The following is a 57,671-nucleotide window of genomic DNA, read 5'->3' on the forward strand; positions in this document are numbered from 1 at the left end:
GCGGTCCCGCGGGTGAGTACCGTGCCGAAGCAGTCGCCGACCGAGACGAACGCCGCCCACGGGGGCCGGACGACCGCCGCGGCCAGGGTGGCGGCGAGGGCACCGGCGTCGACGGGCCGCGTGTCCGGCAGTACGGCCGTCACCGCCCGCAGGTACTCCGCGACCACCCGGGCGCCGGCCGCGGCGGCCCACCGTGTCCACGTCTCCGGTGCGTCCTCCGTGTCCGGCGCGTCCTCGGTCAGCACCCGGCAGGCCGTGTCGACGGCGATGTGCGCGCCGAGCGCGCTGCGCTCCCGGCCACCGGCACCGTCCGCGACGGCGAGCACCGCCGCGGCGCCCAGGTCGACCGCCTTGAAGGCGTCCTGGCATCCCTGCCCCGCCGCCAGGTGCCCGGTGCCCTGTACGGCGGCCCCCGCCACGATCACTGGTACTTCTCGTCGAGCAGTTGCAGGCGCCGCTGCCGTTCCGCCAGGGCGGCGACCTGTCCGTGGATCTCGTCGGCGGCCTGGCCCTCGCCGATCCGGTCCGAGCTCCAGAACAGCAGATCGAGGATCCGCTCGAAGTCCAGGCCCTCCAGCATCAGCGCCGCCTTGGGCGCGAGGACGCGGAGCAGCTCCAGGTCGGCACCGCGCACCCCGATGGCCTGGAACACGCATTCGCCCCGTTCCTCGCCGAGGCGCACCTTCTCGGCCGTGCCGGCCAGGGCGGCGGGGTCCATCGGCCGTCCGTCCGCGTGGCTCGGCGCGCCGTCCGTCAGCACCCACAGGAAAGGCCTCCGCACCTGGACGCGCCGCGCCTGCAGCGTCCGGTAGCGCTCCCGGGCGAGAGCGAGCGCGGTCTCGACCGCCTCCGTCATGCGGGTGAGCCCGGCCGCCTCCAGCCGGGGCGGGCGCATCCGGTCCACCGGTACGAAGAGCCGGTCCGCCGTGGTCTCCCCGGCCGGCACCAGCAGTTCCCGGACGGGGTCGAAGACCCGCACCTGCGAATCGAAGCCGATCAGACAGACCTCCACCCGCGCGCGCAGCCTCGGCTCCGCCCTGACCCCGTCGAACCAGCGGTCCAACGCGTCGTTGAGCTCGTCGATGCGGGGGCTGTGGGCGGGACGCCCCATGGAGGCGGAGGTGTCGAGGAGCAGGACGACGGGCTGCCGTTCGTCGTAGCCCTCCGCGAACCCCATGCCGTACTCACTCATTCCCGGTCCGTCCGTCCTCGTTCCCCGGTGGGGTCCTGTGCGCGACGAGGGTCCGCCGCTCCGTGTCGCAGCCCACGACGACCTCCGTTCCCGGTGCCGTCCCCGGGGTGTCCGGGCGCATGCGCAGCAGCACTCCCTCGACCAGTACGTACGCGTCGGGTGCCGGCCAGGTGACGATCCGGCCCGGCGCCCCGAGAGCCCACTCCCGTATCCCGCCGCTCATGCGCCCACGTTAGGTGACGGAGAGTCAACTGTCCCTGACTCGGCGGGAATCAACCGCCCACGCATCGTCCGGCACCTCCTTGTGACATCCTTGCGCCCCCTCGCACTCCCTCGCGCCCCCTCGCACCTCCCCGCGTGGACCGGAGCGCTCTTCCATTCCACCGGGTCGCCCGGTCGGCCGCTGGTCACGGGCCGGTCGGATCCTGGGCCGGACGCGTTCCGCCGCGGCCGCCGCCCCGGGGCCACGCGCCACGCAGCGGACGCCCCGGCGCGCCCCGCGCGCCGGGGCACGCCGGGGCACGCCGCGCCGTCCCGTTCGTCACGGGCGCGTCGGCCGGGAGATCTCCGAGCGGAGCGGTTCGAGGAGTTCGTTCGCCCGCTCGATCCCGGCGTCGGAGCCGAGGTCCGCGATCCCGCCGTCCGGCAGCACCTCCAGCGGTTTGCCGTCACAGCCGTCGCAGCCGTCGACCCGGTCGTGGAAGAGCACCAGGGCGTGCTCGGGCCGGTTGCGCCGGGACTGCCAGACCAGGCCCACGATGTCGGGCGTCCGCGTGCGGATCTCGCTCGCCCAGCGCCTGGCCTGCGGGTAGTTGCGTTCGTCCTCCAGGAGCGTGGAGTCCTGGCAGACGGCGGCCAGGTCCCGCTCCCCGAGCAGTGAGACGAGGCTCAGGTCGCACCTGGTCCGCAGGGCGCTCAACGACCGTCCCCGCACCGTGATCCAGGGGATGTACCGCATGCTGGACCGCCGGTCGAAGGGCCGTGAGCGCAGCACGCTCTCGGCGAGGGCCGTGGTCGGGTCGGCCGCCACGTACAGGGAGTGGTACGGGTCCAGCGCCGTGCCGTCGAAGCGGCCGCCCTCGCGGTGGTCGTGGACGTCCGCGAGGACCGGGTTGAACTGGTCCGGCGCGTACTTGGACTTGTGCACCCGCCACAGTTCCGTGCCCGCCGGGACCACCTGCCGGTTGGGGCGCAGCTCCAGCGGTGTCGTGGGGAAGAAGCCGTTCATCAGTCCCCCTCCGCCAGTGCCGTGGCCGCGCCGACCAGCTCCCGGTCGGGCAGCCGGCCGAGGAGCGACGCGGGCGTTCCGCCCAGCCAGGTGTTCCCGCTGAGCCACCAGGCGGCGGCGCCCCAGGGGTCGATGTCGGCGAGGAGCACGCGGTTGACCTCCAGGACCACCTCGTAGGGGCTGCCGTCGCCCGTGCCGAACTGGAACTCCGGGTAGCGGTCGCCGCCTCGGGCGTCCGTCAGTCTGATCAGTTCGGGAGGCGGTGCCGTGCCGCCGCACCGGGCGCGCGCCTCGTCGGCGGAGAGGGCCGGGGCGCTCAGGAGCTGGTCCTGAGCGGCGTCACCGGTGCCGTCGGTGACGCCGGTGTCACCGGTGACGTCGGTGCCGGAGGTCGGCTCCGGGAGCACCAGGCGGGCCATCAGCTCCCGCGCCCCGGCCACGGTGGACGGCCCGGGCGGCGCCGCGACCAGCCGTACGGAGTCCAGCGCGAGGCGCACCGGATGGTCCAGCGGCAGCGGCAGCAGCGCGAGGCGTACGCCCTGCAGCGCCCTGCGGACCGCCCTCGTGTCGTCGGGCGCCGCGTCGCCGAGAGCGGCCAGCCGGGTGAGCAGCAGCGCGTACTGCTCGTCGTCGAGCGCGTCCCGGACGGTGTCCCGGTGCTCACCGATCAGGGCGAGCAGCCGTTCCGTTCCGTCGCGGCCGCCACCCGTGCCGTCGTGGTTCACGCGTTCCCCCCCTCTGCCGTGCCGTGCGTCGTACCGTCCGTCATGGTCCGTGTCCTCACTTCCTTACTTCCTTCCGGCCCGGATGTCCCTGGTGGACGAAGGCGGCCCACAGCGGGATGCGGTCGAGTCCGGAGCGTTCCGTCTCCCTCAGCAGTTCGCCGTCGAGCGAACCGGGGTTCTCCCGGTGCGGGTCGAGCATCCACAGTTGCGCCGCCCTGAGCGCGTCGGCGGGGGCGAGCCCGTCGACGGTCAGGTGGTGGTGGAAGACCGCCATCATCAGCGCCGACGCGCTGTCCGCCGTCCGCCACCGCGATCCGACGGCGTCCCGTGCCCCGCGGGAGACGAAGGCCGTGGTGAGGGTCAGCGCCTCGTCGTGGTCGCGGTTGCTCAGGTCGGTCTCGCAGGCACTCAGCACGACCAGCGGGCCGTCCGGGGCGCCGTCCGCCGTGCCGCGTCGCGGATCGGTGCGGTCGAGCAGCCGGGTCACCGTCAGCTGGTCGGCGTCCGGCGCGGCCCCGGGGACGGGGTCACCCGCGGGGTCCTCCGGGGCGGCGAGGTACAGGGCCGAGACCGTGGGGCGCGTGCCCGCCGATCCGTGCGCGGCCACGTGGAGCAGCGAGGCCCCGTCGGCGAGCAGCGCGAGGATCTCGTCGGGTGTCGCGGCGCCCAGTCCCCCGACGGGCTCGTCGGAGACCTCCCCGCACAGCCGCGCTCGCGGGTAGAAGGCGTCCCGCAGGGCCCTGACCTCGACATCGGCGTGGACCAGGTCCATGGTCGGGTCGGCCACCAGGACGGGGGCGGCCGCCGGGTCGCGCGGTGCGCGCCCGACCGTGCGCAGGAACTGACCGCCGGACGCGGCGTAGCTGACGACCGCCGTCTCGCACAGGTGGCGGTAGGGAGCGTCGCCCGGGAAACGTGCGGCGTGCCAGGGGACGATGCCGAGACGTCCGCAGGGCACCAGGACGGTCCGCAGCGGCCGGCCGTCGAGCCGTCCGGCGTCCGTGAGCCGTTTCTCGATGCCGGCGAGGACCGGGCCGAGCACCTGGAACGCCCAGTCGCACAGCTCCCCGAGGGCGTCCTCCCAGGCCCGCTCGGCGGACGGGTCCTCCTCCCGGCCGTCGCCGCGCGCGTCCGCCGCGTCGATGTAGCGCTCCAGCGGACCGCTCCCGGCGTCGGACAGCAGGGGCAGCGCGCCCGTTCCGGCCCCGAGGTCCGGCCCCACCGCGATCACCATCCCGGGGATCTCGTCCTCACCGGGGACCAGGTAGAGGAGTACGTCCGCGCCGGCCTCGGCGACGCCGTCCGCGAGCTCGGCGAGCGTGGGCGTGGCGAGCGGGCCGCCGTCCTCCTGCCGGTAGCCGAGGGCTTCGAGGGCCCGGCGGCGCAGCGTACTGGGCAGTTCGCCGGGGACGCCTGGTTCCCCGGCCGCCCCGGTGCCACGGGAGGGGTCGGCCGTCCGCCAGGCCTCGGCGAGGTCGTGGTGTCCGGCCGCGTCGAGCAGTTCGGGCACGGCCGACGAGGTGGCGGCCGCCTGCAGCACCAGGGCCCGGCCCAGTTCCAGGACGGCCACGGCCTCGTGCACCCTCCCGCACGTGAGCGCCCAGCGGGCGGCCCGCAGTCCACGGCTCGCCCCGGAGCGTGCCGCCAGCAGTCCGTGCTCCGCCCCGGTCTGCAGGAGGACGTCGGCGGCCAGCGCGGTCAGCGCCTCCTTGGCGGCGTCCACGCAGGCGGTGTCCTTCGGGTCCCGCCTCAGCACCATGCGCAGGTGGTACGCCTCGGCCAGCCGCCACAGCGCGTCGGCGGCGATCCGCGGCCCCCGTCCCTGCCGGACCTCGTCGCGGATCCGCTCCAGCGCCCGGACCAGGGCGTCGAGGTCGGCCGGATCGTGGGTGTGGGAGAAGCGCAGTCCCAGGGAGGCCGCGTAGACGTCGGCCTCCTCCGCCGAGGCGCCCTCAGGAGGCTCGGGCGGGAGGTCCTCGGGCACCGCCACCCGCTCGCCGGTGAGGCCCGCGCGGAGCAGGGCCAGGTCCGGCATCGGGACGTCCGGTACGGGCGGCCCGCCGGTGAACGGCAGTCCGCTCCCCTTGGCGCCGGTGATGCCCTGTTCGGTGTAGGGCAGAGCCCGCAGCAGCATCTCCTTGTCCTGGGTGACGGCGCCGAGCCGGCCGTAGGCCGCGCCGAGGCAGGAGAGCACCGCGAAACGGCACGGATGGTCCTCGGGCACCTCCTTCTCCAGCGCCTCGGCCTCCTCGACCAGCTCACGGAGCCGTTCGACGTCCTCCGTCTCGCCCGCTTCGAGAATCCGGGTGAAGGTCGCGAACACACGGCCCAGGACAGAGGGGTCGCCCACTCCCGGTATCGACGACCCGGCGATCCCCCGCATGTGGGCCAGGACCGTGTCGATGTGGGCCCGGCCCGCCGACCGGTCCTGGAAGGTGCCGCCGACGACGGGGCTGACGGCGAGCAGCAGCGCCCTCAGGCTCTCCAGCGCGGGCGTCGCGTCCAGCCCGGGCGGCGGAGTGTCCTGGACGGAACGCAGCCGGGCGAGCAGCCGGTTGAGCGCCTCGGGATCGCCTCGCCTCAGCACGTCGTCGAGCCCGGCCGTGGTCTCGCCCACGGCGTCCAGCGCGGCGGTGAGCCGGCGTACGTCGTCGAGGGTGAGTGGAGGCCGCGGGGGCGGGGGTGAGGACGGAGGCGGGGGTGAGGTGGGCCCGGCGTTCCGGCGGGATCCGGACGCCTCGTCCGCCCCGGGCTCCGGCGCGGGCCGTGGCCCCGGGTCGTCCGCGTGCCGGTCCCCGGGACCGACCGGGTGACCGGGATCGGGAACCGGGTGCCCCGGCCCCGCATCCACACGACCGGACTCGGAAGCCGGACGGCCCGGCCCGGAACCCGCACGACCGGACTCCGAATCCACGCGACCGGACTCCGAAGCAGGACCCCCCGGCCCGGAAGCCGGCCCACCGGAACCAGGAGCCGGACGCCCCGGTCCGAAATCCGCACGACCGGACTCCGGATCCACGCGACCGGACTCGGAAACCGGGCGGTCGGGGCCCGGTCCGGTGGCCGTCACCGTCTCGTGCGTCCCGGAACGCCCAGGCGCGGAAACCGGGCCGGAGGTGCCGGAGGTGCCGGAGGTGCCGGAGGTGCCGGAGGTACCAGCGGTGCCGGCACGCCCCGTCGTGGGGGCGTCGTCCATGCCGAACAGTCGCTCCGTCATCCGGCGCAGCTGGTCGGACGCCGGTGTCCCGGCGGGTATCATGCCCGTCAGCAGGTCGGTGAGCCCGGCCCCGGCGGGCATCGCGAGCACGCCCCGCATCCGGCGCAGCTCGTCCAGGAACGGTGACGGCAGCGGCAGTTCCATCACTTCCGCCGTCAGCGTCTCGACCTCCGCCGCCATGGCCATCATCCCGGCGGGGCCCACCCGTATGACCCGTTCCAGGAGGGCGGAGAGGTCGGGCGCCGCCCCGGTCGCACCCGGCCCCGGCCGCAACGGCACCACGTGCGACAGCAGGAACAGCGCCGCCCACCGCCTGTCCTCGTCGCTCACCGCCGCGCCCAGCGGCGTCCGCCGGTCCCGCACCTCCCGCAGCAGCCGCTCCGCGCGCTCCCGGTCCGCAGGCGCGCCGCCCCCGGCGGCGTGCCGCAGGGTCAGCGCACCCGCCAGCCATACGCTCACCGCACCGCGCAGACCCGCGTCGTGGTCCAGGAGGCGGACCAGGAAGTCGAGTTCGGCGACCGTCGCGTCGTGGTCCGGCGGCGGTGTGCCCGCCCCCGCGCCGGGCAGCGACCGTCTCGCCCGCTCCATCGCGTCCGCCGCCCAGACACGCAGGCCCAGAACACCGCCGGTCTCCTCGTCACCCACCGGCACCCGCCTCCATCCACGCCTTGCCGACAAAAGGGGTTCGGCCCCCGTTCCGACCCGTACTATGCCGATCCGCCGGGCCCTCGGTGGCCGTTCCACCCGTTTTCCACGTTCAACACCCGGAATCCGCCCGGGACACGCCCAGATCGGCGCGCATCTCGCGCCGCATCCCCCGCAGTCGCTCCCACAGCGCGTCGATGCCCTCCTGCACGGCGGCGGGCGAGTCCCCGCGCCGGGGGACGCCGTCGTCCAGCCGCCGCACCATGCCGTACACCGCGCCGAGGCCGTGGCTGACGCCACCCGCGTGCTCGAGCACGCGCTGCGGCAGCCGCATCTGGGCCTCCGCGTACACGTCCCGGTACCGGTCGCGCGCCTCGGTCAGCCGCTGCCGTACGGAATCCGCTTCCCCGGGACGGTCCAGCGCGTGCACCTGATCGGTGAGCGCGGCCAGGTACTGCCGGCCCGCGGTGTTCAGCGCCACGTAGCACGACCGCAGTTCCTGGATCTCGCTGCGCCGTTCCCACAACTCCTCGGTGCGCTCCTGCTCGCGCTGCCGGCTGCGGTCCGCCGCGCGCTGGGTGAGCAGCGCGGACAGCAGCGTTCCGACGACTCCGACGACCGTGGTCACCGGAACGGTCGCACCACCGAGGTCCACGGGACCTCCCTCCCTCGCGCTCGCTCCACGCGTTCCGCCGTTCCCCCACAAAACCAGCGAAGCAGCACGTCTCCGCCGGGTGAACGACCGGCCCGGACGACGACCGGTGTTCGCCCCGTCACCGACCACCGGACACCGGCGGCCGGCCGCACACGGCGAACGGCGGTGCCGCGCGCTTCGGGGAACCTCGGGAGCCTCGGGGAGCTTTACCACCTCTCAGGGCATCTCCTGGCCGACTTCCGGTTCTCTTCCGGGAGTTGACGCGATCGCCGTACCGCGGAAGCGGCCGCGGAGCCATCATGGGCCCACGGGGCCGGTGAGCCGGCGGGTGCGGAAACGCCGACGGCGGACAGGGGGACGCGCGAGCATGGTGAGCGACGAGCCGGACGGGGGCGTCCGGGGACTGCGGCTCTGGGCCGCCGACGCGACCGAGCGTGCGGCCCGGGTGATCTCCCGGGCGGACGAGGGGACCCTGTCCCCCGGGGACTTCGACGGCCCGGTGGCCGAACTCTCGGGCCTACGGGGCCTCCTGGAGCACGATCACGCGCTGCTGGGCGTGGTCACCGTGCGTCTGGGCGCCCTGCTCGCCGTCCGGTACGCCACCGGGAACGGCACCCAGGAGGACCGCGAGCGCGCGCAGCGCCTGCTGAACGAGGCGCGGGACCCCGCGACACCGTCCGGCGAGGCGGTGACGGAGCAGGACAGGCAGTGGGCGGCGATGTTCCTGCTGATGGTGACGGACGTGTCGGTACCGGTCGGCACGCCGGGGACGGCCCCGGACTTCTGGTCCGTCTTCGACCAGACGCTGAAGGCGGGCTCGGGCGCGGTGGAAGAAGAGGTGGCGGAGTTGGCCGCGCTGACCGAGGAGGCCGCTCGGCTGCCGGTGCCGCCGGAGGTCCGGGAGAAGCTCGGGCAGGCCCAGGAACTGCTGTCGTACATGGCGCGCTCCGGCCTCTCCGAGCCGGAAAAGCTGCTGGGCATGCTGCCCGCGGACCTTCCCTTCGCCGAGCAGTTGCGGGTGCTCCTGGGCCTGGTGAAGGACCTGCCCGAAACCCCCGAAACCCCCGGGACCTCGTCGGCGACCGCCGACGGCGGCACCCCGGCCCCGGACCCCGCCGCCCCGGACCCGGAGGCCGACACCACCGTCACCGGTTCCTGGCTGGCCGCGCTGCTCGGCCCCATGGACGCCCTGCGCACGGGCGACCCGGAGCAGATCAGCCGACTGCTCCAGCGGCTGGGCGCGGACCTGGACCGGCTGCCGGACGGTCACGGCCGGGCCCCCGAGATCGAGACCCTGATGCGCCTGGTGCTGCAGGCGGGCCGGCCGCTGGGCGGCAGTCACCAGGACACGGACGCCGCCCGCGACCACGCGAGGCAGGTCACCGAGTACTTCGAACAGCAGGCGGCCGCCGACCCGGCCGCCGCCAGGCTCCTCATCGGCGACCAGGCGTTGAACCTGCTCCTCCGGGTGCGCGAGGCGGAGGAGGCGGAATCCGTGGGGGACCTCGCGGCGCTGGTGGACGAACTGGAGTCGCTCGAGCGGTCCGTGCCGGCCGGCCACCCGTTCCACCCGGTGGTGCGGCTCGCGCTCGGCAGCGCGCTGACCGGCCTCGGCACGCACACCCGGGACACCGGGGCGCTCCTGCGCGGCATCGCCCACCAGGAGGAGACCCTGGCCTCCATGTCCCCCGCCTCCCACGGCCTGCCCGACCCGCTGGTCAAGGCCTTCAGGGACACGCTGCTCACCGCCCGGGCCGTCGCGGGCGACGCACCGGACCTCATGCCCGAGCTCGCCCCTCTCCCCGCGGACGCCTCCGTGGACACCCGCTACCTCTCCGCCCTGGCGGCGACGTTGCGGCACTCCGTGACCGGGGATCCGGCCGACCTGGACGCCGCCATCGGCGAACTGGAGCGGGTCCGCGACCGCGTCCGGCAGGGCAGGCACCCGCACATCGCCGCCCCCGCGCTCTGGCAGCTCGCGGAGAACCACCGCCTCCGCCTGGCCCGCACCCAGGACCCGGCGGACCGGGACGCCGCCACGGACGCGGCGCTGGAGGCACTCCAGGCGCTCGCCGGTGACGTCGTCCTGCAGTCCGGCCCCGACCACGGTCTGCTGGCCGCCCGGTCCGGGGCCGACCGCGGCATACGGGCCGCCGTCTGGGCCGCCTCCCAGGGCCGGGTCGAGGAGGCCGTGGCCGCGCTGGAACTGGGCCGGGCGCTGGTACTGCAGGCGGCGTCCACCTCGCGTGCCGTCCCCGACCTGCTGGAGTCCCGGGGCCACCACGAACTCGCCCGGGAGTGGCGGGCGGCGGGCACCGCCGACGGCGGGGAGCCCGGCGTGCTCCCCCGTGAACTGCCCAGTTCCCTGCGGCGCCGCGCGCTGGTGGCGCTCGGCCACCGGGAGCCGGACGGCGTGCTGTTCCGGACGCCCACGGTCGAGGAGCTGAAGGCCGGGGTCGCGGAGGGCGAGGCGGACGCGCTGGTCTACCTGCTGGCCGGTGGGGGCACCACGCCGGGCATGGCGATCGTGGTGGGCCCGGACACCGGCACCGGCGTGCGGGCGCTGCCGATGCTCTCCGGTGAGCACAGCGGCCCCCTGGAGGGCTACCTCGACGCGGCGGCCCGGCACCAGTCGCGGCCCCACGACGCGTCCGCCGAACAGGAGTGGGAGGAGGCGCTCTCCGAGCTGTGCGACTGGGCGACCGGAGCGGTGATCGTGCCCGTCATGAGCGGCATCGCGGAGCGGCTCGCCGCCGACGAGAACCGGCGCAGGAACCGGCCGGGTCCGCCGAGGATCGTGCTGGTGCCGTGCGGGCGCCTCGGCATCGTCCCGTGGCACGCGGCGCGGCTGCCCGCCGGGGCACCGCACACGTACGCGTGCCAGGCCATGGTGTTCAGCTACGCGGCGTCCGGCCGGCAGTTCCTCGACACGGTCCACCGCGCCCGGCGCGCCCCGGCCGCCGATCCCGTCCTGGTGGCGGATCCCAGCATGAGCCTGCCGCACGCCGAGCTGGAGGTCGCGGCGCTCCACCGGTCCCTGTACCCGGGGGCGCGGCTGTACGGAGACCTCTACGACCTCCCCGTCGAACCGGAGGCCGCCGGTACCCCGGACGACCTCCTCGACGTGCTCGCCGGGACCCCGTCCGTGCTCCACGTGGCCTGCCACGGCTCGGCCGGGCCGAGCCCGACGGCGTCCGCGCTGCACCTGGCGCATCCCGAGGACCGCCCCGAACCGCCGCCGGACGAGGGCGGGCCGGACGCACGGCCGGACCCCGGCATGCTGACCGTGTCCCGGCTCCTCGGCCGCCGGACGGGTGAACAGGGCTCGTACGACGGCCCGTTGGTGGTGCTCAGTGCCTGCGAGACGGACCTGAGCACCCGCGACCACGACGAGGCGCTCACCCTGACGACCGCCTTCGTGGCGGGTGGCGCGCGCGACGTGGTGGGCTCCCGATGGGCCACCCGTGACTCCGCCTCGGCCCTGATGATGGCCGTGTTCCACCACTACGTGTCCGTCGAGGGTCTCAGTCCGGTGGACGCGCTCAGGGCGGCGCAGATGTGGATGCTCGATCCGCACCGCGAGGATCCGGGATCGCTCGGCGACGACCTGCTCGGCGAGCTGCGCGGGGGTCCACGGCTGGACCGCCCGGCCGCCTGGGCCCCCTTCATCCACCAGGGTCACCCCGGCCCCGCCGCGACGGGCGCCGCCTCGGACAGCGGCTGAGGGCCGACGGGGCGGACCGTCGGCCCTCCACCGCGGCCACCGCGGCCACCACGCACACTGCGGCCACCACGCACGCCGCGCCCACCGCGCCCATGCCTGCTCGCCGGGCGTCGGGACCGCACGCGGCGCGGTCCCGAGTGCGGGCGACGGTCCGCGGGTGCCGCCGCCCGTGCGGATCGTCGCGGGAAACCCAATACACCGCGCATCCGCTCTCGACGAGAATTCTCACGCCCGCCGGAAATGATGGATTCCCGAAAAAGGGAGACCTTTCAATTTCCGGACGGGGGATTCTAGTGGCACCCTGTCGAGAACCGCTCAAGACTTGTTTCACGATCCCCTGAAGGTCGGATCAGGAAGCCACGAGCGAAGGAGTTGCCTCGATAAAACAGGCCCTCACCTGGAGTTTCTCTGCGAGGCCGGCGCGCCGTAGCCGCATTTTTGGCCATGAATCGTGGAGCGTCTTGCCTGAGCCGAAACGCCGGGCCTAATGTCGAACACGTCGGCGGAACGAATAGCGGCCCAGGCTGGGAATGGGCTCTCTTTTCTCTCCGTCGACACGTCGGAAAACCGCTGACCAAGTAACAGGAGGTGACAGAAATGGAGCTCGACATCGAGATCGTCGAGGACGGCCAGGTGCTGCTGCACCACCCGTCCACCTGATCGTCCCGCGCGGACGAACGGTAAGTCCGGCTGTGATGCCCAGGCGTCACAGCCGGACCACATCTGGAGCGCGGTCGCCGGCGCGGTCGCCGAGAGGGAGACGTGAATGAAGGTCCGCCGTCCCGAACACCTGGTTCTGCGATGGCTTCCCGAGGGACTGGAGGTCGGCGTCCCGGGGCGGGCGCAGTGGATCAGGCTCTCGGACGATCTGCGCAAGGTGCTGGACCGGGCCGGGGACGGAATCGACCTGGACGAGCTGGCGGGCGCGTTCGGCTCACAGCACGAGGCCCAGGTGCGCCAGGCGGTGACCGGTCTGCTCCGGCTCGGGGTGCTCACCGCCGTGGACGACAACCGCCGGGTTCCGGCCCTGTGGCAGCACTGGGGCGGCCTGACGCAGCGCTTCCACGTCGAGGCGCGGGACGTCGACTATCTCGTGGACTCGCCCCGGCGGGCCGACGAGGCGGAGGCGATCCTCGCCGGGGGCGACGCCCCCGCGGCGTTCAAGGAGTACGCGGACAGCCCCGTCGTGCTGTTGCCGCGCAGGCCCCTGCCCCTGACCGCGCCGGTGGACGACGTCTTCGCCGGGCGGCGCACCCACCGCCGGTTCGCGGACGCCCCCGTCTCCCTCGACCAGCTCGCGACACTGCTCTTCCACAGCTTCGCGCCGCACCGGTTCATCGACGGCGGGGACTTCGGGGTGCAGCAGTGCCGGGTGAGCGCTTCGGCCGGCGGCCGCCACGAAGTCGAGGCGTACGTCGTCGTCCACAACGTCACCGGCGTCCCGCCCGGCCTGTACCACTACTCGGTGGTGCGCCACGCGCTGGAACTCCTGGACGCCCGGGCCGACCGGGCGCGGCTGGCCGACCTGACATATCACCAGGAAGCCTCCTACCAGGGTGCGTTCACCATTCTCACCACGGCCGTCGCCAACCGTCTGGCCTGGAAGTACCGTCACCCGCGCGCCTATCGCCTGTGGATGTACGACGCCGGGCACTACGCCCAGACCTTCGCGCTGGCCGCCACGGCTCTGGGCCTCGGCCCCTTCCAGACCGTCGCCTTCGCCGACAGCCAGGTGGAGCGGTTCCTGGGTGTCGACCCCGACGACGAGTTCGCCGTCTATCTGTTGGCCGCGGGGGTTCCGGAGGCGCCCGCCTCGCTGCTCCCGGCCGACTTCGCCTTCCCGAGCCCGGGAGCGGTGCGATGACACGGCGGTTCACCGTGGTCCGCCCCCTGCACCGGGCCATCTGCCGCAGGAGTGGGTCATGAGTCTGAAGCGCTGTGTCGCACTGCCGCCGGACGAGTTCCGCGCGTCGGTGTTCGGTCACCGACATGTGCACACCCGAGCCGCCGATCTGCCGGACGACTTCACCGACCTGTTCTCCCCCCACGTCCTGGAGGAGCTGCTCTCGGGCGGGCTGCGCACCTCTTCGCTCCGACTGGTGCGTGACGGCGTGGAAGGCGACGTGACCCGGGGCTGCGTCGCCGAATCGGGTGACGCTCCCGGCACCCCGCCGTTCCCCGACACCGACGGCATTCGTCACGCGCTCGCCTCGGGACAGACCCTGATCGTGCGCTCCCTGCACCGCTTCCACCCCCCGATACGGCGCTTCGCACATGAACTGGCGGCCGAGATCGGTCACCCCGTCAAGGTCAACGCGTTCGTCACACCGCCCGGCTCCCAAGGGGTGGATCTGCACTTCGACGTCCAGGACGTGCTGGTGCTGCAGATAGCGGGCGACAAGCGGTGGCTGTTGCGTACGCCGCCGCTGCCCGACCCCCTGCCGGCCCACGCCTGGTTCGACGTTCCGGCGCGGCGGCGTGAGGAGATGCGCGCGGCCAGCCGGCCGCTCGCGGATCTGGTGCTGCGGGCCGGCGACAGCCTGTACCTGCCGCGGGGGACGATGCACTCGCCGATGGCGCGGGACACGCTGTCCATCCATCTCACCGTCGCCGTCTCGACGATCACCCGGCACGATCTGCTCGGCGAGCTCGTGCGCAAGGCGGTCGACGACGACTGGATGCGCGTCGGCGTCGACACCGACGGACTCGTCGCCGACCCCGGACTCGCGCGGAACCTGCTCAGGGAAGCCGGCGAACGGCTCGCGGCGCTGGCCGCCGACGCGGCTCCGGAAGACGTGCTGTGGGCGCTGCGGAAAGCGGCGTTCCGGGAACAGACGCCGGAACCCGTGCCGTTTCTGCCCCTGCCGGAGGGCGTACGGCCTCAGGGTGTCCACCGGCTGCGGGCGGGCGTGTACTTTCACACGGCTTCCGTGAAGGATGGAGTTCAGCTGTCGGTGGGGAACCGCCGGGTGCGGCTGCCCGCGTCGGTGTCGCCCTTCCTGGCGGCGTTGCACCGTGATCAGGTCGCGGACATGGCGGGGCTCACCGCGGCCCTGGGCGAGGACGACGCGCGAAAGGTGGCCGCGGCGCTGGTCGACATCGGTCTGCTGCTGCCTCCCTCCGCCGCGCCCTGGCACGCCACCACAGCGCAGGAGGCGGTGCGGCCGGAGGGCGCACCGGGAAGAGAAAGCGATCCGGACGACTCATGACGGAAGACACCACCGCGGCCGGCCGCGTCGACGAGGACACGGCGGGCGGCGGGAAGTTACGGGACCACCCGCAGTTCCTGCGGCTGTGGGCGGGACAGGCCAGCGGGGCCGTCGGCGACCAGGTGTTCCCGGTGGCCCTCAGCCTGTACGTCCTGCACGAGGGGGGCGGTGCGGCGCAGGTCGGCCTGGTGCTGGCCGGCCGGGGCGTGGCCCTGGTGGTGTGCCTGCTGGCCGGCGGTGTGATCGCGGACCGGCTGCGCCGCACCCGCATCCTGATCGCGGCCGACGGCTTCCGCTCGGTCGTCCTGCTCGTCACCGCGGTCCTCCTCACCTGGCTGCCCCTGGGCGTCCTGCCCCTGATCACCGCCGTGGTCGGCGCCGGCGAGGCCCTCTCCCGGCCGGCGTCGCGCTCGCTGCTGCCGAACCTGCTGCCCGACAGCCTCCTGGAACGTGGCAACGCCCTGGTCTCCGCGGCGCAGCGGGGCGCCGCCGTCGGCGGTGCGCTGGTCGGGGTGACCGCGGTGACCCTGATCGGGGTGCGGCCCGCGTTGCTGGTGACCAGCGCCGTGTTCGCGCTGGCCGCGTTCTGTGTCCTGCGGGTGTCGGACTCCAGGCCCTCGGCGGCCGCCCGTGCGTCCGTACTCGGTGAGGTGGCCGCCGGGCTCCGGGCCATCCGCCGGCGTCCCTGGGTGATGGCCGTCATGGGCACGGTGTGCCTGCACCTGTTCGCCGGCTCGGCGACCGCGCTCACGCTCCTGCCGATCGTGGCACGGCGCGACTTCGGCGGCGATGTGGCGTACGGCGTCGTGCTGGCCGCCATGGGGGCCGGCGCGCTCCCGGCGATCGCGCTGGCGGGGCGCTGGCAGCCCAGGGCCCGGGGAGCCGTGTCGATGCTCGCGCTGACCGGGTACGCGCTGGTGCCGCTGAGTCTGGCCGCGCCGTTCCCGCTGCCCGCGGTGCTGCTCTGCTTCGCGCTGGGCGGCTTCGTGGTCGAGCTCTACTTCGTGTACTGGATCTCCGCGTTGCAACGCGCCTTCCCCGACGCGCTGCTGGGCAAGGTCTTCGCCCTGGACCAGCTCGGCGCGTACGCGCTCCTGCCGGTCGGGTTCGCGCTCGTCGGCCCCATGGTCTCCTGGCTGGGCATGACCGGCACCCTCGTCGCCGGAGGCGCCGTGGTCGCCGCGTCGAGCCTCCTGTGCCTGGCCGTGCCCGGCGTGGCGCGCTTCGAGGACCGCGCCGGCTCCTAGTACTCCAGCCGGACTTCTGTATTTGTCCTGGTCAACGGTCTGGCGGTGGGAAGTGTAGCGGGGGTTCGGCAGGTGCGGGACGGTCTTGGGCCGGCTGTCCCGCCAACGGGTGCCCGCGCCGCATGTAATCACAACGCGATGAGCAGTTCGTTGTCGTGATCCACGACGTACCGACGAATGCCTGGGACCTGGAACTCGAAGAACTCTTCTTACGGACCGGAGCCCGCTTCACGCGGGTGGAGCCACGTCGGCGGATGCGGGACTACGTCCGTGGGCTGCTCGGCCCGGTCGGCCGAAAGAACAGTCCCCCAGAGGGGGTACCCCCAGGCAGCTCGCCGAGTATGCCGGCCACGACACCCCGCACGGTCTGCAGCACCTGCTCTCCCACAGCCGCTGGGACACCGACGGCCTGCGCGACGACCTGCAGGCCTACGTGGCCGAACAACTCGGCCATCCAAAGGGTGTGTTGATCCTCGACGACACCGGCTTCGTGAAGAAGGGCACCACTTCCGCCGGAGTGCAGCGTCAATACTCCGGCACGGCCGGCCGCACCGAGAATTGCCAGATCGGCGTCTTCGCCGCCTACGCCACCATCCGCGGCCACGCTCTGGTCGACCGCGAGCTCTACCTGCCCCGGTCCTGGACGGAGGACCGGGAACGCTGCCGAGCAGCCCGCATCCCCGACGAGCGCACCTTCGCCACCAAGGGCGACCTCGCCCGCGACATGATTCGTCGCGCCCTGGACTCCCCACTGCCCATCGCCTGGGTCACCGCGGATTCCGCCTACGGACAGGACTCCCGCTTCCGGCGTTTCCTGGAAGACACACAGCTCGCTCACGTCGTCGCCGTGCCCAAGTCGCAGCAGGTGAACGGCCCGCGCATCGACCATCTCATCGCTCAGGCCCCGCCCGAGGCCTGGCAACGTCTGTCGGCGGGCCGGGGGCCAAGGGCGAACGGTTCTACGACTGGGCCGCCGCCCGCCTGCCCGCAGCGACCGAATCCGATGGTGACGAGCCGACCAGGCAGCGGTGGATGCCGGCCCGCCGCAGCATCGGCAAGCCCGACGAGATCGCCTACTACCTCGCCTGCACCCCGCTGGAAGCCACCGTCACCGACCTGGTCCGCGTTGCCGGAAGCCGTTGGAAGATCGAGGAGTGCTTCCAGAGCGCGAAGAACGAGTGCGGCCTGGACCAGTACGAGGTCCGTCGCTACGTGGGCTGGTACCGGCACATCACGCTCGCCATGCTCGCCCCCGCCTTCCTCGCCGTGATGGCCGTGCAGGAGCGCGAAAAGGGGGCCACGAGGCCGACACACCCGACCTCGTGGCTCTCACACCAGCCGAAATCCGTCGTCTGCCGGCAGTTGAACCCTGCCGCCGTCCTGCACGCCGCGACCACGCGGTGAACTGGTCCCGGTGGCGACGCCGTCACCAAGCCCGTGCCCGGCGCTGTCATTACATGCGGCGCGGGCACCCGTTGGCGGGACAGCCGGCCCAAGACCGTCCCGCACCTGCCGAACCCCCGCTACACTTCCCACCGCCAGACCGTTGACCAGGACAAATACAGAAGTCCGGCTGGAGTACTAGGAGGTGTCCGGGCGGGAGGGGTGCCTGTCCGGAGAGCCGCGGTGCCCTGTGCGCCCGGGCCCACCACGGTGGGCCCGGGCGCACAGGGCTTCGTTCACACCGCTGCCGCCAGGTAGCGCAGCGACGCCAGTTCCGGACGGGCGACGGCCCGGTCGGGGACCCGGCTCCTGGCCGCCACCACCTCGCGCAGCAGCGCCTCCCTCTGGTGCAGGGCGCCCGGCCGGCCGGTGAGCACCCGCTGCCACGAGGTGGAGGTGGACCCGCGCGGGGTGCCGTCCTCGTCGTGGAGGTGGACGCGGCAGTCCAGCACGATGCCTCCGTCCGGCTCGGGCAGCAGCCTGGACAGGCCGATGCGGACGGACGACTCGGGGAAGTCCACCACCACGGTGTCCTGGTCGCACAGGACGTGGCGGGCCTCGGCCAGCCGCTGATCCCCGATGATCATGACGAATCGGAGGGCGAGACCGCGTCGTTCGAGCGCCGTCCGTCGCCGCCGCGCCGGCCGGGGGCCCGCCGGATACGGGGAAGCGTGTGTGCTGAGCATGAGGCACTCTCCCTATGCCTTCCGTGCGGTCCGGGGCGGACCCGGCCGGGGCGAGGGGGTGCGCCCCGGCCGGGTGGACTCACTTCTCCAGGCAGAACTCGTCGATCGGGTAGCCGACGTGACGGTCTTCCACCGGCAGGTAGCCGAGCACCTTGTCGCCGGGCTTGAGTTCGGTGCTGTTGAGCACCGAACCTCCCGGCCCGAGGACCCGGACGTGCCAGTCGTCCTGGAGGATCAGGTTGGCGGTGCGCCCGTCGGGCCCGATGGCGTCGATGGACAGCAGCGGGCGGGACTCGATCTTGACGCGGCCCACGGTCACCAGCCGGGTCCGGCCGTGGATGTCCACCGCGGTGACCTTGCTGCCCGACTTCAGCTCGCTCAGGTAACTGGTGCGCCGGTCCTTGGCGAGCGTGTACGAGTGGATCGCCCCGGCGTTGACGCGGAACGGCCGGGTGGGCATGTACGGCAGGGGGTGGGTCTCGCTGACGCAGAGGATCATGCCCTTGGAGTGCGAGCCGACGAGGATGCCCTCGTCCTCGCGGAAATACGTGGCGGTGTCCACGCAGGCCCGCTCGCCCATGCCCACGTGGGCCGTCGCCGTGATCTCGAGCTCGACGAGGGTCAGATCGGGTATGTCGACCTCGGCCGCCTGCCTCAGCGCCGTGGCGTCGCCCACCCGGGCCGGGGCCATGAGCACCCCGTCCGAGCCCAGCTCCAGCACACCGAAGATGATCTCGGCTTCCTCGACGTCCTGCGCGACCGTGATCAGGCTGCCCTTCGCCCCGGCCGCCGCGGCGATCACGATCTCCAGCGGGATCTTCGTGGGATCGCGGAAGAACAGCAGGCTCCACTTGTCCGTGCGGCCGGACCGGCAGGCGTCCTCCAGGGTCTCGGCGTCCTTGATCTCCACGTACCGCCCGAACTCGACGTCCGGGTGACGTCCGGCCAGCTCGGCGGGGTCCCCGTGCTTGGCCGGATCGACGACGACCACGTCCGCGGCACCGAAGTCCTCCGGCAGCGGCCGGTCCTGGGGGAACAGGATCTTCTTCACGGTCGGCGGCAGATGCTCCAGGTCCTCGGGGGCCGCGGCGAGGATGCCGTCGACGCGCGCGTGAATCGCTTCTTGGAGGATGGCGTCCTTCGCGGAGCCGACGTTGCGGATGTCGATCCAGCTGAGCTTCACATCACACCTGCCATGTGTCGGGAAGGGAGGGAATCGGGGGTTCCGGCCGGGCCGTGCACGATGTCGGCGAGTTCGCGGACCACACGACCCGGAGTGCGGGAGGAGAAGACGCGCCGCCCCACGGCGAGGCCGCGGCAACCGGCGGCCAACGCGGTGCGGGCGAATTCGGCCAGGCTCTGCCCGTCGGCGGCGCCACCCGCCACCAGGATCGGCACGGGTGAGGCGGCGACGGCCTCGGCCATGCGTTCCGCCGGTCCCGCGAAGACCGTCTTGACCACGTCGGCGCCGAGGTCGGCGGCGATGTTGGCCACGTGTGCCACCTGCTCGGGGGAGGCGGGTCCGGTCAGTCTCGGGCCGCGCGGGTAGACCATGGCGAGCAGGGGCACGCTCCACCGGTCGCACGCCGCCGCGACCGTGCCCAGGTCCGCGAGTTGCACGGACTCCGTGTCGGCTCCGATGTTCACGTGGACGCTGACCGCGTCCGCTCCCAGCCGGACCGCCTCCTCGACGTCCCCGACCAGGACCTTGGCGTTGCTGTCGGGGCCGAGCGCGGTACTGGCGCTGAGGTGGACGACCAGCGAGCAGGTGGTGAACATCTCGGGATCGATCAGCCGGGCCCGGCCCTTGTGCACGACGATGCCGTCCGCTCCGCCGTCCACGATCTCGCGTATCAGACCGCCGAAGCCCGCGGCCGTGACGACGGGGCCGTCGGACACCGAGTGGTCCAGGGGGACGAGAAGAAGTCGTCCGTCGTCATGACCGGACAGCCTGGCCAGACGTAATGCTCTACCGGTTAATGGTGCGCGCGCCATCGGGTGCTCCTTCTGCCGGCTGGTTTGGAACAGGCGGAGGTTGGTTTCGGCGGGGCGCTTGCAGCGTCACAGAGGGCGTTCAAGAAACAGTTGAAGGAATCGTTGAATTACAGCTCGGGATTCCGAGGCGGACGCTTCGCACCGTTCGAACCGCAGGTCACACGGCTGTCTGTGCAACCGAGGAAGTTCCTCGGTTGCACAGGCGAGAAGCAGCTTGCGCAAAAGCTTCATATGTTTACAGCCAGGTCGGCCGAAATCGATCCGGGTAAGCGGAAGGGGGCTGTTACCTTTGGATCGCTCAGTCAATTCATGTGGCCGAATTACTGGCAACAGGTGACCGGATTCGAGTGATGGGGGACAGATGCACCAAACGAACTATGCGGCCGACCTCTGCCTCGATTTTCACATCGCACGCGAGGCCCCCCGGGCAGAGAGCGCTCCACCCCGTGTGCAGGCCAGGGTTCTGGGTGCCCTGCACATCGGTGTCGAGGGGGCGGTCGAAGCCGTCGCGGTCGCACCGAAGATACGAACGGTCCTGGCCATGTTGCTGGTCCATACCGACCAGGTGGTCCCGGTCCAGGGCCTGGTGCGGGAGCTGTGGCAGGAGAACCCGCCCGTGACGGGTCTGCGCACCCTGCAGACGTACATCCTGAACTGCCGAAAACTGCTGGCCCGGGTCATCGGGCACTCCGCCACCCGGATCTCCCAGGAGGTACTGGTGACCGGATCCGGTGGTTACTGCCTGAAAGGCGACCAACTCCAGCTTGACTGGCTGGAGTTCCAGCGGCTGACGATGCTCGGCCGTAGAGCGCTGGGCGAGGGGAAGACACTCGAGGGCATCGGACTGCTGGACGCCGCCCTGGAATTGTGGCGGGGAGACGCGCTGGCGGACGCGCCGGCCGGTCGCGTACTCGACTCCAAGCGGAGGCTGTTCGAGGAATCCAGACTCGACGCCATAGCGATACGGGCCGAGGCCCAGATCAAGGCCGGTCTGCACCAGCGGGCCATCACCCAGCTCGCCGCCGTCACCCGGGAGCACCCGCTCCACGAGGCCCTGCACCACCAGTACGTACGGGCGCTCGCGCTCGGTGGCCGGCGGGCCGAGGCCCTGGAGGTCCTGCGCGGTCTGCGGGTGCGCCTCGTGGAGGAGATCGGAATCGAACCCGGAGCCCCGCTCCAGGACCTTCAACTGGCCATCCTGAACTCGGACGCCCTCGTCGTCTGAGACCGGCTCCGCCCGCGGGGCCCTCGGGAGCACCGAGCACCCGCACCGGTGAACCGGCGCACCGGCGGCGGTTTGCGGCCCCGGGAACGGTCGTTCCCGGGGCCGCAAACCGCCGTCGGCCGTCCGACGGGTCCTATACGGCGGGGGTGGCGCTCCACGGAGGCGCCTGGGGGGACGACGGGGCGGGCGCGGACTCCTTGACCAGGGTGGCCAGCTCCTGCCAGACCTCCGCGCAGGCCGTGGCCATCGCGGAGATCGACTCCGCGCAGTGCGCCGGCACCGCCGCGGCGATGTGCCGGTGGTCCGCGGCCATGTGGACCTCCATCATCCGCAGCAGCAGACGCCCGGTCTCGGTCATCCGCAGGGACGGATCCCGGCACAGGCTGCGGAACATCGCCTCACGGGCCTCGGCCGACAGGGACGCCGTGTCCCGGTGGACGACCAGGCGCGGCGGGGCGGGCCGCGACGCGGGCACGGCCGTGGGAGTGGCCTGCGCCGGCTGCGGTCTGGACGGCACGGGGTCCTCTCCGCGCCGCAGTCTGTCGCGCACGTCACGGACCGTTCCCGGCGCGATGCCGGCCCTCCTGGCGATGCTGCGCAGTGACGCGGACGGATCCTCGGCGATGAGCCGGGCCGCGATCCTGCGTCCCTCGGCGCTGCTGAGCGGACGGACCCGGCCGTCCTTGCCGATGCGGCCCGTCCGACCCGCGTCACCCTGGACCTTGAGGCGTTGGGCGGCGACCGTCTTGGCCGACAGACCGGTGATGGAGGCGATGGCGCGGTCGGACCACTCCGGGTGCGTGCGGAGGATGCGGATCGCGGCAGTGGCGCGCTCGGCCGCGGACAGTGGCAGCCCGTGTCTGACGTTGGCCTCGACCGCGAGGATGAACGCGTCCTCCGTCGGCCCGTCGAAGAACCGCACCTGGATCTCGTGCCTGCCGCGCCACCGGGCGGCCAGCAGTCGGTGCGCGCCGTCGATGACCCGCATGGACGGACGGTGCACGGTGATCGGCGGCAGCGGCGCCTCCGATTCGGCGAGCAGACGGACGTGTTCGTGGTCCTCGCCCCCGCAGCGAGGGGAGTCGGCCAGCAGCAGGCGGGCGATCGGTACTACTTCCACGGCGGACAGTTCGGAGCCGAACACGGGCACGAGGCACTCGTCGGGGCTCATTGCTCGGTGTACCTCCGGGAACATGCGGTAAGGGGGCGGCGCGGGCGGGAGGAGGGACGGGCTATCCCGTCCCGGCCAGCCACTGCCGTACCGACCCCATGGCCGCTCCCGAGCTGTCGGCCTCGATGTCCCGGGCGAGGTCGGCGATCGTGACGCCCTCGAGCGCCGCCCGCCACGCGGAGTCGGCGGCGGCCATGGCCCGCGACACGGCACAGGGCGTGCGGCACTTCTCGGGCTCCAGGGCGAGCGGGCCCTGTCTGCGGATCTCCGTGCAGCGGAACGCCGGTTCGGGGCCGTCGATCGCCAGGACGACGTCCAGGACGGTGATCCGGTCCGGGGACCGGGTGAGCACGTACCCCCCGGCCGGCCCCGGCGTGGAGCGCAGGATGCCGCTCTGGGAGAGCGACTGCAGGTGTTTGGCGAGGTAGGCCGGCGGGATGCCGTGCAGCTTCGCGATCCGCCCGGCCGGCACGGGGGCCTGGCTCTGAGTGAGCGAGACACAGCAGTGCAGCGCCCACTCGACTCCATTGGACAGCTTCATGACGCCAGACTAGCAGTCTCGGATGTTGACTGTCCGAGATCCTGGTATAAACAAGGACGGCACATATCCGAGATAGACGAAGGTGCAGGTCATGAGCGAGACTGAAGATCGTTTATCCTCCGCGTCACCCGCCGCCGCGGCACCGGGTCACCGATCGGAAGGCGCCGCCGCGGCCTCCGGCCAGGAGCGCGCCGCCCTCGGGTTCGCCGCCGTGGCCCTGTTCGTGGCGGCGGCCAACCTCCGTCCCGCGATCGCCGCGGTCTCCCCCCTGGTGGACCGCATCCGCGCGGACCTCGACCTGTCGGCGACCGCGGTGTCCCTGCTGACGACCATCCCGACCCTGGCCATGGGCCTGTGCGCTCCGCTGGCCGCGTCGGTGGGCCGCCGGTGGGGACTGCAGCGAGGTGTGCTGATCGGCCTGGCCGTCGTCGCCGTGGCCACCGCGGCCCGGGGACTGGGCGGGACCACCTGGCTCCAGCTGTGCTGTGCCGCCGTCGTGGGCGCCGGCATCGCGATCACCCAGACGCTGCTGCCGGCCGTCGTGAAGACCCGCTTCGCCGACCGCGCCGGCCTGGTGACCGGGATCTACACGGCGGGGCTCGGACTGGGCGGCGCGGTGGCGGCCGGGGTCAGCGCCCCCCTGGCCGACGCGGTCGACTCCTGGCCCGTGGCCCTGGCGTCATGGGCTCTCCTCGCCGTCGCCGGCATCGTGCTCTGGTCGGCGGCGAAGGGGCAACTGCGCCTCTCCCACATCGACGGCCCCAAGGGCCCGGCCACCACCGGTCTGCCCTGGCGCTCCGGCCTGGCCTGGCGGATCACCGCGATCTCCGCCGGCAACTCCGCCCTGTACTACTGCGAGTTGGCGTGGATCGCGCCGTTGCTGCACGACGACGGCGGACTGAGCGAGGCCCGGGCCGGCTTCGTGCTGACGGTGATGATCTCCATCCAGGTCGTCGCGATGCTGGGCGTTCCCGCCCTGCTCGGCGAGCGCGACGACAAGCGCTTCGGACTGGCGGTGACGACGGCGCTGACCGCCGTGGGATTCCTGGGCTTCGCCTTCAGCCCGGGCACCGGCACCTGGCTCTGGGTCCTCGCCATGGGCATCGGACACGGCGGACTGTTCACGCTGGTGCTGACCCTGCCCGTCTCGGCGAGCCGGGACGCCGCCCAGGCCGGGCGGTTCGCCGCGATGGCGTTCTTCGTCGGGTACGCGTGTGCGGCCGTCGGACCGGTCATCGTGGGGGGTCTGCGCGACGCCACCGGTGACTACCGCCTCGGCTTCGGCCTTCTCACCGCCGTCACCCTGCTCATGCTCGCCCCCATCGCCCGGCTCTCACCGCGCCGGATCGAGGAGGACCAACGCGTGTAGGCGCTCCGCCGCGGGCCGGCGACGGACCGCGGCCCGGTGAGCCGCCCGCCACGGCGGGCCGCCGGACGGCCGAACGGACCGTCCGGACAACGGACCGGCAGGAGTCCACCCAATCCCCCGGGGTGGGCTCCTGCCTCTTTTCCCGCACGTGCCCATGGCATTGAGCACTCCTACTGCTCGGCCTCGACAGGTGTTTGCGACGCTGACGGAACCCTGCGGTCCGGGCGGCGAACCGGCCCTCACGGCGTCACCCGGACCAACCTCCCCCTGGTCGAGAGGATGCGCATGGCCCCGTCGAAGGCACAGGTAGCCATCGTGGGAGGTGGCGTAGCCGGCCTGGTCACCGCCACACTCCTGCACGGTCACGGCATGGACGTCCGGCTCTTCGAACGGACACCGGTGCTGGGGGCCGTGGGCGCGGGCATCCAGCTCTCCCCCAACGGGGTGCGCGTCCTGCACCGGCTCGGGCTCGCGGACGCCCTCGCCCGGACCGGGGTGCGGGCCGGTGCCATCGAGACCCGGCGGTGGGACGACGGAAGCCCGATCGCCCGGGTGCCGCACGGCACCCTGTGCGACGAACGGTTCGGCGCCCCGTACTACTTGATCCACCGCGCGGATCTGCAGCGCTGTCTGGTGTCCGCCCTGCCCGAGGGCGTCGTCGAACTCGGCAAGGGCTGCACCCGCCTGGTGGAACGGCCCGACGCGGTGGAACTCCACCTCACGGACGGCTCCGTGGCCACCGCCGACCTGGTGATCGGGGCCGACGGCGTGCACTCCGTCGTCCGCGCGGCGGTCGTCGACGACGCGCCGCGGTTCTCGGGCTACTCGGTGCACCGGGGTCTCGTCCCGGCCGAGGTGGTGCCCTCCTTCACCCGTGATCCGCGGGTGGTGTTCTGGCTCGGCCCCGAACGGCACGTCACGTACTACCCCATCGCGGGCGGCGACACGGTCCACTTCAGCGCCGTCGGCGTCAGCCCGGACACCCGCTCCGGTTCCACGTCGGCCCCGGGCGCGGTCGAGGACCTCGACGCGGCGTTCGCCGGCTGGCACGAGGAGGTCCGGCGGGTGGTGACCGCCGCCGCCTCGGTCACCCGGTGGGACCTGTTCGACCGCGACATGGCCGACCGGTACGCCACCGACCGGGTGGTGCTGCTCGGCGACGCCGCCCACCCCACCCTCCCTTATCTCTCCCAAGGGGCGAACCAGGCGCTGGAGGACGCCGTGGTCCTCGCACGCTGCCTCCAGGACGCCCGCCCCGGCGACCTGGCCGGGGCCGTCCGCCGCTACGAGGGGCTCCGCCTGCCCCGCACCGCCGACGTCCACCGGCGCGCCCGCGCCCTGGGCCGGACGTTCCACCTCCCCGACGGCGCCCACCAGGAGCGGCGCGACCGTGACATGCGCGCGCGGCAGGACCTGGAGCACCTCGACTGGCTGTACGGCCACGACGCCGCGGCGGCGACCACGGTCCCGGGGCCCGAACGGGCTGCCGGACGGGAGCCCGCGGCCGTACGTCTCACCCCCCGCCCCTGACCTACGAGGAGAACCAGTGCTGCACACGTTGTTGAGCCGGGTCACCCGCGGGAACGGCTTCTACATCGGCGACCTCTTCCATGCCGCCGCGCGCCGCGACGCCACGACACACGTGACGTTGGACCGCCCGCTGCAGTCGGCACCCGACCGGGGCACCCACTTCACCGTCGGGCAACTGGCCGACTACATAGACGAGTTGGCGGCCCGCTTATGGGCGGCCGGCGTCCGGCCCACCGAACGGGTGGCCCTGTACAAGACCGACAACTTCGACATCGCGCTGCTCGCCTGCGCCACCGCGCGCATCGGCGCCGTACCCGCGCTGCTGTCACCGGCCCTGGACGGCGCGGTGGCGCACGAACTGCTCGTCCGGCTCGAGAAGCCGTGGCTGCTCACCGACGGCGACACCCTGGCGGGCAAGCTGCGCGACGTGCCCCTGGCCGACGACGTGCGCGAGATCCTGCTGTCCGCCGGTACGGCACCCTCGGGCCCCGTCACGGAAACCTCCGGGCGGACCATCGAACCGACCGCGCTCGCCGAGTACGCGGACGCCCCCAGGCGCGAGCCGGTGTTCCTCCACCCGCGTCAGCCGTCACTGATCACGCACAGCTCCGGTACGACCGGCGTCCCGAAGCTGGCCGTGCACTGCCCCGAGGCCGGCTGGCACCGGCTCGTGCCGCAGCGGCTGGTCTCCTGGCCCATCCGGGGCAAGGAGACGGCCGCGCTGTGCATGACGTTCGTGCACTCCCGCTTCTACCAGGGGATCGCCATGTTCCTCAGCCACGGCAACCCGCTGGTGATCGCCGTGGATCCGCACCCGGAGCGCATCGGCCCGCTGTTCGTCCGCACCCGCCCCGGTTACATCGAGACCCACCCCAACACGTACGTCGACTGGGAGGAACTCGACGACGCGCCCGGCGCTCCCCTGTCCAGCGTCCGCGTCTTCGGCGCCACGTTCGACGCGATGCACCCGCGCACCATCCAGCGGATGCTCGCCGCCTCACGGCACAAGCGGCCGGTCTTCGTCCAGTTCTACGGGCAGTCGGAGATCGGTCCCATGGCCGGCCGCTGGTACACCCGCCAGACCGCCCACAAGGCCGACGGCCGCTGCGTCGGGATGCCGCTGCCCGGCTTCATCTCCATGCGCGTCGTCGACGACTCGGGCCGCCGGCTCGGGGCCGGACGGACCGGCCACCTCGAAGTGCGCAGCCGCACCCGGATCCTCACCTACCTGGGCGAGGACGAACGGTTCCGGAGCGAACTGCGCGACGACTGGTGGCGGGTCGGTGACATGGGCTACCTCAGCCGCTGGGGCCTGCTGCACCTGATCGACCGCGAGGTGGACCGGATCGAGGCCGTGGACAGCAACCTCGCGGTCGAGGACCTCCTGATGGGCCGCCTCGAAGAACTGCGGGAAGTGGTGATAGTGGCGGGCCCGCAGGGCGAGCCGGTCCCGGTCGTGGCCACCCGGGGCGAGGCGCCCCTCGACGAGAAGCGGTGGCGGCGGGCGACCTTCGACCTGCCCCCGATGAGCGACTTCCACCAACTCCGGTTCGACGACCTGCCGCGCACCTCGACCCGGAAGGTACAGCGCTCCGAACTCGCCCGGTTGATACGGGAAGAGCACCCGCCGCCCGGCGGGCCGCACACGGCGTCGGACACCACGATGGGGGCATGACCGTGAAGGAAACGGCAGGGCGTCACCTGTTCGAGCTCATGGCCGGGTTCTGGAAGACCCAGGCCGTCTACCTCGCCGTCGAGTCGGGCACCGTCGACGCCATCGCGGCGGCGGGCCGTGCCTCGACCGTCGACCTGTCCATCGAGACCCGGACCGACGCCGACGCGCTGGGGCGGCTCCTGCTGTTCCTGGAGAGCCTCGGAGTGGTCGAGGGCGACGAGGCCGACGGCTGGGCGCTGACCGAGGTCGGTGAACTGCTGCGCAGCGACACCCGCGACTCGATGCGCGACCACGTGCGCATCTACGGCTCGCACTTCTACCCGGCCTGGGGCGCGCTCTCCCACTCGCTGCGCACCGGGCGCTCGGCGTTCGCACACGTCTACGGCTCCGACCTGTTCTCGTACCTGCACAAGAACCCCGAGGTCTCGCTGACCTACGAGCGGGCCATGGTGGCGGGCACACCCTTCTTCGCCGAGGTCAGCAGCGCCTACGACTTCTCCGGGGCGCGGCGGATCGTGGACGTCGCGGGCGGCCACGGAGCGCTCCTCAACGAGATCCTGAACGCCAACCCGGGCCCGCGCGCCGTCCTGTTCGACGCCCCGCACGTGATCGAGGAGAGCAAGGACCGCCCGATCGCCACGGACCACGCGGACCGGTGCGAACGGATCGCCGGGAACTTCTTCGAGTCGGTCCCGTCCGACGGCGACGTCTACCTCCTCTCCCGCATCCTGCACTGCTTCGACGACGAGGCGTGCCATCGGATCCTCACCAACTGCCGTCGCGCGATGGCCCCCGGCGGCAAGCTGGTGATCCTGGAACGCGTACTGGCCCGGGGCACCGGCTCCTCACTGACCCAGGGCTACAACATGCACATGCTGGTGGTCCTCGGGGGTGGCCGGGAGCGGGACGAGACGCAGTACCGCACCCTCCTCGACAAGGCCGGCTTCACGGTGGAATCCCTCCACGGCCTTCCCCAGGAGACGCATCTGATGGTCGCGGCACCGAGCTGACCCGCCCGGGGACACCCGGCTCACCGGTCGTCCGGGCGCTGCGGGGGGAGGGTCCCGAGGGCCGCGCGAGCACGGTCGTGTGCCCGGTCCCCGTCAGGTGCCGCCAGGGCGCGGCGGTACCAGTGGCGCGCCTCGTGCCAGTTCTGCTCGGCGGAGGCGACATCGCCGAACAGGGCCAGCACCAGTGAGGTCAGGACGGGTTCCGCGGGGAGCGGGGGGCGGGCTTCGGGCACGGGGTCGCCTTCCGGGACGGGTCGGGCTTCCGGGGCGGGTCGGGCGTGTCCCCGGCCCGCCCGATCACATGGGCACAGGTGAGGATGTGGCGTGGCCCGCACAGCACGCCGACGCCGTGCGCCGGACCGTCGGCGGCTTCCCGCCGGATGCCGACCGGCCAAGGCGGCTGTTCCCGGCTGGGGGGCCACGCCCGCCAGTTCCCGGAGCCCGCCGGCCGCGCCGGCGCGGTGTCGGCCCGCGTCCACCGCAGCCGCAGCCGCAGGGCGAAGTGCCCTTCCGTCGCGGTCTTCGCGACGACGACACCGGCCTCCGCGGTGAACTTCATGCCGAACTCGATCTCCGTCTCCTGCGGAGCGAGGGCGCGCGGTGTCCACCACCGACCGCAGGGTGGGCGGCGTGGACTCCGGCGACTCCCGGAGCCGCCGACGGGCCTCGACGACACCGTCCTCGCGGCGCGGGATCGGCTCGAGTCCAGGGGTGTCGTCGGCGACTTCCACCACGAGCCCGGAGCCCTCCGGACCCTCGAAGCGCACCGACTCACTCACGGGCTCCCCCTTCCCCCCGGCCCCGTCCGTGGGGCAGGGCCGGTTCACCGATGGCGCAGTCTAGATCCGGGCGACCCCGCCCCACAGGTGAATGCGCCTGCCGGCCGGAACTTCGGCGCTACGCTGCCTGAGGCAGCGGTGTGGACAGGGAAGCGGGGCGGGGATGACGGCTGCGGACGACACGTCCTCACAGGGGCGTGCCCGCCAGGCACTGCGTGACGCGCTCGCGGGAGGCGACGCCCTCGCGGCGCTCGGTGCCTCGCTCCGGTGGGCCGCGGAGGTGCTGGCGGAAGGACGGGACGACGGTGTCGCCGCGCTCGAGGGGGTGTTCGGCCTGTACGACGCGTTGGAGGAGGTCCCGGCGCTGGCCGCCGAGGCCCCCCTCCTGGTGGTGGCCGCCCGCCCCGGGGAGCGGCCGGCGGAGCAGCTGGAGAAGCGGCTCGCCGAGCTCACCGCGCTCCACGAACGGCTGCGGGCCGACCGGACGGCGCTGGAGCGGCTCGCCGACGCCGAGGACGAGCTGCGCCGACGCCTCGCGGACCACGCGGAGTTGCGGGACCGCATCGCGGAACTGCGCCGCCTGGAACGGCTGGTGGACACGCTGGACGCGCTGAGCGGACAGCGGCGGGTGGTGGACGAACGTCTGGAGGCGCTGCGCTCCCGGGACACTTCCGCCGAGCAGACACTGGCCGCGGACTGCGGCGCGTTGGTGCGGCTCAGCGAGGACCAGCTGGACGCGCTCGCTCCGCGGACCCGGGAGGCCCTGCGCCGGGCCGAGGAGAGCGGCGAACGGCTCGCCGCGGAGGAGCGGGAGCTGGCCCGGGTCACCTCCGAGCTGGACGAGCGGAGCCGGCGCCTCGAGGCGGTCCGCGCCGCGCTCGGGGAGCGGATTCCCCAACTGGAGCGCTACGCGCGGGCGGACCGGGAGCTGGCGGAGGCGCTGTCCGCGTGGGGGCACGCCGACGGTGACGGCGACGGCGGCGGCGCTCACGGGGACCGGCCGGTCAAGACGGGTACGGCACTCGAGCACGCGCGGCTCGCCGCCGCCGACGTGGAACGACGCCTCGGCGAGATCGACCGGGTACTGCGGGAGGCGCTGGACTAGGGGGGCGGGACGTCGTCGGCGGTGAACGTGGAGGGGTCGGCGTCGGTGGGGCCCGCCAGGAGGCGGCCGCCGAGACGGGACTCCATGGCGTCGAGCAGGCCGCGTACCTCGCGGGCGCTGCCGAACCCGGTGGGATCGGCGCGCCGTCGGCCGTCGAACCACCGCCCGGCCCGTTCCGCGGCCTCCGGCGTGAGGAGGTAGCCGTCGGCCGCGGCCCTCCGGCGCAGCACCTCGACCAGTTCCCCGGTGCCGTACGGCGGGAACTCCACGCTCCGCGTGAAGCGGGAGGCGAGACCGCTGTTGCTGCGCACGAACGCGTCCATCTCGCGCGGATACCCCGCGGCGATCACCGTGAGCCGGTCGTTCCAGTTCTCCATCTCGCTGACCAGGGTGTCGATGGCCTCCTTGCCGAAGTCGGCGCCGTGGGTGCCGGAACCGGTCACCAGGCTGTACGCCTCGTCGATGAAGAGCACGCCGTCGAGGGCGGCGTGCACGGCCTCGCGGACCCTGGGCGCGGTCTGGCCGACGTACTCGGCGACCAGGTCGGCGCGCGTGGTCTCGACCACATGGCCCTTGCGCAGCACTCCGAGCTTGCGGAACATCGCGCCGACGGCCCGCGCCACGGTGGTCTTGCCGGTGCCGGGCGGTCCTGTGAACAGCAGGTTCGGGGGCTCGGGCAGGTCCCTGCCGCGGGCCTGGCGGAGCCGGATGCGGTTGGCGAGGTCGGTGAGCGCCTCGCGCACCGGGGCGAGGCCCACCATGTCGTCCAGCTCGGACAGCAGGGTGCCGTCGTCGGGCGCGGGCCGGGGCAGGAGGGCGCGGTAGCCCTCCGGCAGGTCCTCGGCGGTGAGCGGCTGCCCGATGTCCTCGCCGACCCGGACGGCCCACTCGGTGAAGATCTTCTCGCTGAGGTTGCGCATGGTGCCGGCGTTGCCGAAGTCGGGGCCGCGCGTGGCGTGCAGTTCGGTGACGACCCGCAGCAGCAGGTCCGTCAGCGTCCCGTCCCAGCGCAGGCCGCGTGCCTCCAGGTACCGCAGCAGGATGCGGTGCAGCACGTCCGGCGGGTAGTCGGGAAAGGTGACGCGCTCGCCGAACCGGCGGTGGAGGCCGTCGTCGGAGGCGAGGAACTCGTCGACCTTGTCGGGGTATCCGGCCGCGATCACCACGAACCGGTCCCGGTCGTTCTCCAGCCTGGCGAGCAGGACCTTCAGGGCGTCCCGGTCGAAGCTGCCGTTCTCACTGCTCAGGCCGTGCACCTCGTCGAGGAACAGCACCCCGTCCACGGCTTCGTCCAGTACGGCGTGGGCGCGGGACGAGGTCTGTCCGACGTACCCCGCGATCAGGTCGTCGAGCCGGGTCTCCACCGTATGGCCGCGGCTCAGCACGCCGAGTTCCCGGTACATCTCGCCGACGAGCCGGGCCACCATGGTCTTCCCGGTGCCGGGCGGACCGGCGAACAGCAGGTGGGGGGAGGCTGCTTCGGCGTTCTCGCCGAGCCCGCGCCCGCGCAGCAGCACCTCCGCCGCCACCCGTCTGCGCAGCCGTTTCAGGTGTTCCTTCACCGGTTCCAGGCCCACCAGGTCTTCCAGCTGCTTCTCGGCCGGGCGCGTGTCCCGGCCCGAGCGCGGCAGCCAGCCCCGCTCGGTCAGCTCCCTGCCGCTGAGCGGGGTGTCGCCGAGGGACAGCAGGTTGCTGCGCCAGTTCTTCACGGTGAGCGGCTGGGCGGCCATCGCCCGTACGACGCTGTCCAGTTCGCTCCAGTCGCCGATGCGCAGACCGTCGCGCAGGCGCATGCGCTGGACGAGGCGGTGCAGTTCGGCCTCGTCCGGGAAGCCGACGCGGACGGAGGGCGTGGCCGGCCGGCACAGCCGGGCGGCCAGGCCGGGGTAACCGTGCAGCGATTCGACGTACTCCACGCAGGCGTCGAACGTCGGGCGTGCGAAGACCAGGACGACCGGGTGGTCGTAGTCGCCGTGCCGGGCCCAGTCGCTGAAGAAGGTGTTCAGGGGGCGGGTGGCGTCGGTGTGCCGCAGGGTGCTCTCCGCCTCGGTGAACACCACGGCCGTACGGTGCGGCGGATCGGTCAGGTATCCCGTCAGTGTCATGACGGTGAAGGGGTCGGAGAGGGCGCGCGGCGGCCCGGGCTCGGCGTGCGGGCCGGTCCCCTCCGCGGCGGGCGCGGGGTTCCGCCGTGGTGCGGGCGGGCTGACCACCCGCCGGCCGAGCGGGCCGCGCAGCCTGGGGTGGCGCATGAGTTCGGGCCCCGCGGAGTCCGCCGGTCCCGTCGGTGTGCGCGGCGGCGCGCCGGCCGGGGCGCGGCCGGACGGCCGGGACCGCGCCTCGGACTCCGGGTCCAGGAAGTACAGGGGCCGGCGCTGGGAGCTGTAGGCCACGTACGCGCAGGACCGGGCGCGCAGCAGGTGCCACAGCACCGCGTCCAGGTTCCTCTCCCGGTAATCGGCGCCGACGAAGGTGTCGTCCACGCCGGGCCCGTACACCACGGTGAACGGCTCGCCGACGCTCAGCCGCAGGTCGGCGAAGCGGGAGCCGAGCCGACCGGTCACGAGACGCCGTCGGCCGGGCGCTTGCGCGGCATGGCGGCCTCCGGCTTGCGGAACCGGTCCAGGTCGACGGCCGTCGGGTCCGGGAGGCCGGGTTCGCTCTCCAGGGCCCCGGTGGGGTGCCCGTCGTCCGCGAGCGCGTGCCGTACCGCCTCGGCGCGGTCCCGGAGTTCACGTTCCGAGGCCGTGTCGTAGTCGTAGGAGAGGACCCGCAGGACCTGCCCCGTCTCCCCCTCCGGCGCGGGCAGGACCTGCACCACGATCTTGTTGCCGTTCGCGTGCTCGAGGACGGCGTGGTACGAGCGGCGTTCGTCCTCGTCCTCGTACTCGCCGTCCGTCAGCTCGTAGGCGCCGATCCGGGAGAGCGTCCCGGCCACCGAGTCGACGAGGTTCACCCGGAGCTGTGAGGCGAGCAGCCGCATGCCGGCCCGGTCCACGACCTCGCCGAGCCGCTGCTCCAACTCGGTTGCCTCGGCGGCCAGTTCGCGCTGCTCGGCGGCGGTCGTCGCGTCGTCCCTCGCCCGGGAGAGCCGCTCGGCGACCTGGCCCCGCAGCTCTTCGAGCTCGCCCTCCGACCAGTGGTCCACATCGAGCTCGGCACCCTGCAGCGGCCGTCCGTCGGGGCCGGTCACCGGCCTGACCTCGTTCTGCGCGCACAGGGTCTCGACCAGGACCAGGGCGTCGGTGGCGGCGCCCTGGGCGAGCCGCCGCTCCAGCTCCCGGTGCTCGATGTCGAGGCGCAGTTCGCCGAGGTCCAGGTAGGCGCGCTGCGCGAAGGGGAGCGCGGCCTCGTGATGGCCGGCGTCGCTGTTCCGCCGGGCGGTGTCGAGGTCCAGGCGGAGCCGGTCGAGCCTGCCGGGAGCGTGCCGTTCGTGCGGCAGGGTGGCGACGAGACCGGCCATCGTGGCGCCGTCGGCGAGCCAGTCCCGGACGGCGGCCGCGGCACGCTCGCGGTTCCCGGCGAGCTCGTCGACGCGTTCGGTCAGGCCGGTGATGTCGCGGCGGCGCTGTTCGCGTTCGGCGGCGAGCTGCCCCTCCAGGGCCGCGCGCTGTTCCGCGAGCCTGGTACGGGTGTCGCGTTCGAGGCGTTCCGCGGTGCCGCGCAGCTCCTTGTGCAGGCGTTCGGACTGCTCGCGCAGCCTGCGCTCGGTGTCCCGTTCGAGCCGCTGGGTGTGGGCCGTCAGACCGGAGAGCGCCTCCTGCGTCCGGCGGGCGTGCTCCTCCAGCCGGGCCCGGGTGCGGGCCTGGTCGGCCTCGGTGCGCCGCCGGACCTCGTCGAGGAGCCGGGGGACGTCGCGGCGGACCTGCTTGAGGTTCTGGGCCGCCCGCTGGGCCCGGTACCACTCGGTCTCGTCCACCAGGATGCGCTTCTTGCCGCTCATGGTCAGTCGTCCTCACCTGTTCGGTCGGCAGTGGTCCGCGCCCGGGTGGTGCCGGGCGTCGCGTCGGGTGTTCCGGGGAGGCGCAGCCGTGAACGGGCCTCCTCCACGGCGGAGTCGAAGGCCGTGAGCAGCCCCGGGGGCGGGACCCCGACCAGCAGGGCGGTGGTCCCGTCGACGGTGATCTCGGCGGTGCGCGGCCCGCCGGTGAAGTCGTATCCGCATCCGGCGAGCCGGGGCGTGAGGTGGTGGACGCGCTGGTTGCTGCTTCCCCGCAGTCCCCTGCCGTCGTCGAGGCCGGCGACGTACCGGCCGTCGATCAGCACGTCCAGGAGGCCGAGCAGTTCGGTGACGCCCGGTGCGGGCGGGCGGGTACGCAGCCGTTCCAGGCGGTGGCCGGTGAAGCAGAGCACCGAGAGGTCGCGGCGGTCGCGGGCCGCGCGGACCAGCGCGGCGAGCCCGGCGGCCTGGGCCATCGGCTCGCCGCCGGAGAGCGTCAGGCCCGTCACGCCGGGATCGGCGAGCAACTCGTCGGCCAGCTCGGCGGGTTCCACGTGGCGGGCGGCGCGGTCCGGGATCCACTCCGGGGCCAGGCAGCCCGCGCAGCGGAAGGGGCAGCCCTGCACCCACACCACCGACCGTCGCCCCGGGCCCAGGGCGTGGGTGCCGACCCGGGTGGCGGCGACGTTGAGGACGGGGCCGGTCACGGCAGGTCCCGTTCCGAGGGCGCGGGCCTCTCGCGCCGCGCGGACGGCCCCGGCGGGGAGCTGCCCCAGGGGCTGTCCCCGTGGGGCGGGAGCGAGCCGTTCCCTTGGGGCGAGAGCGAACCGGGCCGGGAGCCGTCCCCCTGAGGCGGGAACGAGCCGGGCCGGGAGCCGTCCCCCTGAGGCGAGAGCGAACCGGGCCGGGAGCCGTCCCCCTGAGGCGAGAGCGAACCGGGCCGGGAGCCGTCCCCCTGAGGCGGGAACGAGCCGGGCCGGGAGCCGTCCCCCTGAGGCGAGAGCGAACCGGGCCGGGAGCCGTCCCCCTGAGGCGAGAGCGAACCGGGCCGGGAGCCGTCCCCCTGAGGCGGGAGCGAGCCGGGCCGCGGGATCGGGAGGGGGGCGGGTACCCCGCCGGTTTCCGGTACGGCGGACGCGGGCGGCCCGTCGTGGTCCGTCCGGTAGGCGAAGCGGATGCCGTTGACCACCACCGTGTCGCCCGGCCGGCACACGGCGTCCGCGCTCCGCGCCGGGGTGCCGTCCGGGCTGTAGCTGAGGTGCAGCGCGATCCCGCGGCGGCCGTCGTCCGCCCGGAACCGGCGCCCGTGGACGCGGCCCGCGCCGCCGATCCGCGGCGGTGCGAGCGCCTGCCGCCGTCCGTGCAGGGTGATGTGGTCCTGCGGGCCGTCGCCGGACGCCGGGGACAGGACCAGTACGCCGTTCAGGACCGCCCGGTGGGACCGCGTCCACAGCAGCAGGGCCGCGAGGAGGACCACCAGCGGAACCCCGGTCAGCAGGGGCAGGGCCAGCACGGAGCCGACCTCCGCCCGCAGCCGCAGGCCCCCGGCCGGTCCCTCCACCGCCTTCGGCACCTCGAACTCCACGTCGTCCAGGGTGGCCGCCCAGGGCGTCGTGACCTCGCCGTGCACGGTCAGGCCGACCTCGGCCTCCCAGGTCCGCCGCACCGGCAGCGGCCCGGCGTCGGGCTCGCCCCGTACCTGGACGTCGAACCGTCGTGCCGCGCCCGGTTCCAGGGACACCCGGTCCGGCAGGCCGGTGACGGTGAGCGGCTGCCCGTCCGCGGTCGCCCCGAGGCCGGTCACGGTCAGCGGCACCCGCTCGGTCGTGGCGGTCAGGGTCAGCGTGGCCGCCGCACCGCCGTCGTCCAGGTCGAGTGTCCCGGTGGGTGACAGGGTGGCGGTGACGCCCTTGCCCGCGTCCGGTGCGATCAGCCGCGCGGCCTTGCGCGCCCGGGCCCGTTCGGCGGCCCGCCCGAGATATTCGGTGAGGTTCTGCACCGAGTCCGGCCGCAGTTCGGTGGTGTCCGGCACGACGCCGGACAGCTGCGCGGTGCCGGACTCGTCGGTCGCCAACGGCAGGGAGTAGGCGGCCAGTTCGTGTCCGTCGGCCAGTTCCTCGGCCCGGTCCCGCAGCGCGTTCCACGCCGGCCCGTCGGACGTGGGGTACGTCGAGTCCTTCGGCGGATCGTGCTTGCCGTCCGTGAACATCACCACCGAGCCGATCCCGGCGGCGTCGGGCCGCTCCAGCTCGGTCAGGCCGCGGTCCAGGGCGGCGCCGATGTCGGTCCGCACACCGGAGGGCCCGGCCCGGTCGGGCAGCTTGCCGACGATGCCCTCGGGGTCGGACGGGTGGCCCAGGTAGACCGTCTCGGCCTTGTCGCCGAAGGTGAACAGGGCGACGTAGTCCCGTGGCGACAGGCCCTTCAGGAACGGCAGCAGCGCCGACCGGACCGAGGAATAGCGCCCCTCGCCCAGCATCGAGCCGGAGACGTCCACCAGGACGACGTAGTCGGCGGGCACCCGGTCCAGGCCGAGCTCGGAGTAGATCTCGCCGCGGCCGGGCGACGAGCCGGCCCGCGCCGGTTCGGCGGGGGTGCGGGCGGCCGCGGGAGCCGTCCCGGACGCCACGGCGGTCAGGGCCGTGAGCGCCAGGGCGGCGAGTCCGGCGGCGGCGCGGTGGACGACACGGGTGGGTGCTCGTCCCTGCCTCGGGCGTGGCGGCGGATGGTTCATGGGTGGGGAGCTCCTCGGGCGCGGCACGGGTCGGGGTCGGCGGAAGACGGATCAGGTTTCGGGCGGGACGGGCAGGGGGCCGAGCGGGAGGCGGGTCTCCGCGTCCGGGCCGTTCGCCACCGGGCGCAGCACGAGGGCCGCCGTCCCGTCCGCGCCGACGCGGACACCGACCCGGCAGGGCCCGTCCGGGGTGCCGGCGGGCAGGGTGACGTCCGGCAGCGGGACCGGGCGGCCGTCGGGGCCGACGGCCTCGACCCGCAGCGGGCGTCCGGCCGCCGCGTCGGGGAGGACCTGGACCGGCCGGCCGTCCCTGGCGGCGAACACGGTGTCGCCGCCGGGCTCCAGGGCCCCGGCGGGGGCCAGTTCCAGCTCCTCGGTGCGCAGTCGTCCGGCGGCGCGGCGGTGGGTGCTGATACGGACGGCGTACGGGCAGCGGTCGCCGGGGTCGGCGAGTCCCGCCGCCACCAGGGCGCCGCCGGCCGCCGCCGCGTACCCGGGGTCCACGTCCGCGGGCAGCGGCAGCAGCCGGTGCCGCTCCGCCAGTTGCCGGGTGAGCGGTTCGAGCCGGGCCAGGCCTCCGGCGAGCAGCAACGGCGGCCGCGTCGCCGCGCCGGGCGGCGCGGCGACCTCGTCCAGGGCCCGCCGTACCGCGTCGACCAGCGGCGGGAGGGCCGTCCGTACGGTCCCTGCGGTGACGTCCCGGTCGCCCAGGCGGTGGACCGGGATCGCGTCGAACGGGTCGGGGCCGCGCAGGGCCCTGGCCACGGCGATCCCCAGCCGGCGGCCGCCGGGGTCGTCCAGGCGCGCGGCGGCGAGTCTGCGGTGCCCTTCCTCGTCGTCGGGCAGACCGGCGGCGGCGAGGAGTGCCGCGTCGAGTTCCGCTCCCAGGCGGCCGGTCGGCCCGGTCGCCTCGGCGGTGGCGCCAAGGAGTACCGAAGGGCCGGCCCGCGTGCAGCGGGCGGCGTCGACGGCGCGGGCCCCGGCGTCGCACACGAGGTACTCCTCCCCGGTGCCGGCCGTCGTGCCCGCGGTGTGCCGGACCAGGGCGAGCAGGGCGTGCGCCGTGCCGATCGCCCGGACCCGTGGACAGCCCTCCGCGGCGAGGGCCGCCGTCGCGGGGCCGGCCGACGCCCGTGCGGTGCGCCGCGGCAGGACGACCACGGCTCCGGCGGGCGGACCGTACCGGGCGAGGTAGGCGCCGTACGCCTCGCGCAGCGCGGCCACGGGCCGGCCGCGCACGGCGGCGGAGAGCGGCAGCCCCTCGCCCGGCACGTCGCCGGGCAGCGGTACCGGGCGCGGCGGTGCGGCGCCGGGCCGTGCGACGGCGAGCCGGGCGTAGCGGGTGCCGATGTCGAGGGCGAGGGTGGACGGCGGATTCATACGCGGTCGTCCCCTCTCCCCCACCGCCGGCGCAGCCAGGAGGACCTCGTGTCCTGGTCGTGCTCGGGGTGGGTGCCGGGCAGCGGGAGGGGCGGGCCGTCGCCCGGCCCCCGGCCGCCGACCGGCGCCCGGCCGCTGGACGGCCTGTGGCCGGGGGACGGCGCGGGCGGTGCCGGCGGTCGCCGGGACGGCTTCTGGCTCAGGATTCCGATCGCGCGCCCGACGCTGTCCTTCAGCTCCTCGTGGCCGGTCAGGGCCTGCTGCCGGACCAGGTCGCCGAACCGCTGCCGGGCGATGGAGTGGTAGAGCAGGCGGCCGAGCGCCCGCTGCGGCGAGGCACGGTCGAGGTGCCGGGTCAGGCGGTGGAGCGAGTCGCCGTCTCCCGCTCGTTCGTGGAGCCAGGGTCCGATCGCCTCGATCACGGCCGACGGGTACTCGACGATCTCCTGTACGCGGTCGGCGTACCGGGAGTGGGGGCTGGCCAGCGCGACGGCGTCGCCCAGTTCCTCGGGAGCTGCCGTACGGCCGGCGACGAGCCGGCGGATGTCCGCGGTGTGGGCGAGCCACTGCAGGTCGGGGTGGCTCCTCAGGTGGTGCTCCCACTGCGCGGGCATGCCGTGGGTGATCCAGTCCCCGGCGCGTTTCAACAGCTCGGCGATCCGGGTGAGCACCGGGCCCTCCAGGCTCCTCACACCGCCCGCGGCCGGGGCTCCCTGAGGGTGGATCAGCTCCCACAGGACCGGATACGGGACCCGTTCGGGCCGGTCACCGACCAGCCCGGCGGCCAGCGCGTCCTCCTCCCAGCTCAGCAGTCCCAGGGCGGGCAGCTCCCCCCTGAGGACGGCGGCGTACTCGGCGGGCGCCGTGCCGTCGTCCGCCAGACACCGTGACCGCCGCATGTCCGAGCCGAGCAGGGGGCGCTGGAACAGATCGGCCCACGCGGCGTGCTTCCCGGCGAGGCCGGGCCGCGGCGGTACGAGGACGTCGATCGCGCGGAGCAGGAGGTCCCGGTCCGCGTCCGTGCCGCCGCGTCCCGCGGCGACGTCGTACAGCTCCGGCTTGAACCAGGGGAGGACCTCGGGGTTGCCGGCGTGACAGGCGAGTCCCAGGGCGGTGCGCCAGGCCGTCGCGGAGACGTCGGCGAACGCGTCGATCTCCCTGCCGTCCCGGACGGCGGGCGGTTCGCCGTGGATCAGCGCGGCGCCGCGCAGCCAGTCCGGCGCCTTCCGTTCGCCGTCCCTGCCGGGCAGGCCCAGCAGGTCCCGGACCAGCCGGTCGTCCAGGGTGTTCCGTTCGGCGTTGACGTCGAGCCAGGCCAGGGTTAGCGCCGGGCGCCGCAGGAGAACGGCGTGCACGACGGCGGCCGTGGTCTCCTCCAGGTCACGCTGCAGGGCGTGCAGCAGCTCGCTCCGCGACCGCAGCCCGTCCGGCGTCGTGGCCGCCGCGCCCCCGTCCAGGTAGCCGGCCAGGACCAGGGCGTGGGCCTGCCCGTCCCGGGACACCGCGTCGGCTGCCAGGTCGAGGGCGGCACGCACCCGGGGAAGGGTCTGGCTCTCGGCGTCCCAGGAGTTGAGTTCGTCCGCGAGGGCCTCGCCGGCCCGCGGGGACCAGTGTTCCAGGAGCAGGCTCCGGGCCTGCGCGCGCTCCGCCCCGAGGCGGCCGCCGGGCAGGGCGCTGCGCGCCAGGTGCCGCGCCAACGTGGCGGCCTCCGGCTCGGTCAGGCTCTCCAACGGGTACAGACTCAGTAGCCTGGCCACGTCGTTCAGCCGGCTCGTGCCCTGCCCGATGTCCCCCAGCACCACCGCCTTGAGATCGAGGTCCCGCAGGTGCTGCAGCGCCTGCTCGGCGTCCTGCGGGGTCAGCGGAGTGCGGTGGGACAGCAGGTGGGGGAGCAGGGCGTCGATGCCCTCCTTCTGCCGCAGCCGCAGCAGTTCCGCCAGGTAGGCGCGGCCCTGGCTCGAACGGGGTTCCTGCGGCGGCTGCCCGCGGAGCACGGCGTGGCACTGGCTTCCCCGGGGGCGCAGCGCGAAGGTCAGCCGCAGTTCGTGGTCGGCGCCGTGACCGGCCCAGGTCGCGGCGGACAGCCAGGCGCGGCTGCCGTACGGCAGCAGGGCGCAGATCCCGTCGAGCACGGCGACCCGGGTGACGGCGCTGAGACCGGCGTGCTCCGGGGACAGCGTGATGACCACGTGCCGCCCTTCGAGGAGCAGCGCGGCGCACCGCGCGGCCCACTCGAACCCGATGTCCTGCTCGATGTACCGGGCCAGCTTCGCGACCATGGTGGGGGCCGCGTCGAGGACGAGGTGCGGCGTGTGCCCGTCGCCCGGGCCGACGGCCGGCCACTCGGCGTCCAGGGCGGCGGTGTAGAGCGGGGACCAGGTGAGTCCCGCGCCGCTGACCGGCTGCCAGTCGAGGAGCAGCAACCGTGCCGAGTAGCTGATCCGGCCGGTGGCGTCCCGCCCGCCCGACCAGGTGGTCTCCACCAGGCCGGTCACGGGCCGGCCGGCCTCGGTGCCGCCGAGGAAGGCCACCCAGGGCAGCGCGTCGGGGGCGTGGACGTGATCGGCGCGCGGTGTCTCCGTGGACGCGGCCCAGAAGTACTTCTGGGCGATCCGGGGTTCCACGCTGCCGGCCTGCACGTCGTAGGCCACCTGCCCCGGTGCCTTGCCCTGGAGGGACCAGGCGGCGTGCACCGGGGTCCCGGCCGATGCCCCGCTCACCTGCGCCCCCGCCAGAGCCTGCCACCCCCGCGCGACGTCCCCCGCAGCCCTTCCTCGAGGGCCATCAGCGGCTCGATGACGTTGATCGGCGCCGGCGGGGAGCTGCGGATCTGCTCGCCGTCCGGTTCCACGTTGATGTAACTGCGGTAGTCGAACTCGCTGTTGGCGTTGAGCTGGAAACCGATGGCGGAGGTGGCGTAGTAGGACATCCGGTCGGGGTGGAAGAAGTTGCCGAGGGCGTCGCGGACCAGGCGGGCGCTGCCGCCGCGGAAGCTGTCGCAGATCCAGTCGAAGAAGCCCCGCGCCTGGTGGTCGGGGACCCGCGGGACGACGCCGACCCGCTCCTGGGTGACCCAGCCGGCCCGCAGCGCCGGCTCGAAGACGTCCGGGTGGTCGAACTTGGTGATGCACACCGCGACGTGGTGCGGCAGCCGGCCGTTGCGCAGGAGCCGGTTCTCGTCGCGCACCCGGGCCGCCATCTGGGTGGCCATCCCGTAGAAGTAGTTGATGCTGGCGGTCTGCTGGTTGGCGTCCAGGAGCGGGTCGAACAGGTAGACCAGGCCACCGCAGCCCGACAGATGGGTCACGGCCTGTTCGTGCAGGTCCTCGGCGACCTGGTTGGACCTGGGGTTGAACGCCTCTCCCGGGAGGTCGAGCACCTCGAGCGCGAACGAGATCTGCCGGCGCCGGAGGCCTCCGGTGCCCTGGGCGTCGCCGGTGAAGGACCATCTGAGGTCCCGCTGCGCCCGGGTCGCCTCGGGGAAACGCTGCCGCGACACCAGCTGGTCCACGCTGTCCAGCAGGAACTCCTGGGAGGACGGGTCCATCCCGGCGATCACCCAGTTCACCTGGGCGCGTTGCCGGTGCTGCATGGCGCCGATCGGTACCGCGCCCAGGAACGTCGTCTTGCCGGAACCGGAGGCTCCCCACACGCCGATCCTGACGCCGGTGGGAGCGGCCCCGCCCAGCTGCGGGATGGCCTTCGGCGGCGTGACCCGGTCGGAGACGGTGTGGCTGTCGGAGGCGCCGGCCGGCAGCGGCTCCGGTACGGGCCGCAGTGCCGGGGCGGGGGCCGGTCCCTCGGCGCCGGGCTTGCCGTCGAGGGCGAGCGACTGCCAGGTGCGGTCCGCGTCGGGGTGCCCGTTCGGGGACTGCCTCTGCTCCGGGGAGCCGGCCGCCTCCCCGGGGCCCTCGGGCTCCGGGTCGGGCCGGCGCTGCTGTGTCGTCATGGGCGGGGTCAGCTCCTAGGTGGGTCGGATGGCCGTAGGGGGAAGGGGGGTGCGGTGAACGCGAGCGGGGTGCCGTCGGTGTCGTGGGACCGCCCGGCGGTGAGGGCGAGCGCCGCCCGCTCCGCCGAGTCGGTACCGGGCCGGAGCAGGAGGCGGTCCGGGCCCGCCAGTTCCCGCCAGGCCCGGGAGAGGTAGCGCCCCAGCCGGTCCCCGCCGGGTGTCCCGGGGGCGACGGGCACGGTGAAGGGCTCGGCCCGGACGCCGACCCGCACCCCCCGGTGGCGCAGGGTCCGCAGCTGCTCCCGCCAGTCGACGGCCCGCGGGCAGCCGGGCACCAGGCCCTCCTGCGCGTACGGGGCCGGCGGCCGGCCCCCGATCACCAGGAGCACCTGGTCGGCCGACCCGTCGCGCTCCCCGGCGGTCATTCTGGCGGCCTCCTTGAGCGCGTCCTCCAGCGAGGAGGTGAGGGAGCGCCGGGTCCGTACCTCCGCGGTCAGCTCCCGCAGGTGTCGCAGTGCCCGGCCGGGTGTCCCGGGCCCGACGGACCGGATGACCTTCCGGTCGGGCTGGTGCTCGTTGCGGGGCGCGTGGTCGTAGTAGCCGATCACCGCGGCCCGCAGGCCTCCGCCCGCGCCGCCGTGGCGCTCGGCGGCGCGGATCAGGTCGTCCGTGAAGGCGACGCGTTCGGCGATCTCGGCCGGGTCGGTGCCGGACATCTCGACGGCGCAGATGAGCTCCACGGTCCCGGGCCGCCGGAGGTGCCGCGGCATGCGGGCGAGCACGGCGCGCAGGTCCGGTCCGGCACCGTCCGGTGCCTCGGTCAGGAGGTGGCCGCCGTCCGTGCGCACCTCGATCTCGCCCGGTCCGTGCAGGACGAAGGTGAGGTGCGCGGAGCCGAGTACGGGCAGTTCGGCGCGGGGCAGGCCGAGGAGCGGGGGGCGGTGGTCCGCCGGGCGGTGGTGGCCGGCGAGCAGCGGCAGGACGACGGTCAGGGTCCCGGACGGCGCGGCGGCGCCGCCTCCCGGGGGCGGCGTCGGGAGGCCGCCGTGCACGGTGACCGAGGTCGTCCGGGTCTCACCGGGGGCGAGCCGTAGACCGGCCTCGAACAGGACGTGGTGCGTGAGCTCCACCGGGAGGTGGTCGCCCGGGCCGGCTCCGGCCCGCGCCAGGAGCAGGGTGTGCGGTTCGCGCAACGGTGCGCCGCGCAGCAGCCGGCGGACCCGGTCCGTGGTGGCGGACACCGTGCCCGGACCGGGTGCGGGGTCCGGGGTGCTCTCGGTGCGCACCGCGCAGGAATCGCGCAGCACGGCGGCGGCCCGGTCGAGGAGGGTCCAGCCGGTGCCACCGCGCAGCAGCACCAGCGCGGTGGCGCTGCTGCCCGTCCCCCCGCACGCGCCGGGCACGACGGCGTACAGCCAGTCGCGCACGGCCCGGTCGAAGTCCGGACGGTCCACCGGCTCGACGGTGCCGATGCCCCCGGCGAGCTGGAAGCGGCGCGGGGCCTCCGCGCGGGCGAGCCCGGGGACCAGTTCGGTCCAGGGCGTCTCGGCGTGCGGGCGCGCGTGCGGCAGACCGGCGGCGTCGGCGTACGCCCGTACCACCGCCGCCCGCTGGGTGCCGAACTCGACGAACAGCACCTCGGGCACCTCACCGGTGGTGAGCCCGTGCAGCAGCTCGGCCAGGGCGTGCGGTTCGGCGGCCGGCCCGGGGGCGGGGGGTGCGACGGGGGCGGGGTCGTCGGAGGGGTGCGGGACGCCGGGGGGTGCCGGGCGGAGCAGCCCGGCGATCTCCGCCCGCTCGGCCGGACCGCTCAGCGCGCGCCGGGCCGCGTCGAGGTCCCAGGCGCGCGCGGCGGCGGCCAGCTCGGCCGCCGCCGACCGGTGGTCCTCCTCGGTCGCGGCGCCCAGGACGGGTTCCCCGAAGAGCGGGAATCCGCACGCCCGGCAGCGTCGTTCGTCCCGTCCCGGGTGGAGGCAGACGGGGCAGCACACCACCGGGCCGGACCGCTTCTCGTCAGTTCCGGAAGAGAGCAACACGTTCGCGGTGTCCTCTCAGAGCGGCCTGGTGCGATGTCCGCACCCGGTCACACCTCTGATGGACGTCACATCTGCCCCCTTGCCCTGCTGTGCTGTGGCGTCCCTCCTCGCGGCACCGGGCGGTGCCGGCACGAGGAGGAGCCCGGTTCGAGACGAGCCCGGGGAACTTTTCCGGTCACACCGGGCTCTGTGGTCAACTCCTGGACGTCCAACGCGTTTTCGTTGGTTTCCCCCCAAGGGACGGCCCATTGTCGCGAGCGTGTTCTCAGACCGCAACCGGTCCGCTGCTCTCCGTGGTCTCGTGAGTGGACTCGTGGGCGCACTGGTGCATTTCCTCGCCCACTGTGCGCCCCCTCGCGCCGGTGCCGTACGGCACCGGCCCGGACCGTTCGGAAGGGAGCGGCTCCCCTCCGGTCCTCCACTCGAGCACCCCATGCCTCAAGCCAACCGGATCGCCCGGTCGGGGTCCGGTCGTGGTCGGGGCGAGTATCGGCCGGGCCTTCGCCGCACCGCTTCCGCCGCCACCGGAACACGCACCATGGAGCGCACGCGCCACGGAGCGGACGTCCCGCCGCACACCGTCGTCGCCCCGGCCGTGCCACCGCGGTGGCCGGACCGCCGTCCCCCTGCCGCACGGCGTCATCGCCGCCGGGGAAGGTGTGGGACCGTCTTCGGGCAGTGCGGATCGCGGATCTTCGTGACGGAACGGCGGAACGGCGCAACAGGGGAGGCGGAATGGCCGTATCGAAGGAAGACGCCGACGGGCTCGTCGCGGCGGCACGGAAGTTGACGGTCGACGGTCCGCCGGAGGAGTGTGCGGCCGTGGCCAAGGCCTGCAACCACGCCATGGACGCCGGGGCTCCGCTGAGCATCACACGGCCGACGGTGGAGCTTCTGGCCGCTTGCCGGGCCAGGATCCCCCAGGACGACAAGTGGCAGGCCGATCTCCTCGGACTCGAGTCCGAGGCCTGGCACCACCGGTACCGGCGCACCGGTGCGGACGAGGACCTGCGGCGGGCGACCGCGGCGATCGACGCGGCCTGCGCCCTCACCGGCCCCGGTCATCGCTCCCACCACCGGCTCCGGGCCCAGCAGGCCCTCATCCACTCGTTGCGGCCGGGTTCGGGGGCGGCCCCCCTCGACGTACTGCGGGAGGCGGTGGAAGCCCGCGACCCCGATCCGCGCAACCACGCGGTCAACATGCTCAATCTCGCCGGTCAGCTGAACCTGCGGTACCTCGCCACGCGGGACTTCTCCGCCCTGGACGAAGCCATCGGTCTCGCCGAGCGCGCCCTGGCCCTCGACGACCGTACGGACGACGAGGACTACTCGTGGCGCCTGCTGTGGGCCGGACAGCTCCACGTCCAGAAGGGACACGACACCAGGAAGGCTCCGATCCTCAAGAAGGGGGTGGAGCTGCTCCAGAAGGCCGTGACGCACCTGCCGCCCGGTCATTCCTTCCTGCCCGGCCTGCTCAACCAGCTCGGAGCCGCCATGCACGCGCACTCCAGGCTGAGCGGTCCGGGAGACGCGGCGCGCAGCGAACTCACCGTGGCCGTCCACATGATGCGGGCCGCGCTGCGCATGACCGACCCGACGGTGCCGGACTACCCCACGTTCGCCTCCAATCTGGCCATGGCCCTGGCGGGCCTCTCGAAGGAGACCGGGGACACCTCCCTGCTGGACGAGGCGATCGCCACGGCCGAGAAGGGAAGCCGGGCAGCCGCCGCCGGCCCCACGGCCCGCGACGCGGAGACCCTCACCCCGGTGACGGGGCTCCTGCGCAGCATGCGGGACCAGGACGACCCCGCGGCGGTCCAGGCGCTCTCCACGGTCTTCGACGGATCCCACCGGCTCGACGCGGTCCTGGCCGGGCAGCTCGGCGCCGGCCTGGCCGCCCGGGCCGGCGACTGGGAGACCGCCGCCCGGCTGACCCTGCGCGCGGTGGAGCTCCTTCCGCACGCCGCCTCGGAGGCGCTGAGCGTGGAGGACCGGGAGAAGGGCCTGTCCACGATCGCCACCAGCCTGGCCCGGGACGCCTGCGCGCTCGTGCTCCGGACGGGCGGTTCGGCCGACCGGGCGCTCCAGACCCTGGAGACGGCCCGGGCGACGCTGGTCGGCCAGGCCCTCGCCCGCCGCGGTGATGCCGATCTCGATCCGGTTCGCGCGCTCGCCCCGCACCTGGCGGAGCGCATGCGGGAACTCCGTACGGACCTGGCGCGGGTGGAGGACGCGCCCTACGGCCCGGCCGCCGACCGCCGTCACCGGCTGACCGACGCCGTCCACGAGGTGACGCGGCGGATCCGTGCCGTTCCCGGTCTGGAGGACTACCTGCGCGCACCCGGCGCGGAGGTGCTGCGCCGGCGGGCGGGGACGGTACCGGTGGTCACCCTCAACGTGAGCGTTCACCGGTGCGACGCGCTCGTCCTCCGGGCCGGCGAGGAGACCGGTGTGATCCCGCTGTCCGGTCTCGTCCTGCACGACGTGACGGAGAACGTCCGGCGGTTCACCACCGCGATGACGGAGCTGACCCGGTGGCCCGCGCCGGGGCCCACCGCGGCGAAGAAGCACCAGCGGGTGGTGTGGGAGGTCCTCGCGTGGCTCTGGGAGTCGGTCGCGGAACCCGTTCTCCGTGCGCTGGACATCCCGGCCGCCCCGCGGGACGGCCGTCTCCCCTCCCGCCTGCGCTGGTCGGCGACCGGTCCGCTGACCCTGCTCCCCCTGCACGCCGCCGGGCTGCCCGACGTACCCGGCGCGTGTGTGACGGACCGCGTCGTCTCGTCGTACACGCCGACGCTGAGGCTGCTCGGCGACGCTTCTTCCCCGGCTGCGGGGACGGGTCGCCGTGAGGGACACCTGGTCGTCCCGGTGCCCCGCTCCTCGCTCATGCCGCACCGGCCGTTGGAGGGAGCGGGGCAGGAGGCCGCGCACGTGGCCTCCACCGTCCCGGGGGCGCGGCCGCTGCCGGAGGAGGCGGTGTCGGCGCTCGCCGTGAGGGCCGGTCTGCGGGGCGCCCGGGGCGTCCACTTCGCCTGCCACGGGCAGAGCGACGCGCGGCACCCGTCACGCAGCCGACTGGTCCTGCGGGACGAGGCCCTCACCGTCGCCGACCTGATGACGGAGCGACTGGACGGTCTCGAACTGGCCGTCCTCTCGGCCTGCGGCACGGCATACGCCGGTGAGCGGCTGCCCGACGAGGTCCTCCACCTGACCTCCGCCTTCCGCGCCGCGGGGGCCCGCCACGTGGTGGGCACCCTGTGGGAGACCGGCGACCGGTCCGCGGCCGAGTTCACCAAGGCGTTCTACGCCTCCCTCGGCGCACTGCCGTACGACGGCGCCCGGGACACCGCGGACGACAGAGTGGCTGCCGCCGTGCACCGGGCGGTGCTGCAGGTCCGCGCGTGGCAGTCGTCCCCGCGGGCCTGGGCGCCCTTCGTCCACGTGGGCTGACCCGGCACGGGCCGCCGGCCCGACGCGGGCGACGCGACGTCGGTGACGCCGCGTCACGGGCCGCCGGACGCGGTGCCACGCCTGCGGACCGGCGGCCCGGACGGGGCCCGCCAGCGTCGCGGTGCGGGAGGGGCGGCAGCGGGGAGCCGCTTGTGGAGCGTGGGGGCCAGTCGCAGCCCCACCTCGGCCGGGTCGGTGTCCGACGGAGGCGTGATGCCCAGCGAGCGCGCCACGGGACGCAGGCCGATGTCGACGGCGCTCTCCACCAGTGCGGCCATCTCCACCGTGCGCTGCCCGGCGAGCGCCCATCCGGTGCACAGCACCACCGAGCCGATCACCGCGGCCGGCCACCACCAGCAGCCCAGCACCAGGTAGCCCAGTCCCCAGGCGCCCACGACGGTGGCGGACTCGACCGCGGTGATCACGGACCGCAGTTCCTTCCGCGTGGGCGGGGCCAGGACGAGCCAGAGCCGGGGCCAGAACATCTCCAGATCGATCCGGTAGTAGTCCGACACCCGCTGCTCGACGTCGCGCAGGTGCCGTCCCAGGGACTTCGGCCACCGGGCGAACCACAGGAGGAGCACCGCGTGTCCGGTCACCCTCGCCGTCAGGCCGGCCAGTGCCGCCAGCAGGATCAGCCCGGCCGCGATCGCCCCCAGCGTGCCGGGACGGGTGTCCTGCGCGCCGTCGTACCAGCCGGAGACGGTATCGGCCAGGTGCTCTCGGTCCGTGGCATGGTCCTGGCCCAGGGCGGAGGCCACCCAGGCGGCGGCGACGAACAGGCAGCCGGGGAGGGTGAGCAGGGAGAGCCAGCGCTCGGCGACCTTGCCGCCGAGCCCGGCGAGGAACCCCGTCACGACGGCGATGTCCACTTCTCGGGCATCACGGCCCCCTGGACCGAGCAGCGCCGCCGCTCCTCGGGTGCGCCCGCCTCGGCGTCGCGCGAGCAGACCCCGTTCGGGCAGACGGCCCGCAGGACCGCGCCCTTGCCGCCCCGCAATCCCGGGAGCATGACGTAGCCCCCGCCGCGGGACGCCTCGACGTCCTGCCCCATGGACAGCAGGACGGCACCGAGCCGGTCCGTGCAGTCCTCGCCCCGGGCCGCCGCGGCCACGCACGCCTCGAGCTCGGCCCGCTCCTCCTCCGTCTCCGCGATGCTCCGCAGTTCGTCCAGGTGGGTGCAGCACCATGCGATGAGGTCGGATCCGGCCATGTGCGTGCTTCTCTCCCCCGTACCGGCCGTGCGGTCACGGCCGTTCTCTTCCCTCTCCGGGCGGTCTCCGAGAAGCATAAGGACCGGGGATCCTCCGCACCGGCCACCGAACGTCCCGGGCCGCCCCGCCGGCACCGCGACGCCGGCCCGGGCGCGGCCCGCCCGCGGGCCCGACGGCCGCTCCCCCGCCGGCTCCCGGCCCGTCTCAGCGGCGTGCGGGAAGCGTGATGCCGTAGGTCCGCATCTTGCGGTAGATCGTCGTACGGGAGATGCCGAGCCGCCGGGCCGCGAGCAGTTTGTTGCCGTCCGCCTCCAGCAGGGCCTGGACCAGGGTGTCGCGCTCCGACGCCTCCCAGGCGCTCAAGGCCCGGCCGCCCGTGCTGTGCAGGGACGGCGGCAGGTCGTGGAGCTCGATCCGGTACGTACGACGGCCCGCGGCGGCCTTGCTCAGGACGAGACCCAGTTGGCGGACGTTGCCGGGCCAGTCGTGCCGGCGCAGCAGCGACAGGACCTCCGGGGCGCATTCCACGCCCGCGCCGACGCGCCGCAGCAGACAGTCGATCAGGGCCGGGAGGTCCGCGAGGCGGTGCCGCAGGGCGGGTACCGCCGCCGCTTCGAGGAAGCAGTTCCTCAGCGACTCCGGTACGCCCGGTGCGCCGCGGAGCGTGCCCACGACCCAGGTGCCCCGCGCCACCGCGGCGTCCAGCGCCCGGGCGACGGCGGGTTCCTGCCCGGGGGCCACCGCGTCGACGTTGCGCAGGACCAGGGCGCGGCCCGGTCCGGTGGGCGCCGCGCGCAGGGCGGCCGGCAGGTCGTTCCCGGCCCCGGCGGTCCCGGGGGCCGCGGGCCCGTACGACGTGATCGTCAGGATCGGCGGAGCCGGTGAGTGCCGCACCGACCTCCACATCCTGGAGGGGCGGTGGGCGGAGAAATCCGGCGTGGAGCTGCCCTACACGATCGGTCACGAGAACGCCGGCTGGGTCCACGCGGTCGGCACCGCCGTCACCAACGTCGCCGAGGGCGACAAGGTCATCGTGCACCCGCTGATCACCTGCGGGCTGTGCCGGGCCTGTCGGGCGGGTGACGACGTGCACTGCGAGAACAGCCTCTTCCCCGGCATCGACACGGCCGGCGGCTACGCCGAGTACCTGAAGACCTCCGCGCGCAGTGTCGTACGGATCGACGACTCCCTCGAACCTGCCGACGTGGCGGCCCTCGCCGACGCGGGTCTGACGGCGTACCACGCGGCGGCCAAGGCCGCCCGGAGGCTGCGGCCGGGCGACCGCTGCGTGGTGATCGGCGCGGGCGGCCTCGGGCACATCGGCGTACAGGTGCTCAAGGCCCTGACCGCCGCCGAGATCGCCGTCGTCGACCGCAATCCCGACGCGGTGTCCCTGGCCGTCTCCATCGGCGCCGACCACGGCGTCGTCGCCGACGGCGACCACGTGGAGCGGGTGCGCGACCTGTCCGGCGGACAGGGGGCGGAGGCGGTCGTCGACTTCGTCGGCGAGGGCGGCTCCACCGGGGACGGCGTCGGCATGCTGCGCCGGGCGGGCGATTACCACGTGGTCGGCTACGGTGAGAACATCGACATCCCGACCATCGACATCATCTCCGCCGAGATCAACTTCATCGGCAACCTCGTGGGCTCCTACAACGACCTGTGCGAGCTGATGGTCCTCGCCGCGCAGGGCCGCGTGCGCCTGCACACCGCCCGGTACCCCCTCGACCGCTTCCAGGACGCCCTGGACGATCTCGAAAGCGGCCGGATCCGGGGCCGGGCGATCCTCACCCCGTGACCCCACCCCGAGCGACGAAGGGAACACCCCCTTGATCTTCATCACCGCGAAGTTCCGTGTCCTTCCCGAGCACGCCGACCGCTGGCCCGAGGTGGTGGCGGAGTTCACCCGCGCGACGCGCGCCGAGCCGGGATGCCTGTGGTTCGACTGGTCCCGCAGCGTCGAGGACCCGACGGAGTACGTCCTGGTGGAGGCCTTCCGGGACGACGAGGCCGGCGCGGCGCACGTGGGCTCGGCCCACTTCAAGGCGGCGCAGCAGACCCTCCCGCCCCACCTCGCCGCGACCCCCAGGATCGTCAACATGAAGGTGCCCCAGGACGACTGGTCCCTGCTGGGCGAGATGGCGGTCGACGAGGCCTGACGCAGGAGGACGGGGGCACCGGAGCCGACCGCACGGCCTTCGGTGCCCCTCCCGCGGTTCGCCGTCCGCCGGACGATCAGTGGATCAGTAGTGGTACCGGGCGGCGATGACGATGATCTCCCTGTCCGTCACCACGTAAACGAGGCGATGCTCGTCGTCGATCCTCCGCGACCAGGCACCAGGGAGGTGGTACTTCAGCGGCTCGGGCTTGCCGATTCCCTGGAACGGGTCCCTGAGGATCGCCTCGATGAGCTTGTTGATCCGGGCCAACATTTTGCGGTCGATGCTCAGCCAGGAGGTGTAGTCCTCCCAGCCGCTGTCCTCGAAGACAAGCCTCACGCAGCGCTGCTCCCGCCGCGCTCCGGGGAGGGCGCATCCGGATCGACGAGCTCGCGCTCGGCAAGGTTCGCACCCTTCAGAGCGTTCTCGTACGCCTCCAGGAGGCGACGGGCGTTGGCAGGGGAACGCAGCAGATAGGCCCCCTCACGCAAGGCCGCGTAGTCATCCGCGGACACCAGCACGGCGTTGCCGTGCCGGGAGATGATCTCGATCGAGTCGTGGTCTTCGTTGACCTTTTTGATCAGCGGAAAGAGGTTCTTACGCGCTTCGGACGCCGTGATCGACATGGCTGCACCCTCCCAAGAGTGGTACTGGATAACGTACCACTCCGGCCGCGTCGGCACCGCGCTCCGTCCGGACCGCCGGATCATGGGGTTTCCGTGTACGCCGACGGCTACGCGGGATCCAGCGCGGGCCGCGCGGGGAGCCCGCCGTTCCTCTCGCAGCGCAGTTCCTCGGCCATGGCCGGCGAGAAGGAATGGGCCACGGTCGCGTAGGCGTCCTTCAACGCCTCGACGTCACCCTCGGGCTCCGTCGGCATGCCCCAACGCTCCACGCCGACGACGATGTGGGCCACATTCGCCGCGTTGGGGAACCTGTCGCTCCGGCACGCAAACCGGACCGACGCCCTGTTCGCCGCGGTCAGGGTGCGCTCCCCCATGTCCAGCACGGTGAAATCCGAGGCCGGAGTTCCCGTGGGGGGACCGTCATCCAGTCCCCAGGTGACTCGGACGGCGAAATCCGGCGTACCGTCGGCCGTGTAGATGCGGCAGACGTCGTCGCGTCCTCCGGTGGCGACCGGAAACGCCTCGACGAGGTCCGTCGCGGCCCGCGCGACGGTGGACTTCTCCGCCGTCGTCCCGAACCGCGACGACCCCGTGATCACCTTCAGTGCCTTGGGCGCCTGGGCGGACACGGCGTCGCCACCGCACAGTCGCGTTCCCGCCAGAGCCTTGTCGGCCCCCTCCTCGTCTCCGCCCCCACCACAACCAGCGACTCCGAGACACAACAAGCCGGCCACGGCCGCGGCAAGGAGTCCCACGCGCACCGGCCCACGATTGATCACTGTCCACATCCTCATGTCTTCTCGGCCGCCGGCCTCAGCCGGTCCCCGGGCGGTTGCCCTGCTGGTTCTCCCGGTCGTTGCCGACCCCCCCAGCCGATCAGCGTAGATTCGCGAAGCTCCTGCGCGAACGTGCTGTTCCCAGGGCCCAGGACGTGCCGCCTCAGAGGCTCCCCCATCGGCGCCTCGGCCGGAACCTCACCGGCGTCCGGCCGCCCTGCCGGGTAACCGAGGGCCGCCGCCTCCAGGGCGTGGCCGAGGGCGACGGACACGGTGGCTACCCGCCCCCGTAGAGAGTCGGCAGGTCGACCAGGAGGAGATCATCACGCCGGGCCGACGATTCGGTCAGGTCCGGGTGGAAGCCGTGTAGGGAGAACAGGGCCAGGGTGGTGCCCGTGGTGTCGTAACCCTGATCGGCGAGCAGGGTACGGATGCGTTCCAGGCGCCGCAGGTCACCGGTGCCGCGGCGGGCGACGGTGGCCTTGGCCTCGCCGAGGAGGGCGATCCGGGCACGGGGGCCCGCGGGCGCTCGCCCGGGGCCAGGGCGATGACGTCGACCTCGTGCCTGGTGCGGGCCGCGGGGTCCGCCGCTTCGGTGGTGCCGACCGGACCGGGCAGGCCGCCGGGAAACAGGGTGTGGGCGTACCGGCGGGTGAAGGTGCGTACGAGGTCCTCGAAGTGGGGGCTGAGGATCTTGGAGTCGGAGGTCGGCGCGGCGGCCTGCCACGCCGCTTCGGCGAAGCCCTGCTCGACGGTGGCCGCCTGCGGCAGGGTGATCGACTGGTTGAAGCGGATGAGGGGTCGGCCAGGGTGATGACGGGGTGGCGGGGACGCAGGATGTCCTGCTCGCGTTGGACGTAGCCGGTGGACTCCAGGACGCCGGGCGGGTGGGGTGACGGCGTTGCGCCGTCGTTCCAGGGCCGCGCCGATCCTGGTGGGGGTGGTGGTGCCCTGGGCGATCGCGGTGAGGATGTCGTAGTAGAGGGTGTGCTGGGTGATCCGCGGGTCCTCACGCAGCAGGTACTCCGTCTCCGTGCGCGAGCGCACCGCCCGCCCCGGGTCCAGGAGCGTCCGCGTCAGCCAGGAGGCGAAGCCGTCGTTCGGGTGCGGGCGGGCCGCCACGGGCCGGTGTCCGGGAGCGCCACCGAGGACGGCGTGTACCTGCAGCGCGGTCGGGGGCCGCGAACGCACGGTGACGTCAGGGGCGTTGGACAGGACCTCACGCCAGTCGGTCAACCGCAGCGTGACGGGCCGCAGACCCGCGTGGGCCGCGATGGCGTCGCTGAACCGCCGGATCGCCGGCAGCCGCCCTTCCTCCCGCACCGCGGTGCGGTGAGCAGGCCCCATTCACGATCACGGCCGACCACGTCCTCGGGCTTCACAAGCGTGCTCTCGTGCACCGGAACTCTCCACCAGACAGAGAGCGACTCCTACCTGTCGAAGTCTGCTTGGACAGAATCCGTACAGCTCGACTTTCCTGGCGACCGGTAGCAGGGATCACCAGCGGTGGCTCTGTTCACGGGTTGCGACAGCACTTGTTCACCGTCTCGGGGGGGGCGTCCGAACTGTGCCGTGTTCGATGTCCACGAAAAGGGGCAGCGCCGGTTGTCAGCCATCGCCGTGTCGCTCGGTGGCAGCCGCACGATGTCACCCAGGTCCTCTACTGCACGTGGTGGTACCAGCGTCGGTGTACCGCGGGTTCGACGCACAGCACAGCGGCGCCCGCGGTCGCGCCGACCAGCAGGGCGGGCCCGCCTCCGTCGAGGACCGCGCCGAGGCAGGCGGCGGCGATGGCGAGCGGGCGCAGCAGGGTCAGAGGGCCGAGGCCGATGACCATTACGAGGGTGCCGGCGCGGAAGGGCAGGGTGAAGTAGGCGGCGAGCGAAAGCAGTACGGCGCCCGCGTAGACGGTGAGTGGGAGCAGGTAGCCGAGGCCGCCGGCGGTCAGGGTGTTGTAGGTCCGTTCCGGGTCGCGTGCGGTCAGCAGCAGGAGAGCGGCGGTCAGCGTGGGGACGAGCAGCAGGAGGGCCCCGACGGCCAGCCCGCGCAGGGCGGCTCGGGCGGTGGCGCGTTGTCTGCGGATGCGGGCGTCGCTGCCGGCACAGGCGCGGAAGCCGCTGAACGCCGCGTCGACCAGGCCGAGGAGTACGAGCGGTATGGCGGGCGTCATCGGGTGGTCCCGGCAAGGTGCTCCGGGCCGACCATGCGGAGTGCGTTCCGCCCGAGGGCTCGGCGGAGCGGCGCCTCCAGTCGTGGGCGTACCCCGATGACCGGACGCAGTGTGGTGCAGAACGGGTTCGCCATGCCGCGCGGCTCGTACAGCAGTGCGCGGATGCCGGGTACCGCGGCGGCGCGCAGCAGTGTCTCGTCGCTGTGCGCGCGCCGTGCGGAGACGACACCGTCGTGGCGGCCGAGCGGATTGCGCATTCGGGCACGATGGAAGATCCAGGCGCCGATGGGCGCGAGAGGGGTCGCGGCGATGTCGAAGTGGCAGAAGGCATACGCCGGCGAAGATGCCTGGGCCTGGAAGAAATCGGCCAGGGCGGGCCCACGGAAATGGTGCAGCACGCCGGTGGAGACGTAGACGGTCGCGGCCTCAGGCAGGTCGAAGGCGTTTCCTCGGACGAAACGGCAGGCGAGCCCCTCCGCCCGGGCGAGGCGGTCCGCCTCGCCGACCAGCGCGGCGTCGAGGTCGACCCCGACCAACTCGACGTCCGTACCGAGGGCGTTGGTGGCCGCCAGCCAGCGGACCAGGTAACCCAGACCGCAACCGACGTCGACCAGGCGGTACGGACCGGGCTGCCCGGTGGTCGACCGAATCGCGGTGAGGAGCGGGCCTAGCAGGTGGACCAACCGTGCGCCGGTCCGCAGCTCCTGGCTCAGGCGCTGGAGCTCGGTGTGCACGCTGATGAGCAGGCGGTCCACGGCGTGCGGGTCGAGTACGCCGTCCCGGTCCGTGGGCAGTTCGGCGACGATCCGGGCCGCGCGCTCGTCTCCGCTCTCACGGAGCTGCTGGATCACCTTGGCGCGCCGGACGGGGAGCCGATGACCACTGTGCGGATCCACCGCCGTGATCAGGTCGGAAATTTCAAGCTGGTGCACGGGGCAGAACCCTACGGCCCTTTTGCCGGGCCCGGCGGGCCGGCTGCCTCTGCTGTGGAGTGTCCACGGCCTCCCGCTCGGCACCGGTGTTGTCGAGACCCGTACACCTTTCGATTCGCTCGCAGATGCCGGCTGCCTCCCGCACCGGTGCACAAGCGCTGTCCGTTTTCGTGGACAAAGCCAACCGGCGGTGGCCGTCGCAGAGTTGTGCCGACGCCCCGACAGGGCAGTACCAGGGCATCGCAGCACACTGTTCCTGTCGGTTCTCGCCAGGCCTTTCGGCGGACTCCAGGATCGCCACGCACTCCGCGTGGTGCGTCATCGAGAAGATGTGGGCCTGAAAAGGATTTCGCCCGCACGGTGCGGGCGCACCGCCACGTGAACCGCCCCGGTGACGAGGCCGCTCCGGGCCCGGAAGGCTTGGCCCGTCTGTCGGTCACCGCCCGGGACTCAGCGGCCTCCTCCGTCCGCCTCGGACCCGAGCGTGCCGTCCAGGAGCGGGGGTGAGTTCGCCCGGCCGCGGGTCCCGCCACGAGGACGGAACCCGCGGCCGGTCGTCCGCCGGGCAGAGGTCAGCCGCTGACCGTGATGGTCGAGCTTCCGCTGCTCTGGAAACCCTCGGTGGCCATGATCATGTAGTACCTGAACTGGCCCAGGTTCATGCCCGCGCGCGCCCAGGCGTCGAAGTGGTTGCCGGTGGTGATGGTGCCGGAGCCGCTGGTCACCTTCGACTGCCGGACGCTCCAGTACTGGTTGAAGGTGCGGGTGCCCTCAACGGAGGGGGCGTTGTACCGCGTCGTCCGGTAGATGTCGTACGTGCCGCCGTCGCTGTAGACGGTGCCCCGGTGCTCGCCGGTGGGCCGGTAGCTGCCCCAGTTGTCGACGATGTAGTACTCCACCAGCGGGTTCGAGGTCCAGCCGTAGAGGCAGCCGTAGCCGTTGCCCGACGGGTTGAACCAGCCGGTGTAGCGGACCGTCCGGCGTCCGCCGGTGTTCCAGCCCTTGCCGGCGACGAAGTTGCCGCAGTTGGTCCACCGGGTGCTGTAGCTGCCGCCGCCGTTGAGCGTCATGGAGACGGAGCCGCCGCCGTCGGTCCAGAACGAGTAGTACATGCCGTCGTAGCCGGTCTGGTTGGTGGTGATGGTGGTGGCGGCGTGGGCGGTGCCGGGCAGCAGCAGTCCGGACGCGGTGGCGAGCGCGACGGTGCCGGCGCCGCCGAGGAAGCCTCGTCGGCTCAAGCCGCTGAAGGGGGCGGGGTTCTGCTGGATCTGGTCCTGCTGCATGCGTCCTCCCGATGAAGGCTGGTGGGGGGCGGGCGGCTTCTGCCGCCCGCGGCCTTGCATGGAACACGGCGGGGAGTCACCCGTCGTCGTGCCGCGACGACCGGCCGCCCTCCCCTGCCATATGACGTGAGGGGAACGACGGCCTCCTGTCGTTCGGTGGCCACAGTCTTCGTAGAACGCCATGACCCTGTCAACACTTTCGACGTTCTTTCGGAAACATCTCTTCCTCAGGAGGAGGCCTTGGCGAACACTCCTCCGCCGGTCAAGTCATCCCTCGCACGGACTGTCGCGGGGGATGGAACGAGACAGGAAGAGGGCGCGGCGAAAGCACGTGCATTACGCCCGAAACTTTCGAACGCGCGTGGACGCGACTGCGACGACCCCACGGGGGATCGACCGCGCGTGAACGGCCCCGCGAGGTTCTTGACGTGTGCTCCACCGCGCCCGGGCGGCGTCCCACCGGCCTTCGCCGCACCGCCGCCGGTCTCGGCGACGGCCGCTTCCGCGGTGGTCCGGTCGTCCACGAGCCGGGTCCGGCGGGGTCGATGAGCCCGCGCGGTGGGGTGCCGCGGGACCGGGCCGGGGCCGGCCCGCACGAGGCGGCCGGCGGGCGGCGGTGCGCGCGGTGGTTCGCACGGTCCGGTCCGGCCC

The 57,671-nt window shown here is 73.5% G+C and carries 46 protein-coding genes and 1 pseudogene (1 of these 47 cut by a window edge); 14 read left to right on the top strand and 33 right to left on the bottom strand.

Annotation, left to right across the window (positions count from 1 at the left end):
* The 7 genes from ACH5AO_RS10565 to ACH5AO_RS10595 all read right to left on the bottom strand — a co-directional run.
* A protein-coding gene (locus ACH5AO_RS10565; RefSeq protein WP_398923860.1) for a protein phosphatase 2C domain-containing protein crosses the window boundary here: on the bottom strand, positions 1-425 show its 5' portion. Its footprint begins 388 nt before the window's first position; 425 of the gene's 813 nt are visible here — the first part of the coding sequence; its start codon is at positions 423-425; its stop codon lies beyond the left edge, outside the window.
* Positions 422-1,192 (bottom strand): hypothetical protein, encoded by a 771-nt coding sequence (locus tag ACH5AO_RS10570; RefSeq protein WP_398923861.1) that lies wholly within the window; start codon positions 1,190-1,192, stop codon positions 422-424. The genes ACH5AO_RS10565 and ACH5AO_RS10570 overlap by 4 nt, the downstream gene beginning before the upstream one ends.
* Positions 1,185-1,415 carry a hypothetical protein gene (locus ACH5AO_RS10575; protein WP_398923862.1) on the bottom strand — a complete coding sequence of 77 codons (231 nt, stop codon included), beginning with the start codon at positions 1,413-1,415 and terminating at the stop codon, positions 1,185-1,187. Before ACH5AO_RS10575 ends, ACH5AO_RS10570 begins: the two co-directional genes overlap by 8 nt.
* Positions 1,416-1,733: 318 nt before the next feature.
* The gene (locus ACH5AO_RS10580; protein WP_398923863.1) at positions 1,734-2,420 is read right to left on the bottom strand and encodes an RES family NAD+ phosphorylase; all 687 of its coding nucleotides are present in this window, start codon (positions 2,418-2,420) and stop codon (positions 1,734-1,736) included.
* On the bottom strand, positions 2,420-3,145 hold the full coding sequence (locus ACH5AO_RS10585) for a hypothetical protein (protein ID WP_398923864.1): 726 nt from the start codon (positions 3,143-3,145) through the stop codon (positions 2,420-2,422). The genes ACH5AO_RS10580 and ACH5AO_RS10585 overlap by 1 nt, the downstream gene beginning before the upstream one ends.
* Before the next feature lie 55 nt (positions 3,146-3,200).
* Positions 3,201-7,007: a CHAT domain-containing protein gene (locus tag ACH5AO_RS10590; RefSeq protein WP_398923865.1), complete on the bottom strand. Its 3,807-nt coding sequence runs from the start codon at positions 7,005-7,007 to the stop codon at positions 3,201-3,203.
* Between the two features lie 112 nt (positions 7,008-7,119).
* Entirely contained in the window at positions 7,120-7,662 is a 543-nt protein-coding gene (locus ACH5AO_RS10595; RefSeq protein ID WP_398923866.1) for a hypothetical protein, read from the bottom strand.
* 367 nt (positions 7,663-8,029) lie between these two features.
* On the opposite strand from ACH5AO_RS10595, the gene ACH5AO_RS10600 reads away from it, so the two are divergent.
* Entirely contained in the window at positions 8,030-11,386 is a 3,357-nt protein-coding gene (locus ACH5AO_RS10600; protein WP_398923867.1) for a CHAT domain-containing protein, read from the top strand.
* A 393-nt stretch (positions 11,387-11,779) separates the two neighbouring features.
* Here ACH5AO_RS10600 and ACH5AO_RS10605 read toward each other — a convergent pair whose 3' ends face one another.
* Positions 11,780-12,031: a hypothetical protein gene (locus ACH5AO_RS10605; RefSeq protein ID WP_398923868.1), complete on the bottom strand. Its 252-nt coding sequence runs from the start codon at positions 12,029-12,031 to the stop codon at positions 11,780-11,782.
* Positions 12,032-12,152: 121 nt separating this feature from the next.
* Between ACH5AO_RS10605 and ACH5AO_RS10610 the strand changes: the two genes are divergently transcribed.
* The 4 genes and pseudogenes from ACH5AO_RS10610 (at position 12,153) to ACH5AO_RS10625 (ending at position 17,246) form a co-directional block, all read left to right on the top strand.
* Entirely contained in the window at positions 12,153-13,250 is a 1,098-nt protein-coding gene (locus tag ACH5AO_RS10610) for a SagB/ThcOx family dehydrogenase (protein ID WP_398923869.1), read from the top strand.
* Between the two features lie 58 nt (positions 13,251-13,308).
* Positions 13,309-14,595 carry a JmjC domain-containing protein gene (locus ACH5AO_RS10615; RefSeq protein WP_361738323.1) on the top strand — a complete coding sequence of 429 codons (1,287 nt, stop codon included), beginning with the start codon at positions 13,309-13,311 and terminating at the stop codon, positions 14,593-14,595.
* Entirely contained in the window at positions 14,592-15,842 is a 1,251-nt protein-coding gene (locus tag ACH5AO_RS10620; RefSeq protein WP_398923870.1) for an MFS transporter, read from the top strand. Before ACH5AO_RS10615 ends, ACH5AO_RS10620 begins: the two co-directional genes overlap by 4 nt.
* Before the next feature lie 158 nt (positions 15,843-16,000).
* Positions 16,001-17,246, top strand: a pseudogene (locus ACH5AO_RS10625) (IS701 family transposase).
* Positions 17,247-17,521: 275 nt separating this feature from the next.
* On the opposite strand, the gene ACH5AO_RS10630 reads toward ACH5AO_RS10625, so the two are convergent.
* From ACH5AO_RS10630 to ACH5AO_RS10640, 3 genes are all read right to left on the bottom strand, one after another.
* Entirely contained in the window at positions 17,522-17,971 is a 450-nt protein-coding gene (locus tag ACH5AO_RS10630) for a hypothetical protein (protein WP_361738329.1), read from the bottom strand.
* Between the two features lie 79 nt (positions 17,972-18,050).
* Positions 18,051-19,154, bottom strand: coding sequence for a 3-dehydroquinate synthase II family protein (locus ACH5AO_RS10635; protein ID WP_398923871.1), 1,104 nt, complete (start codon positions 19,152-19,154; stop codon positions 18,051-18,053).
* Positions 19,151-19,966 (bottom strand): 2-amino-3,7-dideoxy-D-threo-hept-6-ulosonate synthase, encoded by an 816-nt coding sequence (locus ACH5AO_RS10640; protein WP_398923872.1) that lies wholly within the window; start codon positions 19,964-19,966, stop codon positions 19,151-19,153. Before ACH5AO_RS10640 ends, ACH5AO_RS10635 begins: the two co-directional genes overlap by 4 nt.
* A gap of 361 nt (positions 19,967-20,327) precedes the next feature.
* Here ACH5AO_RS10640 and ACH5AO_RS10645 point away from each other — a divergent pair, with 361 nt between their 5' ends.
* Positions 20,328-21,191 carry a BTAD domain-containing putative transcriptional regulator gene (locus tag ACH5AO_RS10645; RefSeq protein ID WP_398923873.1) on the top strand — a complete coding sequence of 288 codons (864 nt, stop codon included), beginning with the start codon at positions 20,328-20,330 and terminating at the stop codon, positions 21,189-21,191.
* A 133-nt stretch (positions 21,192-21,324) separates the two neighbouring features.
* Here the strand turns inward: ACH5AO_RS10645 and ACH5AO_RS10650 are convergent, their stop codons facing one another.
* Both ACH5AO_RS10650 and ACH5AO_RS10655 read right to left on the bottom strand, forming a co-directional pair.
* Positions 21,325-22,362: a hypothetical protein gene (locus tag ACH5AO_RS10650; protein ID WP_398923874.1), complete on the bottom strand. Its 1,038-nt coding sequence runs from the start codon at positions 22,360-22,362 to the stop codon at positions 21,325-21,327.
* Between the two features lie 61 nt (positions 22,363-22,423).
* Positions 22,424-22,903, bottom strand: coding sequence for an RrF2 family transcriptional regulator (locus ACH5AO_RS10655; protein WP_398923875.1), 480 nt, complete (start codon positions 22,901-22,903; stop codon positions 22,424-22,426).
* A 91-nt stretch (positions 22,904-22,994) separates the two neighbouring features.
* On the opposite strand from ACH5AO_RS10655, the gene ACH5AO_RS10660 reads away from it, so the two are divergent.
* The 4 genes from ACH5AO_RS10660 to ACH5AO_RS10675 all read left to right on the top strand — a co-directional run bounded on the left by ACH5AO_RS10660 (position 22,995) and on the right by ACH5AO_RS10675 (position 28,487).
* Complete coding sequence (locus tag ACH5AO_RS10660; protein WP_398923876.1) at positions 22,995-24,272, top strand: CynX/NimT family MFS transporter; 1,278 nt, start codon at positions 22,995-22,997, stop codon at positions 24,270-24,272.
* Positions 24,273-24,557: 285 nt separating this feature from the next.
* Complete coding sequence (locus tag ACH5AO_RS10665) at positions 24,558-25,802, top strand: FAD-dependent monooxygenase (RefSeq protein WP_398923877.1); 1,245 nt, start codon at positions 24,558-24,560, stop codon at positions 25,800-25,802.
* Positions 25,803-25,818: 16 nt separating this feature from the next.
* Complete coding sequence (locus tag ACH5AO_RS10670) at positions 25,819-27,477, top strand: class I adenylate-forming enzyme family protein (RefSeq protein WP_398923878.1); 1,659 nt, start codon at positions 25,819-25,821, stop codon at positions 27,475-27,477.
* Positions 27,474-28,487, top strand: a complete 1,014-nt coding sequence (locus tag ACH5AO_RS10675; RefSeq protein ID WP_398923879.1) for a methyltransferase — start codon at positions 27,474-27,476, stop codon at positions 28,485-28,487. The genes ACH5AO_RS10670 and ACH5AO_RS10675 overlap by 4 nt, the downstream gene beginning before the upstream one ends.
* A 20-nt stretch (positions 28,488-28,507) precedes the next feature.
* Here the strand turns inward: ACH5AO_RS10675 and ACH5AO_RS10680 are convergent, their stop codons facing one another.
* Positions 28,508-28,720: a hypothetical protein gene (locus ACH5AO_RS10680; protein WP_398923880.1), complete on the bottom strand. Its 213-nt coding sequence runs from the start codon at positions 28,718-28,720 to the stop codon at positions 28,508-28,510.
* Entirely contained in the window at positions 28,678-29,046 is a 369-nt protein-coding gene (locus tag ACH5AO_RS10685; RefSeq protein ID WP_398923881.1) for a hypothetical protein, read from the bottom strand. The genes ACH5AO_RS10680 and ACH5AO_RS10685 overlap by 43 nt, the downstream gene beginning before the upstream one ends.
* Before the next feature lie 383 nt (positions 29,047-29,429).
* Here ACH5AO_RS10685 and ACH5AO_RS10690 point away from each other — a divergent pair, with 383 nt between their 5' ends.
* Positions 29,430-30,371, top strand: a complete 942-nt coding sequence (locus ACH5AO_RS10690) for a hypothetical protein (protein WP_398923882.1) — start codon at positions 29,430-29,432, stop codon at positions 30,369-30,371.
* Here the strand turns inward: ACH5AO_RS10690 and ACH5AO_RS10695 are convergent.
* The 8 genes from ACH5AO_RS10695 to ACH5AO_RS10730 are packed head-to-tail and all read right to left on the bottom strand — an operon-like array spanning position 30,368 to position 44,410.
* The gene (locus ACH5AO_RS10695) at positions 30,368-32,935 is read right to left on the bottom strand and encodes an AAA family ATPase (RefSeq protein ID WP_398923884.1); all 2,568 of its coding nucleotides are present in this window, start codon (positions 32,933-32,935) and stop codon (positions 30,368-30,370) included. The genes ACH5AO_RS10690 and ACH5AO_RS10695 overlap by 4 nt on opposite strands.
* A complete protein-coding gene (locus ACH5AO_RS10700; RefSeq protein WP_398923885.1) occupies positions 32,932-34,314 on the bottom strand; it encodes a hypothetical protein in 1,383 nt (460 codons plus the stop codon). Before ACH5AO_RS10700 ends, ACH5AO_RS10695 begins: the two co-directional genes overlap by 4 nt.
* Positions 34,315-34,316: 2 nt before the next feature.
* Positions 34,317-35,018, bottom strand: coding sequence for a 4Fe-4S single cluster domain-containing protein (locus ACH5AO_RS10705; protein ID WP_398923886.1), 702 nt, complete (start codon positions 35,016-35,018; stop codon positions 34,317-34,319).
* Positions 35,015-37,045 (bottom strand): VWA domain-containing protein, encoded by a 2,031-nt coding sequence (locus ACH5AO_RS10710; protein ID WP_398923887.1) that lies wholly within the window; start codon positions 37,043-37,045, stop codon positions 35,015-35,017. The genes ACH5AO_RS10705 and ACH5AO_RS10710 overlap by 4 nt, the downstream gene beginning before the upstream one ends.
* Before the next feature lie 51 nt (positions 37,046-37,096).
* Entirely contained in the window at positions 37,097-38,425 is a 1,329-nt protein-coding gene (locus ACH5AO_RS10715; protein WP_398923888.1) for a hypothetical protein, read from the bottom strand.
* Complete coding sequence (locus ACH5AO_RS10720) at positions 38,422-41,145, bottom strand: hypothetical protein (RefSeq protein WP_398923889.1); 2,724 nt, start codon at positions 41,143-41,145, stop codon at positions 38,422-38,424. The genes ACH5AO_RS10715 and ACH5AO_RS10720 overlap by 4 nt, the downstream gene beginning before the upstream one ends.
* Positions 41,142-42,374, bottom strand: a complete 1,233-nt coding sequence (locus tag ACH5AO_RS10725; RefSeq protein ID WP_398923890.1) for a hypothetical protein — start codon at positions 42,372-42,374, stop codon at positions 41,142-41,144. The genes ACH5AO_RS10720 and ACH5AO_RS10725 overlap by 4 nt, the downstream gene beginning before the upstream one ends.
* Before the next feature lie 8 nt (positions 42,375-42,382).
* Complete coding sequence (locus tag ACH5AO_RS10730) at positions 42,383-44,410, bottom strand: hypothetical protein (protein ID WP_398923891.1); 2,028 nt, start codon at positions 44,408-44,410, stop codon at positions 42,383-42,385.
* A 735-nt stretch (positions 44,411-45,145) separates the two neighbouring features.
* Here ACH5AO_RS10730 and ACH5AO_RS10735 point away from each other — a divergent pair.
* The gene (locus ACH5AO_RS10735; protein ID WP_398923892.1) at positions 45,146-47,860 is read left to right on the top strand and encodes a CHAT domain-containing protein; all 2,715 of its coding nucleotides are present in this window, start codon (positions 45,146-45,148) and stop codon (positions 47,858-47,860) included.
* 53 nt (positions 47,861-47,913) lie between these two features.
* On the opposite strand, the gene ACH5AO_RS10740 is transcribed toward ACH5AO_RS10735, so the two are convergent.
* The 3 genes from ACH5AO_RS10740 to ACH5AO_RS10750 form a co-directional block, all read right to left on the bottom strand.
* The gene (locus tag ACH5AO_RS10740) at positions 47,914-48,732 is read right to left on the bottom strand and encodes a hypothetical protein (RefSeq protein WP_398923893.1); all 819 of its coding nucleotides are present in this window, start codon (positions 48,730-48,732) and stop codon (positions 47,914-47,916) included.
* A complete protein-coding gene (locus tag ACH5AO_RS10745) occupies positions 48,714-49,073 on the bottom strand; it encodes a hypothetical protein (protein ID WP_398923894.1) in 360 nt (119 codons plus the stop codon). The genes ACH5AO_RS10740 and ACH5AO_RS10745 overlap by 19 nt, the downstream gene beginning before the upstream one ends.
* 205 nt (positions 49,074-49,278) lie before the next feature.
* Complete coding sequence (locus ACH5AO_RS10750) at positions 49,279-49,968, bottom strand: helix-turn-helix domain-containing protein (RefSeq protein ID WP_398923896.1); 690 nt, start codon at positions 49,966-49,968, stop codon at positions 49,279-49,281.
* Between ACH5AO_RS10750 and ACH5AO_RS10755 the strand changes: the two genes are divergently transcribed.
* Together ACH5AO_RS10755 and ACH5AO_RS10760 are read left to right on the top strand one after the other, a co-directional pair.
* Positions 49,856-50,872 carry an NAD(P)-dependent alcohol dehydrogenase gene (locus tag ACH5AO_RS10755; RefSeq protein WP_398923897.1) on the top strand — a complete coding sequence of 339 codons (1,017 nt, stop codon included), beginning with the start codon at positions 49,856-49,858 and terminating at the stop codon, positions 50,870-50,872. The two genes, ACH5AO_RS10750 and ACH5AO_RS10755, sit on opposite strands and share 113 nt — an antisense overlap.
* Before the next feature lie 31 nt (positions 50,873-50,903).
* Complete coding sequence (locus ACH5AO_RS10760) at positions 50,904-51,233, top strand: putative quinol monooxygenase (protein ID WP_398923898.1); 330 nt, start codon at positions 50,904-50,906, stop codon at positions 51,231-51,233.
* A gap of 84 nt (positions 51,234-51,317) precedes the next feature.
* Here ACH5AO_RS10760 and ACH5AO_RS10765 read toward each other — a convergent pair whose 3' ends face one another.
* The 7 genes from ACH5AO_RS10765 to ACH5AO_RS10795 form a co-directional block, all read right to left on the bottom strand.
* Positions 51,318-51,572 carry a Txe/YoeB family addiction module toxin gene (locus ACH5AO_RS10765; protein WP_398923899.1) on the bottom strand — a complete coding sequence of 85 codons (255 nt, stop codon included), beginning with the start codon at positions 51,570-51,572 and terminating at the stop codon, positions 51,318-51,320.
* Positions 51,569-51,859, bottom strand: a complete 291-nt coding sequence (locus ACH5AO_RS10770; protein WP_398923900.1) for a type II toxin-antitoxin system Phd/YefM family antitoxin — start codon at positions 51,857-51,859, stop codon at positions 51,569-51,571. Before ACH5AO_RS10770 ends, ACH5AO_RS10765 begins: the two co-directional genes overlap by 4 nt.
* A 107-nt stretch (positions 51,860-51,966) precedes the next feature.
* Positions 51,967-52,647: a hypothetical protein gene (locus ACH5AO_RS10775; protein WP_398923901.1), complete on the bottom strand. Its 681-nt coding sequence runs from the start codon at positions 52,645-52,647 to the stop codon at positions 51,967-51,969.
* 333 nt (positions 52,648-52,980) lie between these two features.
* Entirely contained in the window at positions 52,981-53,982 is a 1,002-nt protein-coding gene (locus ACH5AO_RS10780; RefSeq protein WP_398923902.1) for a hypothetical protein, read from the bottom strand.
* 313 nt (positions 53,983-54,295) lie between these two features.
* On the bottom strand, positions 54,296-54,805 hold the full coding sequence (locus ACH5AO_RS10785; RefSeq protein WP_398923903.1) for a hypothetical protein: 510 nt from the start codon (positions 54,803-54,805) through the stop codon (positions 54,296-54,298).
* The gene (locus ACH5AO_RS10790; protein WP_398923904.1) at positions 54,802-55,737 is read right to left on the bottom strand and encodes a class I SAM-dependent methyltransferase; all 936 of its coding nucleotides are present in this window, start codon (positions 55,735-55,737) and stop codon (positions 54,802-54,804) included. Before ACH5AO_RS10790 ends, ACH5AO_RS10785 begins: the two co-directional genes overlap by 4 nt.
* 572 nt (positions 55,738-56,309) lie before the next feature.
* A complete protein-coding gene (locus ACH5AO_RS10795) occupies positions 56,310-57,020 on the bottom strand; it encodes a glycoside hydrolase family 11 protein (RefSeq protein ID WP_398923905.1) in 711 nt (236 codons plus the stop codon).
* Positions 57,021-57,671 lie beyond the last annotated feature (651 nt).

The sequence above is a fragment of the Streptomyces sp. NPDC018964 genome, from assembly GCF_044390325.1.
Taxonomy (GTDB): Bacteria; Actinomycetota; Actinomycetes; order Streptomycetales; family Streptomycetaceae; genus Streptomyces.

Coding starts and splice junctions, on each gene's coding strand:
- ACH5AO_RS10570 (WP_398923861.1), bottom strand. CDS start 1,192: ATGAGTGAGTACGGCATGGGGTTCGCGGAGGGCTACGACGAACGGCAG.
- ACH5AO_RS10575 (WP_398923862.1), bottom strand. CDS start 1,415: ATGAGCGGCGGGATACGGGAGTGGGCTCTCGGGGCGCCGGGCCGGATC.
- ACH5AO_RS10580 (WP_398923863.1), bottom strand. CDS start 2,420: ATGAACGGCTTCTTCCCCACGACACCGCTGGAGCTGCGCCCCAACCGG.
- ACH5AO_RS10600 (WP_398923867.1), top strand. CDS start 8,030: ATGGTGAGCGACGAGCCGGACGGGGGCGTCCGGGGACTGCGGCTCTGG.
- ACH5AO_RS10610 (WP_398923869.1), top strand. CDS start 12,153: ATGAAGGTCCGCCGTCCCGAACACCTGGTTCTGCGATGGCTTCCCGAG.
- ACH5AO_RS10615 (WP_361738323.1), top strand. CDS start 13,309: ATGAGTCTGAAGCGCTGTGTCGCACTGCCGCCGGACGAGTTCCGCGCG.
- ACH5AO_RS10620 (WP_398923870.1), top strand. CDS start 14,592: ATGACGGAAGACACCACCGCGGCCGGCCGCGTCGACGAGGACACGGCG.
- ACH5AO_RS10630 (WP_361738329.1), bottom strand. CDS start 17,971: ATGCTCAGCACACACGCTTCCCCGTATCCGGCGGGCCCCCGGCCGGCG.
- ACH5AO_RS10640 (WP_398923872.1), bottom strand. CDS start 19,966: ATGGCGCGCGCACCATTAACCGGTAGAGCATTACGTCTGGCCAGGCTG.
- ACH5AO_RS10645 (WP_398923873.1), top strand. CDS start 20,328: ATGCACCAAACGAACTATGCGGCCGACCTCTGCCTCGATTTTCACATC.
- ACH5AO_RS10650 (WP_398923874.1), bottom strand. CDS start 22,362: ATGAGCCCCGACGAGTGCCTCGTGCCCGTGTTCGGCTCCGAACTGTCC.
- ACH5AO_RS10655 (WP_398923875.1), bottom strand. CDS start 22,903: ATGAAGCTGTCCAATGGAGTCGAGTGGGCGCTGCACTGCTGTGTCTCG.
- ACH5AO_RS10660 (WP_398923876.1), top strand. CDS start 22,995: ATGAGCGAGACTGAAGATCGTTTATCCTCCGCGTCACCCGCCGCCGCG.
- ACH5AO_RS10665 (WP_398923877.1), top strand. CDS start 24,558: ATGGCCCCGTCGAAGGCACAGGTAGCCATCGTGGGAGGTGGCGTAGCC.
- ACH5AO_RS10675 (WP_398923879.1), top strand. CDS start 27,474: ATGACCGTGAAGGAAACGGCAGGGCGTCACCTGTTCGAGCTCATGGCC.
- ACH5AO_RS10685 (WP_398923881.1), bottom strand. CDS start 29,046: ATGAAGTTCACCGCGGAGGCCGGTGTCGTCGTCGCGAAGACCGCGACG.
- ACH5AO_RS10690 (WP_398923882.1), top strand. CDS start 29,430: ATGACGGCTGCGGACGACACGTCCTCACAGGGGCGTGCCCGCCAGGCA.
- ACH5AO_RS10700 (WP_398923885.1), bottom strand. CDS start 34,314: ATGAGCGGCAAGAAGCGCATCCTGGTGGACGAGACCGAGTGGTACCGG.
- ACH5AO_RS10710 (WP_398923887.1), bottom strand. CDS start 37,045: ATGAACCATCCGCCGCCACGCCCGAGGCAGGGACGAGCACCCACCCGT.
- ACH5AO_RS10715 (WP_398923888.1), bottom strand. CDS start 38,425: ATGAATCCGCCGTCCACCCTCGCCCTCGACATCGGCACCCGCTACGCC.
- ACH5AO_RS10725 (WP_398923890.1), bottom strand. CDS start 42,374: ATGACGACACAGCAGCGCCGGCCCGACCCGGAGCCCGAGGGCCCCGGG.
- ACH5AO_RS10735 (WP_398923892.1), top strand. CDS start 45,146: ATGGCCGTATCGAAGGAAGACGCCGACGGGCTCGTCGCGGCGGCACGG.
- ACH5AO_RS10745 (WP_398923894.1), bottom strand. CDS start 49,073: ATGGCCGGATCCGACCTCATCGCATGGTGCTGCACCCACCTGGACGAA.
- ACH5AO_RS10770 (WP_398923900.1), bottom strand. CDS start 51,859: ATGTCGATCACGGCGTCCGAAGCGCGTAAGAACCTCTTTCCGCTGATC.
- ACH5AO_RS10775 (WP_398923901.1), bottom strand. CDS start 52,647: ATGTGGACAGTGATCAATCGTGGGCCGGTGCGCGTGGGACTCCTTGCC.
- ACH5AO_RS10780 (WP_398923902.1), bottom strand. CDS start 53,982: ATGGGGCCTGCTCACCGCACCGCGGTGCGGGAGGAAGGGCGGCTGCCG.
- ACH5AO_RS10785 (WP_398923903.1), bottom strand. CDS start 54,805: ATGACGCCCGCCATACCGCTCGTACTCCTCGGCCTGGTCGACGCGGCG.
- ACH5AO_RS10795 (WP_398923905.1), bottom strand. CDS start 57,020: ATGCAGCAGGACCAGATCCAGCAGAACCCCGCCCCCTTCAGCGGCTTG.